The 55,593-nt window shown below is 71.5% G+C and carries 56 protein-coding genes; 32 read left to right on the forward strand and 24 right to left on the reverse strand.

What is annotated here, in order from left to right:
• Positions 1-150 precede the first annotated feature (150 nt).
• Together OG698_RS04860 and OG698_RS04865 are read left to right on the forward strand one after the other, a co-directional pair.
• Positions 151-1,020 (forward strand): AAA family ATPase, encoded by an 870-nt coding sequence (locus OG698_RS04860; RefSeq protein ID WP_406101625.1) that lies wholly within the window; start codon positions 151-153, stop codon positions 1,018-1,020.
• Positions 1,017-2,459 carry a vWA domain-containing protein gene (locus OG698_RS04865; RefSeq protein ID WP_406101626.1) on the forward strand — a complete coding sequence of 481 codons (1,443 nt, stop codon included), beginning with the start codon at positions 1,017-1,019 and terminating at the stop codon, positions 2,457-2,459. Before OG698_RS04860 ends, OG698_RS04865 begins: the two co-directional genes overlap by 4 nt.
• A 77-nt stretch (positions 2,460-2,536) precedes the next feature.
• On the opposite strand, the gene OG698_RS04870 is transcribed toward OG698_RS04865, so the two are convergent.
• Positions 2,537-3,187: a TOPRIM nucleotidyl transferase/hydrolase domain-containing protein gene (locus OG698_RS04870; protein WP_406110847.1), complete on the reverse strand. Its 651-nt coding sequence runs from the start codon at positions 3,185-3,187 to the stop codon at positions 2,537-2,539.
• 89 nt (positions 3,188-3,276) lie between these two features.
• On the opposite strand from OG698_RS04870, the gene OG698_RS04875 reads away from it, so the two are divergent.
• Together OG698_RS04875 and OG698_RS04880 are read left to right on the forward strand one after the other, a co-directional pair.
• Positions 3,277-3,906, forward strand: coding sequence for an alpha-ketoglutarate-dependent dioxygenase AlkB (locus tag OG698_RS04875; RefSeq protein ID WP_399971743.1), 630 nt, complete (start codon positions 3,277-3,279; stop codon positions 3,904-3,906).
• A gap of 35 nt (positions 3,907-3,941) precedes the next feature.
• Entirely contained in the window at positions 3,942-4,457 is a 516-nt protein-coding gene (locus tag OG698_RS04880) for a GNAT family N-acetyltransferase (RefSeq protein ID WP_406101627.1), read from the forward strand.
• Positions 4,458-4,652: 195 nt separating this feature from the next.
• Here OG698_RS04880 and OG698_RS04885 read toward each other — a convergent pair whose 3' ends face one another.
• Complete coding sequence (locus tag OG698_RS04885; protein ID WP_406101628.1) at positions 4,653-4,787, reverse strand: hypothetical protein; 135 nt, start codon at positions 4,785-4,787, stop codon at positions 4,653-4,655.
• Between OG698_RS04885 and OG698_RS04890 the strand changes: the two genes are divergently transcribed.
• Positions 4,786-5,313 carry a cupin domain-containing protein gene (locus OG698_RS04890; protein WP_406101629.1) on the forward strand — a complete coding sequence of 176 codons (528 nt, stop codon included), beginning with the start codon at positions 4,786-4,788 and terminating at the stop codon, positions 5,311-5,313. The genes OG698_RS04885 and OG698_RS04890 overlap by 2 nt on opposite strands.
• A 19-nt stretch (positions 5,314-5,332) precedes the next feature.
• Here OG698_RS04890 and OG698_RS04895 read toward each other — a convergent pair whose 3' ends face one another.
• Positions 5,333-5,797 carry an HIT family protein gene (locus tag OG698_RS04895; RefSeq protein WP_406101630.1) on the reverse strand — a complete coding sequence of 155 codons (465 nt, stop codon included), beginning with the start codon at positions 5,795-5,797 and terminating at the stop codon, positions 5,333-5,335.
• 42 nt (positions 5,798-5,839) lie between these two features.
• On the reverse strand, positions 5,840-6,196 hold the full coding sequence (locus tag OG698_RS04900) for an ArsR/SmtB family transcription factor (RefSeq protein WP_406101631.1): 357 nt from the start codon (positions 6,194-6,196) through the stop codon (positions 5,840-5,842).
• A 93-nt stretch (positions 6,197-6,289) separates the two neighbouring features.
• On the opposite strand from OG698_RS04900, the gene OG698_RS04905 reads away from it, so the two are divergent.
• Positions 6,290-7,351, forward strand: a complete 1,062-nt coding sequence (locus tag OG698_RS04905; RefSeq protein ID WP_406101633.1) for a cation diffusion facilitator family transporter — start codon at positions 6,290-6,292, stop codon at positions 7,349-7,351.
• A gap of 36 nt (positions 7,352-7,387) precedes the next feature.
• Here the strand turns inward: OG698_RS04905 and OG698_RS04910 are convergent, their stop codons facing one another.
• Positions 7,388-7,600, reverse strand: a complete 213-nt coding sequence (locus tag OG698_RS04910; RefSeq protein ID WP_406101634.1) for a hypothetical protein — start codon at positions 7,598-7,600, stop codon at positions 7,388-7,390.
• 145 nt (positions 7,601-7,745) lie between these two features.
• On the opposite strand from OG698_RS04910, the gene OG698_RS04915 reads away from it, so the two are divergent.
• The 5 genes from OG698_RS04915 to OG698_RS04935 all read left to right on the forward strand — a co-directional run bounded on the left by OG698_RS04915 (position 7,746) and on the right by OG698_RS04935 (position 10,203).
• On the forward strand, positions 7,746-7,895 hold the full coding sequence (locus OG698_RS04915) for a hypothetical protein (protein WP_399971729.1): 150 nt from the start codon (positions 7,746-7,748) through the stop codon (positions 7,893-7,895).
• Positions 7,896-8,023: 128 nt separating this feature from the next.
• On the forward strand, positions 8,024-8,680 hold the full coding sequence (locus OG698_RS04920; RefSeq protein ID WP_406101635.1) for a DUF3105 domain-containing protein: 657 nt from the start codon (positions 8,024-8,026) through the stop codon (positions 8,678-8,680).
• Positions 8,680-8,916, forward strand: a complete 237-nt coding sequence (locus OG698_RS04925; RefSeq protein ID WP_406101636.1) for a hypothetical protein — start codon at positions 8,680-8,682, stop codon at positions 8,914-8,916. Before OG698_RS04920 ends, OG698_RS04925 begins: the two co-directional genes overlap by 1 nt.
• Positions 8,913-9,656 carry an ankyrin repeat domain-containing protein gene (locus tag OG698_RS04930; protein WP_406101637.1) on the forward strand — a complete coding sequence of 248 codons (744 nt, stop codon included), beginning with the start codon at positions 8,913-8,915 and terminating at the stop codon, positions 9,654-9,656. The genes OG698_RS04925 and OG698_RS04930 overlap by 4 nt, the downstream gene beginning before the upstream one ends.
• Before the next feature lie 91 nt (positions 9,657-9,747).
• Positions 9,748-10,203, forward strand: coding sequence for a cyclic nucleotide-binding domain-containing protein (locus OG698_RS04935; RefSeq protein ID WP_399971721.1), 456 nt, complete (start codon positions 9,748-9,750; stop codon positions 10,201-10,203).
• Positions 10,204-10,251: 48 nt separating this feature from the next.
• On the opposite strand, the gene OG698_RS04940 is transcribed toward OG698_RS04935, so the two are convergent.
• From OG698_RS04940 to OG698_RS04950, 3 genes are all read right to left on the reverse strand, one after another.
• On the reverse strand, positions 10,252-11,595 hold the full coding sequence (locus OG698_RS04940) for an MFS transporter (protein ID WP_406101638.1): 1,344 nt from the start codon (positions 11,593-11,595) through the stop codon (positions 10,252-10,254).
• A gap of 52 nt (positions 11,596-11,647) precedes the next feature.
• Positions 11,648-13,303 (reverse strand): amidohydrolase, encoded by a 1,656-nt coding sequence (locus OG698_RS04945; RefSeq protein WP_406101639.1) that lies wholly within the window; start codon positions 13,301-13,303, stop codon positions 11,648-11,650.
• 178 nt (positions 13,304-13,481) lie between these two features.
• Complete coding sequence (locus OG698_RS04950) at positions 13,482-14,378, reverse strand: Lrp/AsnC family transcriptional regulator (RefSeq protein ID WP_406101640.1); 897 nt, start codon at positions 14,376-14,378, stop codon at positions 13,482-13,484.
• 224 nt (positions 14,379-14,602) lie between these two features.
• Here OG698_RS04950 and OG698_RS04955 point away from each other — a divergent pair, with 224 nt between their 5' ends.
• From OG698_RS04955 to OG698_RS04980, 6 genes are all read left to right on the forward strand, one after another.
• On the forward strand, positions 14,603-15,583 hold the full coding sequence (locus OG698_RS04955; protein ID WP_406101641.1) for a C-terminal binding protein: 981 nt from the start codon (positions 14,603-14,605) through the stop codon (positions 15,581-15,583).
• Positions 15,580-16,368, forward strand: a complete 789-nt coding sequence (locus OG698_RS04960) for a class II aldolase/adducin family protein (protein WP_399971711.1) — start codon at positions 15,580-15,582, stop codon at positions 16,366-16,368. Before OG698_RS04955 ends, OG698_RS04960 begins: the two co-directional genes overlap by 4 nt.
• Before the next feature lie 240 nt (positions 16,369-16,608).
• Positions 16,609-17,697 (forward strand): phosphate ABC transporter substrate-binding protein PstS, encoded by a 1,089-nt coding sequence (gene pstS / locus OG698_RS04965; RefSeq protein ID WP_406101643.1) that lies wholly within the window; start codon positions 16,609-16,611, stop codon positions 17,695-17,697.
• A gap of 159 nt (positions 17,698-17,856) precedes the next feature.
• A complete protein-coding gene (locus tag OG698_RS04970; protein WP_406101644.1) occupies positions 17,857-18,420 on the forward strand; it encodes a hypothetical protein in 564 nt (187 codons plus the stop codon).
• A gap of 41 nt (positions 18,421-18,461) precedes the next feature.
• Complete coding sequence (locus tag OG698_RS04975) at positions 18,462-19,112, forward strand: hypothetical protein (RefSeq protein WP_406101645.1); 651 nt, start codon at positions 18,462-18,464, stop codon at positions 19,110-19,112.
• Between the two features lie 258 nt (positions 19,113-19,370).
• Positions 19,371-21,545 (forward strand): FUSC family protein, encoded by a 2,175-nt coding sequence (locus tag OG698_RS04980; protein WP_406110849.1) that lies wholly within the window; start codon positions 19,371-19,373, stop codon positions 21,543-21,545.
• A gap of 150 nt (positions 21,546-21,695) precedes the next feature.
• On the opposite strand, the gene OG698_RS04985 is transcribed toward OG698_RS04980, so the two are convergent.
• On the reverse strand, positions 21,696-22,193 hold the full coding sequence (locus OG698_RS04985) for a peptidylprolyl isomerase (RefSeq protein ID WP_100593257.1): 498 nt from the start codon (positions 22,191-22,193) through the stop codon (positions 21,696-21,698).
• A gap of 259 nt (positions 22,194-22,452) precedes the next feature.
• Here OG698_RS04985 and OG698_RS04990 point away from each other — a divergent pair, with 259 nt between their 5' ends.
• The 4 genes from OG698_RS04990 (at position 22,453) to OG698_RS05005 (ending at position 26,043) form a co-directional block, all read left to right on the forward strand.
• The gene (locus tag OG698_RS04990; protein WP_406101647.1) at positions 22,453-23,889 is read left to right on the forward strand and encodes a S1 family peptidase; all 1,437 of its coding nucleotides are present in this window, start codon (positions 22,453-22,455) and stop codon (positions 23,887-23,889) included.
• A 278-nt stretch (positions 23,890-24,167) separates the two neighbouring features.
• Positions 24,168-24,632, forward strand: a complete 465-nt coding sequence (locus tag OG698_RS04995; RefSeq protein WP_406101649.1) for a MarR family winged helix-turn-helix transcriptional regulator — start codon at positions 24,168-24,170, stop codon at positions 24,630-24,632.
• Positions 24,633-24,678: 46 nt separating this feature from the next.
• Entirely contained in the window at positions 24,679-25,263 is a 585-nt protein-coding gene (locus OG698_RS05000) for a hydrolase (protein ID WP_406101650.1), read from the forward strand.
• A 102-nt stretch (positions 25,264-25,365) separates the two neighbouring features.
• The gene (locus OG698_RS05005) at positions 25,366-26,043 is read left to right on the forward strand and encodes an AIM24 family protein (RefSeq protein WP_406101652.1); all 678 of its coding nucleotides are present in this window, start codon (positions 25,366-25,368) and stop codon (positions 26,041-26,043) included.
• A 54-nt stretch (positions 26,044-26,097) separates the two neighbouring features.
• Here the strand turns inward: OG698_RS05005 and OG698_RS05010 are convergent, their stop codons facing one another.
• Positions 26,098-26,625 carry a GNAT family N-acetyltransferase gene (locus OG698_RS05010; RefSeq protein ID WP_406101654.1) on the reverse strand — a complete coding sequence of 176 codons (528 nt, stop codon included), beginning with the start codon at positions 26,623-26,625 and terminating at the stop codon, positions 26,098-26,100.
• A gap of 176 nt (positions 26,626-26,801) precedes the next feature.
• Positions 26,802-27,233, reverse strand: a complete 432-nt coding sequence (gene tnpA / locus OG698_RS05015; RefSeq protein WP_406101655.1) for an IS200/IS605 family transposase — start codon at positions 27,231-27,233, stop codon at positions 26,802-26,804.
• Between the two features lie 25 nt (positions 27,234-27,258).
• Here tnpA and OG698_RS05020 point away from each other — a divergent pair, with 25 nt between their 5' ends.
• Positions 27,259-28,485: an RNA-guided endonuclease InsQ/TnpB family protein gene (locus OG698_RS05020; protein ID WP_406101656.1), complete on the forward strand. Its 1,227-nt coding sequence runs from the start codon at positions 27,259-27,261 to the stop codon at positions 28,483-28,485.
• Between the two features lie 13 nt (positions 28,486-28,498).
• Here OG698_RS05020 and OG698_RS05025 read toward each other — a convergent pair whose 3' ends face one another.
• Positions 28,499-30,733 (reverse strand): NEW3 domain-containing protein, encoded by a 2,235-nt coding sequence (locus OG698_RS05025; RefSeq protein WP_406101657.1) that lies wholly within the window; start codon positions 30,731-30,733, stop codon positions 28,499-28,501.
• 317 nt (positions 30,734-31,050) lie between these two features.
• Here OG698_RS05025 and OG698_RS05030 point away from each other — a divergent pair, with 317 nt between their 5' ends.
• The gene (locus OG698_RS05030; RefSeq protein ID WP_406101659.1) at positions 31,051-32,529 is read left to right on the forward strand and encodes an esterase; all 1,479 of its coding nucleotides are present in this window, start codon (positions 31,051-31,053) and stop codon (positions 32,527-32,529) included.
• Positions 32,530-32,771: 242 nt separating this feature from the next.
• Positions 32,772-33,818, forward strand: coding sequence for a tetratricopeptide repeat protein (locus OG698_RS05035; RefSeq protein WP_406101660.1), 1,047 nt, complete (start codon positions 32,772-32,774; stop codon positions 33,816-33,818).
• 9 nt (positions 33,819-33,827) lie between these two features.
• Here OG698_RS05035 and OG698_RS05040 read toward each other — a convergent pair whose 3' ends face one another.
• The 4 genes from OG698_RS05040 to OG698_RS05055 all read right to left on the reverse strand — a co-directional run bounded on the left by OG698_RS05040 (position 33,828) and on the right by OG698_RS05055 (position 38,488).
• Positions 33,828-34,214, reverse strand: coding sequence for a PPOX class F420-dependent oxidoreductase (locus tag OG698_RS05040; RefSeq protein ID WP_399971689.1), 387 nt, complete (start codon positions 34,212-34,214; stop codon positions 33,828-33,830).
• A gap of 501 nt (positions 34,215-34,715) precedes the next feature.
• The gene (locus OG698_RS05045) at positions 34,716-35,696 is read right to left on the reverse strand and encodes a hypothetical protein (RefSeq protein ID WP_406101661.1); all 981 of its coding nucleotides are present in this window, start codon (positions 35,694-35,696) and stop codon (positions 34,716-34,718) included.
• Positions 35,697-35,842: 146 nt separating this feature from the next.
• Positions 35,843-37,936, reverse strand: a complete 2,094-nt coding sequence (ligA, locus tag OG698_RS05050; protein ID WP_406101662.1) for an NAD-dependent DNA ligase LigA — start codon at positions 37,934-37,936, stop codon at positions 35,843-35,845.
• Positions 37,937-38,008: 72 nt separating this feature from the next.
• Entirely contained in the window at positions 38,009-38,488 is a 480-nt protein-coding gene (locus tag OG698_RS05055; RefSeq protein WP_406101663.1) for a DUF4188 domain-containing protein, read from the reverse strand.
• A 98-nt stretch (positions 38,489-38,586) separates the two neighbouring features.
• Here OG698_RS05055 and OG698_RS05060 point away from each other — a divergent pair, with 98 nt between their 5' ends.
• On the forward strand, positions 38,587-39,228 hold the full coding sequence (locus OG698_RS05060) for a MerR family transcriptional regulator (RefSeq protein ID WP_406101664.1): 642 nt from the start codon (positions 38,587-38,589) through the stop codon (positions 39,226-39,228).
• Between the two features lie 59 nt (positions 39,229-39,287).
• On the opposite strand, the gene OG698_RS05065 is transcribed toward OG698_RS05060, so the two are convergent.
• Positions 39,288-39,887 carry a TetR/AcrR family transcriptional regulator gene (locus tag OG698_RS05065; protein ID WP_406101665.1) on the reverse strand — a complete coding sequence of 200 codons (600 nt, stop codon included), beginning with the start codon at positions 39,885-39,887 and terminating at the stop codon, positions 39,288-39,290.
• A gap of 138 nt (positions 39,888-40,025) precedes the next feature.
• Here OG698_RS05065 and OG698_RS05070 point away from each other — a divergent pair, with 138 nt between their 5' ends.
• Together OG698_RS05070 and OG698_RS05075 are read left to right on the forward strand one after the other, a co-directional pair.
• On the forward strand, positions 40,026-41,528 hold the full coding sequence (locus OG698_RS05070; protein WP_406101666.1) for an APC family permease: 1,503 nt from the start codon (positions 40,026-40,028) through the stop codon (positions 41,526-41,528).
• 3 nt (positions 41,529-41,531) lie between these two features.
• On the forward strand, positions 41,532-42,395 hold the full coding sequence (locus tag OG698_RS05075; protein ID WP_406101667.1) for a carbon-nitrogen hydrolase family protein: 864 nt from the start codon (positions 41,532-41,534) through the stop codon (positions 42,393-42,395).
• Between the two features lie 71 nt (positions 42,396-42,466).
• Here OG698_RS05075 and OG698_RS05080 read toward each other — a convergent pair whose 3' ends face one another.
• Together OG698_RS05080 and OG698_RS05085 are read right to left on the reverse strand one after the other, a co-directional pair.
• Entirely contained in the window at positions 42,467-43,240 is a 774-nt protein-coding gene (locus tag OG698_RS05080; RefSeq protein ID WP_406101668.1) for a sulfite exporter TauE/SafE family protein, read from the reverse strand.
• 62 nt (positions 43,241-43,302) lie between these two features.
• Entirely contained in the window at positions 43,303-44,070 is a 768-nt protein-coding gene (locus tag OG698_RS05085) for a GntR family transcriptional regulator (protein WP_406101669.1), read from the reverse strand.
• Between the two features lie 271 nt (positions 44,071-44,341).
• On the opposite strand from OG698_RS05085, the gene OG698_RS05090 reads away from it, so the two are divergent.
• Positions 44,342-45,601 carry a hypothetical protein gene (locus OG698_RS05090; protein WP_406101670.1) on the forward strand — a complete coding sequence of 420 codons (1,260 nt, stop codon included), beginning with the start codon at positions 44,342-44,344 and terminating at the stop codon, positions 45,599-45,601.
• A gap of 53 nt (positions 45,602-45,654) precedes the next feature.
• Here the strand turns inward: OG698_RS05090 and OG698_RS05095 are convergent, their stop codons facing one another.
• Positions 45,655-46,695: a hypothetical protein gene (locus tag OG698_RS05095; protein ID WP_406101672.1), complete on the reverse strand. Its 1,041-nt coding sequence runs from the start codon at positions 46,693-46,695 to the stop codon at positions 45,655-45,657.
• A gap of 100 nt (positions 46,696-46,795) precedes the next feature.
• A complete protein-coding gene (locus tag OG698_RS05100) occupies positions 46,796-47,707 on the reverse strand; it encodes a D-2-hydroxyacid dehydrogenase family protein (RefSeq protein WP_406110851.1) in 912 nt (303 codons plus the stop codon).
• Positions 47,708-47,952: 245 nt separating this feature from the next.
• On the opposite strand from OG698_RS05100, the gene OG698_RS05105 reads away from it, so the two are divergent.
• Complete coding sequence (locus OG698_RS05105; RefSeq protein WP_406101674.1) at positions 47,953-48,765, forward strand: endo alpha-1,4 polygalactosaminidase; 813 nt, start codon at positions 47,953-47,955, stop codon at positions 48,763-48,765.
• Here the strand turns inward: OG698_RS05105 and OG698_RS05110 are convergent.
• The 3 genes from OG698_RS05110 to OG698_RS05120 form a co-directional block, all read right to left on the reverse strand.
• Complete coding sequence (locus OG698_RS05110; RefSeq protein ID WP_406101676.1) at positions 48,744-49,568, reverse strand: 4'-phosphopantetheinyl transferase family protein; 825 nt, start codon at positions 49,566-49,568, stop codon at positions 48,744-48,746. The genes OG698_RS05105 and OG698_RS05110 overlap by 22 nt on opposite strands.
• A 51-nt stretch (positions 49,569-49,619) precedes the next feature.
• The gene (locus tag OG698_RS05115; protein WP_406101678.1) at positions 49,620-50,324 is read right to left on the reverse strand and encodes a ribonuclease H; all 705 of its coding nucleotides are present in this window, start codon (positions 50,322-50,324) and stop codon (positions 49,620-49,622) included.
• 77 nt (positions 50,325-50,401) lie between these two features.
• Positions 50,402-51,004, reverse strand: a complete 603-nt coding sequence (locus OG698_RS05120) for a TetR/AcrR family transcriptional regulator (RefSeq protein WP_406101680.1) — start codon at positions 51,002-51,004, stop codon at positions 50,402-50,404.
• A gap of 151 nt (positions 51,005-51,155) precedes the next feature.
• Here OG698_RS05120 and OG698_RS05125 point away from each other — a divergent pair, with 151 nt between their 5' ends.
• The 3 genes from OG698_RS05125 (at position 51,156) to OG698_RS05135 (ending at position 55,505) form a co-directional block, all read left to right on the forward strand.
• Entirely contained in the window at positions 51,156-52,577 is a 1,422-nt protein-coding gene (locus OG698_RS05125) for a purine-cytosine permease family protein (protein ID WP_406101681.1), read from the forward strand.
• A 43-nt stretch (positions 52,578-52,620) separates the two neighbouring features.
• On the forward strand, positions 52,621-54,273 hold the full coding sequence (locus OG698_RS05130) for an amidohydrolase (protein WP_406101682.1): 1,653 nt from the start codon (positions 52,621-52,623) through the stop codon (positions 54,271-54,273).
• A gap of 95 nt (positions 54,274-54,368) precedes the next feature.
• Positions 54,369-55,505 carry a hypothetical protein gene (locus tag OG698_RS05135; protein WP_406101684.1) on the forward strand — a complete coding sequence of 379 codons (1,137 nt, stop codon included), beginning with the start codon at positions 54,369-54,371 and terminating at the stop codon, positions 55,503-55,505.
• Positions 55,506-55,593: the final 88 nt, after the last annotated feature.

Below are 55,593 nucleotides of genomic sequence, written 5' to 3' on the forward strand. Positions count from 1 at the left end.
CCGGCAGCCGGCCGGTTCGGGCGTTCCGTACGGCTGTGGCACGTGACCTACGACGCAAACGCCCCGTCCCTGTTGTGGAGCCCGGCACGGAACTGATCCAGTGGCCGGGACCAGCCGGCGCGCGGCGCCGCACGAGGAGGGGACTCACCCATGACGTCCGGGTACTTCACGTCCGTCGACGATGTGTCCGCGCGGCTCGCCGCGACGGGCTACCTGGCGTCCCCCGCGGTGGCCACCACGGTCTTCCTCGCCGACCGCCTCGGCAAGCCACTCCTCGTCGAGGGTCCCGCGGGCGTCGGCAAGACCGAACTGGCCAAGGCGGTCGCCGAGGTCGCCGGCGCCACCCTCGTCCGGCTCCAGTGCTACGAGGGCGTGGACGAGTCGCGCGCCCTGTACGAGTGGAACCACGCCAAGCAGCTCCTGCGCATCACGGCGGGCCGCGACGAGTCGTGGGACGAGACGCGTACGGACATCTTCAGCGAGGAGTTCCTGCTTCCGCGCCCGCTGCTGACGGCGATCCGCGGCAGTGACCCGAAGGTGCTGCTCATCGACGAGACCGACAAGGCCGACGTCGAGGTGGAGGGCCTGCTCCTGGAGGTGCTCAGCGACTTCCAGGTGACGGTGCCCGAGCTCGGCACGATCAGCGCGACGCGCCGCCCGTTCACCGTCCTCACCTCCAACGCGAGCCGCGAGCTGTCCGAGGCGTTGCGCCGGCGCTGCCTGTTCCTCCATATCGGCTTCCCCGAAGAGGAGCTGGAGCGCCGGATCGTGCGGCTCAAGGTGCCGGGGCTCGACGAGGCGCTGGCGCAGGGCGTGGTGCGGGTGGTCGGCGCGCTCCGCGCCATGGACCTGCGGAAGGTGCCGTCGGTCGCGGAGACCATCGACTGGGCCCGCACACTCCTCGCCCTCGGCGCCGGAACGCTCGACGAGCAGGTTGTACGCGACACGCTCGGCGTCGTCCTCAAGCATCAGGAGGACGTGCTGAAGGCGGCGGCCAAGCTGGACCTGGACGCCGTGTGAGCGCGACGGCGGCCGGCGTCCCGGAGCGGCTCACCGCGCTCGTGCAGGCGCTGCGCTCGCACGGCGTCCGGATCGGCACCGGCGAGACCGTCGATGCCGGGCTCGCCGTCGAGGCGCTCGGCCTGACCGACCGCGAGCATCTGCGGGAGGGCCTGGCGGCGGCGCTGCTGCACAGCGAGGGGCAGCGGGCCGTCTTCGACCCCGTCTTCGATCTGTACTTTCCCCGGAGTGTCGGCGCCCCGCAGGACACACGGCACGAGCCGAGCCCGGGGAGTCCGTGGCAGGACTCCGACACGGCCGACCTGCGCGAGCGGCTCGCCGCCGCGCTCGCCGCCAACGACCAGGAGTTGCTCGACCAGTTGGCGGCCGAGGCGGTGGACGGCCTCGGCGGCTACGGCACCGCGAACGGGGCGGGCGGCTCGGGTGGGTCCGGGGGATCGGGTCCGTCGGGCCGCTCGGACGGCTGGTCCTCGCACCAGACGCTCGCCCGGCTGCGCCCGGAGACCCTGCTCGCCCGGATCCTCGCCGGGATCCGGGCCGGGGCCACCGGCGACGACGAGTTCACCGACCGGCTCCAGGCGGACGAGATCCGCCGCCGCATCCAGGCGTTCCGCGGACGCGTGGGCAGCGAGGCGCGGCGCCGGGTCGCCGAGCGTCGCGGCACCGACGAGATCGCCCGCCGCGCCATCGCACCGACCGCCGACCGTGTCGACTTCCTCATCGCGGGCCGCGCCCAGCTGGACGAGCTGCGCCGGGCGGTTCAGCCCCTGGCCCGCAAGCTGGCCACCCGCCTCGCCGCCCGCAGGCGCCGGGCCGCGCGCGGGCGGATCGACCTGCGCCGCACGCTCCGCGGGTCCCTGTCGACGGGCGGCGTCCCGATGCGGCCCGTGCTGCGCCGCCGCCGTCCGGCCCGCCCCGAACTCGTCCTCCTGTGCGACGTGTCCGGCTCGGTCGCGGGGTTCGCCAACTTCACGATGCTGCTGGTGCAGGCGCTGCACGACCAGTTCAGCAAGGTGCGGGTGTTCGCCTTCGTCAACCGCGTCGACGAGGTGACCGACCTCATCGGCCGCGACACCGCCGGGCCCGAGGGACTCAGTGCCCGCATCCTGACGGCGGCGGCCGTGACCGGCTGGCACGGGAGCAGCGACTACGGCACCTCACTCGGCGAGTTCGCCGAGCGGTACACCGACGCGGTCGGCCCGCGCAGCACCGTCTTCGTCCTGGGCGACGGCCGTACGAACATGAGCGACCCCAACACGGGGGCGCTGCGGGACGTCGCCGGGCGCGCCCGCAAGGTGTACTGGCTCAACCCCGAACGGCGCTCGCTGTGGGACACCGGCGACTCGGCGGCAGACGCATACGCGGAGATCGTCGAGATGTATGAGTGCCGCAACGCCCAGCAGCTGAGCGCGCTCATCGCGCGGCTGCTGCCTGTTTGAACGCTGTTCGCGGCGACGGGGAAACGGTGCGCGCCGGGGCGAGACGTGCGTACCGGAGTCAGCGGTGACCGGCGGAGTCAGACATGTGCGAGGAGCCTGTCCAGAGGGCGTGGAACGCGGTCGAGGTCGAGCCGTTCCACGAGTGAGCGCGCGTACTGCGTCTTGCGGCCGCTGTGCGTCCCCATGAACCGGCGCAACTGCCGCTCCACGCCCCGGTCCCGCTGCGCCGGCTGCTTCTGGAAGGTGCGGAATGACCTCAAGTCGCCTTCGACGTCCAGGACTTCCTGCACGGTGTCCGCGCCGAGGCCGCGGATCAGCTCGTCCTCCAGGTCCGCGACACACACGTAGAAACCGAGCTGCTCCATGTCGGCGTGGGTGAGGTGGGGGCGCGGGCCGGTCCGCTCGAGAACGCTGCGGAAGTAGTGCTCCTCCCCCGCGTCGCACAGCCCGGCGATAGTGACGTCGAGCCCGTCCGGGCCGCACACGGCGAGGAATCTCCCGATGCTCATCGCACCACCGAGCGGCAGCACCGCGACACCCTCCTGGTCGAGGCCGCGTCCACGCCGCCGGGCCAGCGCCTCGACGGCGACCAGGTCGCTCTCCCCCTCGACCAGGACGACCTTGCGCACACCTGCCGCGACGGCCAGCTCGCGGGCCGCCTCCGCGGCGGGCCCGTCGCCTCCTCCGCGTGCCGCCCACGCTCCGGCCGCCCGACGGAACCGCCTCATCTCGTCCACAGGCCCAGTTTCGCAGGGCACGGGGTGTCCCCGTCCAGCGAATTAGCTCACACGTTCGAATCTAGGAGTACGCTGACCTCATGGCAACGCACCAACTCCAGGGGTCCCTGTTCGACCAGAGCGACGACGTGCGACTGCGCCCGCTGGACGGGGTCCGCAGGACCGCACTCGGCGACGGCGCCTGGATCGACCTGCTGCCGGGCTGGCTGACCGGCGCCGACGCCCTGTTCGAGCAGCTGGCCACGGACGTGCCCTGGAAGGCCGAGCGGCGACAGATGTACGAGAGGGTCGTGGACGTGCCGCGCCTGCTCGCCTTCTACGGCGCGGGCGAGCCGCTACCGCACCCCGTCCTCGACGAGGCGCGGCAGACACTGTCGGCGCACTACGCGGCCGAGCTCGGCGAACCCTTCACCACGGCCGGGCTGTGCCACTACCGCGACGGGCGTGACAGCGTCGCCTGGCACGGCGACCGCATCGGCCGCGGCGCCCGCGAGGACACCATGGTCGCCATCTTGTCCGTGGGTGCGCCGCGTGACCTGCTGCTGCGCCCGCGCGGTGGCGGCAGCGTGGTCCGCCGGCCGCTGGGCCACGGCGACCTGATCGTGATGGGCGGCTCCTGCCAGCGGACGTGGGAGCACGCCATCCCGAAGACGACGCGGGCCGCGGGCGGACGGATCAGTGTCCAGTTCCGGCCGCACGGGGTGCAGTGACCCCGCGAGGCCGCCCGGATGCCAGGATCCCTGCCATGACGGACACGAACGAACTCACGGTGCGCCGGCGCGCCGACGCCGATCTGCCCAGCTGCGTCGAGGCGCTCGCAGGAGTCCAGGCGGCCGACCGCTATCCGGTGGACTGGCCCGCCGATCCGGCGGGCTGGCTGACCCCGCACGGGATGACCGACGCATGGGTCGTCGTGGCGGGCACCGATGTCGTCGGGCACATGGCGCTCACCCCGCCGGGACCTGCCCTGGCCTCTGCTGCGGGGCTGCCCGAGCGGCGCCTGGTGGCCGTGGCTCGGCTCTTCGTCAGCACCGGCGCCCGGCGGCACGGGGTGGCCGCCCTGCTGCTCACCCGGGCGATCGAGACCGGCGCCGCCCGCGGGCAGACACCGGTCCTGGAGGTCGAGACGGCCGCGAGCGCCGCCGTCGGGCTCTACGAGCGCGCGGGCTGGCGCTACGCCGGCACGTCCACCGCCGACTGGACGACCGCCGACGGCCGGCTCGCCCGGATGCGCGCGTACGTGGCGCCTCGGATCTCATGAACTCCTCGTATCCCGTGAGCTTCTGACGATGAATTGGGCAACCGCGCGGGCTTCAAGGTCCGGCCCGTCAGTCACCCCGGCCGGGCCACCGCCCGACGCGGCTCCGGCGGCGATCAGGACTCGTAGCGACGGCAACGGACAAACCTTGACATCCGTTCGACCGGCTCTTTACGGTCGGCCGTGGATCTTGAGCGTTCACGGCTCGGCACAGAGCGAGCCGGGAGCAACCTTGTCTCCGTCGTCTTCGACACCCACCACACCGGCGCGCGCCCGCCGCACCCCACGCCGGGCCACCGCCGACGGCCCGCCCACGACGAGCAGGACTGCCATGGCCACACCTTCACACGCCGGCGACTCCCCCGAGCGCGACGCGTTCCACCCCGACCTTTCGGACCATGACGCGCCACCGCCGCTCCGCGCCCGGCTCCACCACATCCGCGCGGGCGAACTGGACGGCGACACCGCGCAGACCGGCGGCATGCGGCGGTTCGCGGCGATCAGCGGGAGTACGGTCGGCTCCGAGCGCATCTGGATGGGCCAGACACACGTGGCCCCCGACACCGCCTCCTCCAATCACCACCACGGCGCCTCGGAGACGGCAATCCATGTCGTGAAGGGCCACCCGGAGTTCGTGTTCCTGGACGACTCCAGCGGCGCCCCCGAAGAGATCCGGCTGCGCACAGCACCGGGCGACTACATTTTCGTGCCGCCCTACGTCCCGCACCGCGAGGAGAACCCGAGCCCGGACGAGGAGGCGGTCGTGGTGATCGCGCGCAGCACGCAGGAGGCGATCGTCGTGAACCTGCCGGAGCTGTACGTACTCGACCAGGATTCCCCTTCCCCGGCAGACAACTGACGCCACGTCACCATCGTGGTCACAGAGGCGGATCGGGGCGGAGATGTGCCCGGAGTGCGCGTGCCATCCGGTCCGCCTCACCGTCCGTCACCCACTCCTCCTCCGGCCGGCCGAGCATCGCGAAGACGCCGGGACCGCGGCGCTCCTGCGGGAGGTCTGGCGGTCGGGGCACTACGTGGAAGTGCACGTGCGAGAAGCCTTCGGCCTCGGCGAACTGCGCCACGTAGGTCTTCTCGCAGCCGGTCACGCTCCGCAGCGCGCGGGAGAGCCTGACCTGCCAAACGCCCAGCGTCGCGGCCTGCGCGTCGGTGAGGTCGTGGACGGCCGTGACGTGGCGTCGCGGCAGCAGCACCAGCCAACCGGGCAGCGCCGTTCCGACGGCGTGGACCACCCGCCAGTGCTCGTCGAAGGCGATGCGTTCGCGTGGCGGCAGACCGGCGAACTGCGCTTCCTTGCCGCACGGGTAGCAGTCGTGATCCGTCATGCCGGGGATCCTAGGAGCCCGATCCGCGCCCTCGCACCCCCCTTACGCAAGGGGGTGACGTCCGAGGTGATGGTCCGCGAGGTTCAGCGCCTCGCTCACCAGGCGTCGCAGATGCCCGTCGGGCAGCGCGTAGATCATGCGGCGACCCTCCTTGCGGACGGTCACCAGGCCCGCGAGACGGAGTCTCGCCAGATGCTGGCTGACGGCGGGGCGAGCCGCGCCGCACGCCTCGGTGAGCGTCGTGACGTCCGCCTCGCCCTTGCCGAGCGTGTGCAGCAGTACGAGACGCGTGCGGTCGGCGAGGAGGCCGAGGAGGTCCGCGGCGTATGTCAGTTGCTCGCCGCTCGGGTCTTGCGGGTGCGCACCGTGCGCAGGTGACAGGTGCATGCGTGCGCTCATACGCACATAATGGAGCGAGACACCTTCCGGTGTCCACCTCGGCCCCGGTCCCCCGGCCCCTGCCCTCCACCCCCGTCCAGGAAGGCCCGACCCTTGAGCCCTCAGCACGGACACGCACCCCACGACAGCACGCATCACCACGGTCACGAGCACGGCCCCGCGTCGGGAGCCGCCCGGTGGCGGCACCGGCTCACGCACGTCCTCACCCCCCACTCCCACGAAACCGCCGACAAGACCGACCGGGCGCTCGAAGCCTCGGCCCGGGGCCTGCGCGCCCTGTGGATCTCGCTGGCCGTACTGGGCGTTACCGCGGCGGCGCAAGCGGTCGTCGTCGTGCTCTCGGGATCGGTCGCGCTCCTCGGCGACACGGTCCACAACGCGGCGGACGCCCTCACCGCGCTGCCGCTCGGCATCGCCTTCGTCCTGGGCCGGCGGGCCGCCAACCGCCGCTTCACCTACGGATACGGGCGCGCCGAGGACATCGCCGGGCTCGTCATCGTCCTGACCATCGCCGCCTCCGCCGCGTTCGCCGCGTGGACGGCCGCCGACCGGCTCCTCAACCCGCGCGACATCACGTATCTGCCGGCCGTGGCCGCGGCCGCCGTGATCGGGTTCCTCGGCAACGAATGGGTCGCCCGCTACCGCATCCGCGTCGGCCGTGACATCGGCTCCGCGGCGCTGGTCGCCGACGGACTGCACGCGCGTACGGACGGGTTCACCTCGCTCGCCGTGCTCATCGGGGCGGGCGGCGCAGCCGTCGGCTGGCGGCTCGCCGACCCGATCGTGGGGCTGGCCATCACCGCCGCCATCCTTCTCGTGCTGCGCGACGCCTGCCGTGAGGTCTTCCGGCGGGTGATGGACGCCGTCGACCCGGCCGTCGTGGACAGCGCCGAGCACGCCCTGGAGCACGTACCCGGAGTGCTGGCCGTCAGTGAGCTGCGGATGCGCTGGATCGGGCACCGGCTGCGCGCCGAGGTGGCCATCGTCGTCGACGGCGCGCTCAGCGTGCGGGCAGCCCACGAGGTCGCGGTCGCCGCGGAGCACGCCCTGCTGCACGCCGTCCCCAAGCTCACCGGCGCTCTGGTGCACGCCGACCCCGCGCCCGACCCCGGCGTGCCCGACCCGCACGCGGTACTCGCCCACCACTCCGCGTAAAGGCCGTCGTACTGCGCACCCTGGTCAACAGAGCACTCACAGGCACCGCTTAACATCACCGGTGATGATGGGAAGCAGGACGCAGCGTGCGAGGCGCGGCGCGTGGTGGGCCACGCGGATCGCGGCGCTCTGTCCCGCGCTGAGCGTGCTGCTCGCGGCGCTGGTGATGTGCCTGGGCCCTGCCGCCCACGGCACCGACGGCATGACGGACAGCTCGCTTCCCGCAGTCACCTCAGTTGCCTCGGTCACCTCTGTCACTTCTGTTACGGCTGGTGTCGCGGCTCAGCACCACGCGCGGTCCGCACACCCACACACTGCGGAGACCGTCGCGCGCCGGGGCACCTGTCCGGACGGGGACAGGTGCTGCGACCCGGTCTCCCGGGGTGTACGCGCCGTGCTCTCCGCTCCCGCCCAGCCGCATCCGGCGGTGCTGCCCCGTATGCCCGCCGCCGCGATGGCGGAAGCCCCGCTCCCGAGCACCTCGGGCCTCCCGCCCTCCGGCACCGCCCCCGATCTCCACGTCCTCCAAGTCCAGCGGACCTAGGCCGATGTCGGGCCGGCGCGGCGTCCAACGCCCCGCCGTGCCGCACGCGCGCTCGCGCACACCACGACATCACCCGTCCCGCAGGACCGCCGCGCCACGACACCGCGCGGCGGCGAGGAGTCATACCCATGAGCAGAACCAGCAAGAAGGCCGCGGCCACCGCACGCAAGGCCCGGATCGACGAGATGCGCCGCGCCCAGCAGGCCCGCGACCGGCGCAACCGCATCATCACCCTCACCCTCAGCACGGTCATCGTCGCCGGGCTCGTCGGCTTCGGCGCGTACGCCATCAACAGCGCGAACGACAAGGACGACCAGCAGACGGCCGCGACGAAGAAGCCCGTGCGGGGCGAGAAGAGCTGGGACGCCAAGAAGCTCGGCCGCAACCATGTCACCAAGGCCGTCACCTACAAGATGAATCCGCCCGTCGGCGGGGACCACAACCAGGCCTGGATGACGTGCGACGGCACCGTCTACACCAAGGCCATACCGAACGAGAACGCCGTGCACTCCCTCGAACACGGGGCGGTCTGGGTGACCTACAACGGCAAGGCCGGTGACGCCGACGTCGCGAAGCTCGGCGAGAGGGTCGCCAAGACGCCCTACTCGCTGATGAGTCCGGTCGACGGCCAGGCCGGTCCGATCATGCTGTCCGCGTGGGGCCACCAGCTCACCGTCGACAAGGCCTCCGACCCGCGGGTCGAGCAGTTCTTCACCAAGTACGTGCAGGGTGCGCAGACCCCCGAGCCCGGCGCCGCCTGCACCAACGGCCTGGAGGGGAGCTGATGACGGCCTCGACGGACACCGCCGGGTCCGGTGAGGCGGCCGGGCGGCCCGCTCCCGTCCGGCTGCTCCTCGTGGGCGCGGCCGTCCTCGTCGCCGTCGCCCTGGCCCTGTGGGTTCTGGCCACCCCGGGCAGCGGCGCCGGGCAGCCGTCTTCGGCCGAGCCGCCGGCCGTCGGCTCAGCGGACGCGGGGTTCGCCCGGTCGCCCGTCCCGCCCCGGCAGAAGGCACCCGCATGACGACCACGCTCGACTCGCAGGACCCGATCGCCGTCGCGGCCACGGCGGCGATCCGCCGGGGTGAGGTACGGGCCCTGCGCCACCTGCTCGCCGAACACCCGGGGCTGGCCTCCGCCGCGATCGCGGAGACCGCCCGCCCGAACTGCTCCGGGATCCGCACACTGCTGCACATCGCGACCGACTGGCCCGGCCATTTCCCCAACGGTGCCCAGGTCATCGCCGCCCTGGTGGAGGCCGGGGCGGACCCCGACGCGCGTTTCTCCGGCGCACACACCGAGACGCCCCTGCACTGGGCGGCGAGCAGTGACGACGTCGCCGCCGTCGACGCCCTCGTCGCGGCCGGCGCGGACATCGAGGCGCCCGGCGCGGTCATCGGCAACGGCACGCCCCTCGCCGACGCCTGCGCCTTCGGGCAGTGGCGCGCCGCGTTCCGGCTCGTGGAGCACGGCGCCCACGTCACGTTCGATCAGGCCGCGTCGCTCGGCCTGATCGACCGGGTCAGGGCCTGGGGGGCCGCCGCGGAACCGCCGACGCCGCAGGAGGTGGCCGACGCGTTCTGGTGCGCCTGTCACGGCGGCCGCCTGGCCACCGCCCAGTACTTGTACGGACTGGGGGCGGATCCCGGCCGGGTCGGCCACGGCGACAAGACGCCTCTGGACGTCGCGCGCGAGCAGGAGGCCACGGACGTCGTCGAGTGGCTTTCCGCTGTCGCAGCGAAGCCGGTGGGTGACTCCACGTGATCCGTGCGATTCGGTGCCGCTCCCGGGGTGCTCAATCGGCCCGTGGCGGCTCCAATGGAGGTTGGGGAACCTCGGCGAGGAGGCCTGTTCCATGACGAACGCGACGCGACTGCTGACCGCCCTTCCTCACGAGCACCGCGAACGGCTGATGACGCTCGCCAAGGAGGTGTCGTTCGACGAGGACGAGCGGATCTTCGAGGAGGGCCACATCGCCGACCGGTTCTGGGTCGTGCGCTCGGGCGCGGTCTCTCTGGACCAGCAGGTCACCGAGCACAGGAAGGTGACGGTCGCCTCGCTGGGCTCGGGTGATCTGCTCGGCTGGTCATGGCTGTTCCCGCCGCACAAGTGGGACTTCGGCGCCGAGGCGTTCAGCCCCGTGCGCGCCTACGAGTTCGACGCGCAGGCGGTGCGCGACCTCTGCGAGACCGATCCGGCGCTGGGCATGACCCTGATTCGTACCGTCGCCGAGATCCTGGCGTACCGGCTCGGGGCGACCCGCGCCAAGCTCATGGAGCAGTACACCATCCACCGGACGCAACCGATCTGACACCGGCCGCAACCGAACCGCGCGGGCCGCGCACCGCCGCAGCCGCCCTCAGACCCCGCTCGCCACCTCCCGTTCCGTCACCTCGGACAGACCCTCTCCCGGCTGCGGCACCCGCAGGTGCCGGAGTCGGGCCGTGCACCAGATGCCGACGGCCGAGATGGCCATGAGCATGAGTGCCGTCGGCCAGTAGTGGCCGCCCGCGGCCGCGGCGAGGGAGACCGCCGCGAGCGGCGCGAGGCCGCCGAAGACCATGTTGCAGATCTGGTAGGACAGCGAGATGCCGGTGTAGCGGACGTGCGGGGCGAAGCCCTCCGCGAGGATCGAGGCGATGGGCCCGTACAGCGCGGACATCACCAGGCGCATCGCCAGCATCATCAGCCAGATCAGGACGACACTGCCGGTGCCGAGGGCCATGAACTGCGGGATCGACAGGACGATCACGCCGGCCAGGCCCGCGATGACGACCTTGTGCGGGCCGATCCGGTCCGCCAGCCAGGACAGCCACGGCGTGACCAGGAGTTCCAGGAAGGCTGCCAGGGTGAGGCCGTTGAGGAGCATGGACTCGGACAGGTGGAGGTCACCTGTGCCGTACGAGAGCAGAAAGCTGGTCACGACGTAGTAGCCGCCGGTCGCGGTGGCCAGGGCGAAGACGCCGATGAGGACCGTGCGCCACGCTTTCTGGAAGACCTCCACGACGGGCAGCTTCTGTTCGGCGGCGGTGTGCTCGTCGCGCACCTCGGACATGACGGGCGACTCCTCCAGCTTCACCCGTACGACGAGGCCGACGATCACCAGGACCGCGGACGCCAGGAACGGCACGCGCCAGCCCCAGCTCATGAACGCGTCGTTGCCGAAGAGGTTCATGAGACTGAAGGCGCCGGTCGACAGCAACGCGCCGACGGATGAGCCGAGTTGGGCGAACGAGCCGAAGAACGCGGACTTGCCGGGCGGGGCGTTCTCCACCGTGATGAGTACGGCGCCTCCCCACTCGCCGCCGATCGCGATGCCCTGGATGAGGCGCAGCGTGATGAGCAGGACCGGAGCCAGCGCGCCGACCTGGGAGTAGGTGGGGAGCAGGCCGATCGCGAACGATGCGACGCCCATCATCATGAGCGTGATGACGAGGGTCTTCTTCCGGCCGACGCGGTCGCCTATGTGTCCGAAGACGATGCCACCGAGCGGGCGCAGCAGGAAGCCGACGGCGAAGGTCGCGAACGCCGAGAGGGTCTTGAGGTAGGGCGACATGCCCGGCGGGAAGAACACGTCGTCGAAGACGATCGCCGCAGCGGTGGCGAAGGCGTAGAAGTCGTACCACTCGATGGAGGTGCCGGCGAGGGCCGCGAAGGCGGCTCTGTACGGGCTCTGTCGGGTGGCGGATGGCTGTGTCGGCATGAAGCCTCCGGGGACAGGAGAGGCGGGGAAGGGGAGGGGAGAGGACGGAGGGTCAGCGGCCGGGGGCGGCCCAGGCGCGGGCGCCGCCGATCCAGGTCTCGCGCACGCCGATGGAGGCGAGTTCGGCCGGGTCCGCGGTGAGCGGGTCGCTGTCGAGGACCACGAAGTCGGCGAGCATGCCCGGGGCCAAGGCGCCGACCGCGTGTTCGCGGTGCAGGGCGGCGGCCGCCGCAGCGGTGTGCGCGTGCAGGCCGTCCGCGACGGGCATGCGCAGCGCGGCGTCGCCAAGGACGGTGCCGAGTACGGTGCGCCGGGTGGCCGCCGCGGAGATCGCCTCCAGGGGGGCGGGCGGTGCGACGGGCGCGTCGGAGCTGAAGACGACGGGCACGCCCGCGGCGAGGCAGGCGCCCGCCGGGTTGTAGCGGTGGCCGAGGTCGCCGACGGCGGTGAGCGTGCCGTCGCCGGTGCGCAGGTGGTGCTGGGGCTGCATGACGGGCACGACGCCCAACTCGCCCATGCGGACGATCTGTTCGTCGGTGGGCAGACCGGAGTGCTCGATGCGGTGCCGGATGCCGGGCCGCTCTCGGTCGGCCTGCGCCTTCTCGACGGCGTCGAGGACCATGCCGATGGCGAACGGGGACTGGGCGTGGGTGGCGGTCTGCAGGCCCGCGCGGTGGGCGCGGCCGACGAGCTCGGCGTACTCCTCGGCCGAGTGGTAGAGCTGCCCGTGGTGGCAGCAGTCCGCCGCGTATCCGTCGGGGAAGTACGCGGTCCAGCCGCCGAGTGTGCCGTCGGCGTAGAACTTCACGCCCTGGACGCGGAAGTGGTCGTCGCCGAAGCCGTTCACGACGCCCAGGTCGAGCGCGGTGTCGAGGAGCGCGGACGTGAGGTAGGCGGAGACGCGCAGGCGCAGCGAGCCGTCCTGACGGGCCCTCAGATAGGTCTCCATCTCGCGACGCGAGGCCTGGGCGTCGCCGACAGTGGTGACGCCGGCGGCGAGGAAGACCTCCTGGGCGCGCAGGAGGTGATCGGCCATGATCGCGTCGGGTTCGGAGAGGTGGAAGTTCGGTCCGTGGTTGCCGATCTTCACGCCGCCGGGTCCGGTGAGCAGGTCGCAGGCCGCGTCCCAGAGCTGTCCGTCGGGTTCGCCGGAGGGCAGGCGGCCGATGCTGCCGCCCTCGGGGTCGGGGGTGCCCGCGGTGACGCCGCAGGTGCGCAGGGTGTGGGAGTTGACGACGCCGCCGTGGCCGGAGGCGTTCATGACGTACACCTCGCGGTCGGTGGCGACGCGGTCGAGGTCGTGACAGGTGGGGTGGCGGCGTTCGGTGAGCCTGCGGTGCTCGTAGCCGAAGCCGCGCACGGGGACTCCGGCGGGGAGTTCGCGGGCGGCGTCGGTGAGGACGGCGACGAGGGTCTCGATGTCGGGGACGCGTTCGGGCCGGCAGTCGACCCAGGCCAGGGCCTGTCCGTACATCACGGGGTGGCAGTGGGCGTCGACGAAGCCGGGGTGGACGAGGCCGCCGTCGAGTTCGAGGCTCTCGTCGATCCGGCCGCCGAGCGCGGCACGTGCCTCGTCGGCGGTGCCGACGAGGACGACGCGGCCGCCGCGTACGGCGAGTGCCTCGGCGCGTACGGGGGTTCCGGCGGCGGCGACCGCCGCGCCGGTCACCAGGAGCGTGCGGTCGGCGTCATCGAGGGGGTGGTGCATGAAGGGGCCTGCTTTCGACCGTGGGACGACCATGAGGGCAGCCGCGCACAGACAGGCGCGGCGAATGATTCGTTCGCATGGACGATAAGCAGCCGACGTTGACTTGACTAGATGTACTGCTGAGAAACTTTTCGTAGGTTCAGGCGAGCCGTCACTTACGCATCATCCGACCTGCGTCTCATTCGGCGGCCGGATCCTCATAGCGCTCCTTGATGAGTTCCAGGTGCACCCAGCTCTCCACCGCGCGCACACCCTTCACGGCCCGCATGTCCTCGACGGCCGTCCGGATCGCCGCGAGGGACTCCACCGTGATCGTGCCGACCAGGTCCGCGCGGCCCATGCAGGAGGACAGGAAGGAGACCTGGTCGCGGTCTGCGAGACGTGCGGCGACCTCGTCCCGCTCCGCCTCGACGCGCACCGCGAAACCGCACAGGATGCCGAGACCGAGGAGTTCGGGGCGCACCAGCGCGAGGACCTTCGCGACGCCGCCGTCGAGGAGCCGCAGCGTGCGCGCGCGGGCCGCACCGGCCGACAGGCCGACCCGCTCGGCGAGCTCGGCGAACGGGAGGCGGCCGTCGGCCTCCAGCTCGCGCAGGACGAGCTGGTCGGTCTCGTCGAGTTCCGTGACAGCCGGCTCGCCCGCGAGCAGATACGGGTCCTTGAGGTGACGGGTGGAGATCAGCGGGTCCACGACGTCGACACCGGGCAGGCAGCGGACGCGTTCGATCGCCCGGTCCAGATCGGCGATCCCCTTCGTGCGCAGCTCGGCCATGACCGCGTAGCCGCCGGCGGTCAGCGTGACGAACGGCGCCTCGGGCATGGCGGCGATGGCGCGCGCCACGGGCCCGGCCGGACCGCGGACACCGATCGACAGATGCGCCGACGCGGTGAGACCCCGGACGGCGGGGTGCACGACGGCCACCACACGCACACCGCCGCCCTCGAGCAGTCGCTGGACGCGGGCCCGGGTGGCGGGCCGGGAGAGGCCGACCCGCTGCGCCAGCGTCTCGTACGTCAGACGGCCGTCCGCCTGCAGCTCGCGGACGACGGCGAGGTCGATGTGGTCCAGGTCCACCGGGGCTTCCCCTCAGCTCGGCTGCCCGGGCACGGCCGCACCCGGGGTCGGCGCCCATTGTCGACCACGGCGGCACGGGCGCTGGACACCCGTGACGCCCATCACGGACGCCCGTCTCATGCGGACTGGACAATTATGGAAGACGAAACGTAACTTCAACACCGAAGCGACCGACGAATCATTCGTCGCCCTGAGTTCGTCGCTCCAAGCGTGGGGAGAATGTGATGGGTCAGCCGGTGGTGGTCTTCACCGACCCCGAGGAGCTGGATGTCGAGCCGGGCGCGCGCCTGCTGCGCGACGCGGGCTTCGAGGTCCGCGTGGTCGGGAGCCGCGACCCCGCCAGGATCGCGGCGGCCGCGCACGACGCCGAGGCCCTGATCGTCGGCTACGCCCCGGTGGACGCGGCCCTCCTGGACCGACTGCCGACGGTGCGCATGCTGGCCACGATGTCCGCCGGTTACGACATGGTGGACACCGCCGAGGCCCGCCGGCGCGGCCTGTGGGTGAGCAACCTGCCGCACGCGGCCACCGAGGACGTCGCCGTGCACGCACTCGCGGCCACCCTCTCCCTCGTACGCCACCTGCCGCACGCCGACGCCACGGTGCGGACCGGCGGATGGAACACGGAGTTCGGTGAACTGCCGCGCCGGGCCAGCGAGTTGACGCTCGGCCTGGTCGGGTTCGGCCGTATCGCCCGTGCCCTGGCGCGGATGGCGGCGCCCGTCTTCGGCCGCGTGGCCGCCTTCGACCCGCACGCCGATCCGGCCGGCTGGCCGCCCGAGGTCGACCGGCTCGACCTCGACGAGCTGGTGAGCCGCGCCGACGTACTGTCCCTGCACACCCCCCTCACCCCGCAGACCCACGGTCTCGCGGACGAGGCCCTGCTCGCCCGGATGCGGCCGGGCTCGTTCCTCGTGAACGTCTCGCGCGGTGAACTCGTCGACCCCGACGCGCTCCTGCGCGCGCTGGACAGCGGGCACCTCGCCGGGGCCGCGCTCGACGTGTTCCCGGTCGAACCCCCGCCCGCCGACGACCCGTTGCGCACCCACCCGCGCATCCAGCTCTCCCCGCACAGCGCGTTCCTGTCCGACGCCTCGCAGCGCGCGTACGTGTGCGCGCCCGCCGAGAACGTCATCGCCTGGCACCGCACCGGCCGCCCGCTCACGCCCGTGGTCGACCCGACCCTCGAAGGAGCCGTCTCGTGACCGACCTGCTGACCCCCGCCGCCGATCAGGACGCCGCGCAGACGGAACTGCGGCTGCGCCGCGAACTCGCCGCCGTCTACCGGCTCGTGGCCCATTTCCGCATGACCGACCTGATCTTCACGCACATCTCGCTGCGCCTGCCGGGCCCGGACCACCACTTCCTGATCAACCCGTACGGGCTGCTCTTCGAGGAGATCACCGCCTCCAACCTGGTCAAGATCGACCTGTCCGGGAACCCGGTCGAGCCGACCCCCTATCCGGTCAACCCGGCCGGGTTCGTCATCCACAGCGCGATCCACGCCGCCCGCGAGGACGCCCAGTGCGTCCTGCACACGCACACCAAGGCGGGCTGCGCCGTCGCCGCGCAGCAGGGCGGGCTGCTGCCGCTGAACCAGATGTCGATGGAGTTCCACAACCGGGTCGGCTACCACGACTACGAGGGCGTGGCGCTCAACCTGGACGAGCAGAAGCGCCTCGTCGACGACATCGGCGGCCACCCCGCGCTGATCCTGCGCAACCACGGCCTGCTCACCGTCGGCGGGAGCGCGGCCCAGGCGTTCCTGCGCATGTACTACCTGGAGAAGGCCTGCGAGATACAGGTCACCGCACAGGCGGGCGGCGTCCCGCTGACCGTGCCGTCGCCGGAGGTGTGCGAGTACACCGCCCGGCAGCTCGCGGGCGAGGCGGAGGCCGACTCGGACTTCCAGGACGAGGACGCGTACGAGCTGGCGTGGGCGGCGATGCTGCGCCTGCTCGACCGGATCGCGCCCGACTACAAGGACTGAGCGAGGACTGAGCGGGAGCCAAGAGCTGAACTGAGCCTCAGGGGAAGTGGACGGCGGGGCCCTCTTGGGGCCCCGCTCGCCCTTCGTACGGTGGTGCTTCGCCTGGAGTTAACCCGCACGTCACCCCGCGACCGCCATGGTCGGTAAGCATCTGTTCTTCCGATCGCGGTTTCACCAGGGGGAACGACAGTGCAGAGCGCCCGTGCCAGACGTGTGATCAAGCGGAGCGCTCCGGCCGGCGTGGCTTCCCTCGCGGCCGTGCTCCTGCTCGCGGGGTGCGGCGCGGGCGGCCCGGGTGACTCCGACGATCAGGCGTCCTCGGCCGGGGCCTCCCCCGTGGCCGACATCGACTGCGCGGGCAAGAGCCAGGTTCCCGGCTCGGGTTCGACCGCCCAGGAGAACGTGATGAAGTACTGGATCGACCAGTACCAGCGCGCCTGCCCCGGCGTCCAGATCGCGTACAGCCCGCTCGGTTCGGGCGCCGGTGCCGCCCAGTTCCTGCGCGGCGCGACCGCGTTCGGCGGCTCGGACAGCGCGCTGAAGCCCGAAGAGGTCGAGCTGTCGAAGCAGACGTGCACCGGGGGCCGGGCCATCAACCTGCCGATGGCGGGCGGCCCCATCGCGGTCGGCTACAACCTGCCCGGCGTCGACGACCTGGTCCTCGACGCCGCGACCCTCGCCAAGATCTTCGACACCCGGATCACCACCTGGGACGCCCCGGAGATCCGCGCGCTCAACCCCGGCGCGGAACTGCCCTCGACCCGCATCCGCCCGGTGCACCGCTCGGACGACTCGGGCACGACGCAGAACCTGCAGGCCTACCTCGCGGGAGCCGCCCCGGCCGCCTGGCCCTACTCGGCGGAGAAGTCCTGGCAGGGCAAGGGCGGCGGCTCGGCGAACGGCTCCAGCGGTGTCGTCTCGCAGGTCAACTCCTCGTACGGGTCGATCGGTTACTTCGAGCTGTCCTTCGCGGCGAGCAGCCAGGTACCGACCGTCAGCATCGACACGGGCACGGCGGAGCCCGTCGCCCCGTCGCCGGAGTCCGCGTCCGCCGGAATCGCCGCAGCCCGTGTCGCCGGCGAGGGCAAGGACATGTCGCTGAAGTTCCGCTACGGTCACTCGGCCGCGGGGGCGTACCCGATCGTCCTGGTCACGTACGAGATCGTGTGCGACAAGGGCAACCGGGCCGCCACACTCCCCGCACTCAAGTCCTTCCTGACCTACACCGCGAGCGACGAGGGCCAGCAGGCGCTGACCCGGATCCACTACGCGCCGCTTCCGGACACGGTCGCCACCCAGGTGCGGGAGACCGTGCAGTCCCTGTCCTGACGGCCGCAGGACCGCGCGCCGTCCAAGCGCACTCGGCCCCAAATGCCCTGAGGTCACCGGGAGTTCGCGCGACGGTGCGTGACGCCCCGTTCCCCTCGTCGCCCGTGAGTGTCACCATGCTGAGCCCGGGCATGTCCCGCGGCCTGACGGGAGGCTCCTATGGCTCAGGTGTACTTGCGGCGGCTGTCTCGGTGGCAGGCGGAGCAGCAGCGAGATGCCGTCGCTGACGTGTATGTCTCGGCGTACCACGGGGCCGCGGGGGCCGAGTACCGCGACCGGCAGGGGTTCCTGACCCGCTTCGAGAAACACGGCCGGCGTCCCGACTTCGACATGGTGGTGGCCGACTCGGGCGGCCTCGTCGGCTGCGTGTACGGGTTCCGGGCCGACCGCACCGGTGACTGGTGGGCAGGCTTCCGGGGTGACCTGCCGACCGAGTTCGAGGAACTCACCGCGTCCGGCCGGGCCTTCGTTCTCGCCGAACTGATGGTGCTGCCCGCCCACCGGCGCCACGGCGTCGCGACGGACCTGCAGGTACGGCTCCTCACGCGCCACGACACCGATCTGATCGTCGCCGCGGTGGACCTGCCGGACCCCGCAGACCCCGAGGCGCCGGGCTCCACGCTGCTGCGCTCCTGGGGCTGGCTGAATCTCGGCACATCGGACCCCGGCGACGCACCCGGAGCGCGCGACCAGCAGCTGTGGGTGCGCAGGCCCCTGAGGTAAGCGCCCGTCCCTCCCCCACGCCCGGTCTATAGCCTCTCCCCATGGGTCTGGACATCACCGTTCTCGTCGTCGACTGGGACCACCTCGGGCGGACGCCTGCCGCTGAGCGCCTCGCGATGCTCGAGGACGCCGCGTACCCGGACGACGACTGCGACGACGGTGGCGGTGCGGACGCGCGGGTCGAGCACGGGTGGGTGAGGTGGCCCGGGATGCCGTGGTGCGCCCTGTACGAGTTCTTCGAGACGCTCGGTTCGTTCAAGCCCCACTTCTGGGCCGGCCAGGCGTGGGAGGACGTCCGTGACTTCGCCGAACCCGGCCTGCGGGCCGCACTCGACGCGTTCCTGGCAGGGCTGTTCTGGATGGGCCTCGACGATGACGCCGACACGGGCACAGACACAGAAACGGATACGGAGGACGAGCCGGCCGTCGGGCTCTTCCCCGCCGAACCGGACCCCTGGCACCCTCGGCTGCTCGTCGTCCGTACGCCGGAACAGGTCCCGGACCTGGCGCGCGCGTGGGCCGTTGCCGCACCCCTTCTCGAAGGACTCCGCGAGCCGTACGCGATACACGCGGAGCGTCCAGGGCGCTGGATCGCGAACTTCGAGGAGTTCGCCATGCTGCTCCGCGACTGGGGCGAGGTCGTGACCGAGGCGTCCCGGAGCGGCCGTGGCCTGATCGGACTCCCGATCTGACGGCGCCATATGACGACGTGTGATGACAGCTGCGGACATCGCGGGACCGCTGAAGACCGCTGCCGGCGAGGTCGCGTACCGCCTCCCACCTCCTACGACCGGCCTCGGACCGCTGTTGACGCGCATGGGATGCTGAGGCGTCCGCGGATCATGGCTGGATCAGGAGAGTGCGGCAGAGTGAGGGCAGTGACACGGGTGACGGCGATCGGGGGCACGTGGGACCGGTTCGTGGCGTCCGATCCAGGACTGCTGCGGCTGATGGCGGGACTGCGGACGGTCGGCGCGATCGCGCTCACCCTGGCCGTTCTCGCGGCGTTCCACACCGATGTGACGCACATGGTCGCCGGCGCCATGGCCGCGATGGTGGCCACGTTCGCGATCAGGGAGAAGGACGTACGCGGCCAGGCCGTCACCCTCGCCCTCGGCCTGCCCGTGGCGCTTGCGGCGGTGTCGCTGGCCGCGCTGCTGCACAACCAGGTCGTCGCGGGTGACCTCTTCTTCATCGCCCTGATCTTCGGCGCCGTCTACAGCCGCCGCTTCGGGGACCGCGGCACCGCGCTGGGCCTGATCGGCTTTCAGATCTACTTCGTCTCCCTGTTCGTGAGCGCGACGGTGTCGTCGCTGCCACGGCTGTACGCGACGCTGGCCGTCGCCTTCGCGTGCAGCGCGGTCGTGCGCTTCGCCGTCGTACCGGAGACACCGGAGCGCGTGCTCGGCCGGCTGCGTGACGCGTTCAGGGCGCGGCTCGGGCAACTGGTGGGCACGCAGGCGGAACTGCTCGACGCCGAACCGGACCAGCTGGAGAAGGTCCTCGACGACCTGCGGCGGGGCACCGCACGGCTGCACGAGACGGCGCTGATGATCCAGGGCCGCCTGGAGGAAGGCACCCGGGACTCGGCCACGGCCGCCCTCGTACAACGCAGGATCGCCGACGCCGAGATCGCGGCCGAACGCCTCGGCGTCCTGCTGCTCAACGCCCGCAGCGCCGAGCGTGCCGACACCCTCACCCTGCATCTGCCGCACGCGCCCGTGCCGGAGCCGTCGAAGCGCCTGTACGCCGACGACGACGCGACCGCGACCCTGCGCCGCGACCTCAACGCTCTGCACCTGCTCGTCGCCCGCCCGGTGACGGGCAACCGCGGGACGGCTGTCGCGCACGTACGCAACCGGCTGCTCGCCTACCGCGACGAGGACAATCTGCCGCGCGGCTCCGCCGCCGTACAGGACGTCTTCCGCGGGATCGGTGAGGCGGCGCGCGCCGTCATGGGCCTGCGGGTCGCCCTCGACGGGCCGCAGGACGAGTCCGACGACTCCCCGGCGACGACGCGCTCCCGCGAGGAACTCGACGCCGAGGACCTCGCGATCACCAGCTCCGAGCAGGACGAGGACGACAAGGACGACCGCACCGGGCTCCAGCGGCCCACCACGCGGGCCGCGTTCCAGGTCGCGGTGGGCTCGTCCCTGGCCATCGTCGGCGGCGAGTTCCTCTCCAGTCAGCGCTGGTACTGGGCGGTCCTGACGTGCTGGGTGGTCTTCCTCAACACCGCGTCCACGGGCGAGATCCTGGTCAAGGGCTACCGCCGGCTCCTCGGCACGGTGTTCGGCGTGGTCGCCGGTGTCGTGCTCGCGGGCGTGGTCGGTAACCACACATGGACGGCGTTCGCCCTCGTCCTGGTCTTCATCTTCGCGATGTTCTTCACGGCGCCGCTGTCGTACGCCCTGATGTCGTTCTTCGTCACCGCGATGCTGGGCCTGCTCTACACACTCCTCAACACGTACAGCCTGGACGTGCTCGTCCTGCGGATCGAGGAGACGGCGCTCGGCGCCGCGTGCGGCATCGTCGCCGCGGTGCTCGTGCTGCCGGTGCACACGGACCGCCGTACCGACGAACTCCTCAGTACGGTCCTGGTCAGGCTCGGTGACGTCGTGTCGGCCGCAGTGGAGCAGCTCAGCGGCGGGCCCGCGGTCGATCTCCTCGACAAGGCGCGGGACCTGGACACGGCCCTGGAGGATCTGCGCGCCTCCACGAAGCCGCTGACGCACCCGATCACGCCGCTACGGGTGCGGAGGCAGACGGCCCGCTATCTGGTGGCGCTCCTGGAGACCTGCGCCTATCACGCCCGTTCTCTGGCGGCGACGGCCGAGCTCGTGCCGTACAGCAAGACCATCGCGGCGGATCCGCGGCTCGAGCGGGCCGGGGTGCGTATCGCGCACAACATCGACGTGATCGACGCGCATGTGCGGGACGAGAAGACCGGCGGGGAGGTCCAGGCGGGCGCGAGCATCGCCTCGATGCTGGAGGCGGACGGGACGGGGGCGCTGCGCTCGGGCACGGTCACCTTCCGCGTGCTGCGGCATCTCCAGCGCCTCGACGAGGGGGTCGTGGGTCTCGCCCGGCCGCTCGATGTGCCGGTCGCGAGGCACCGGCGCTGAGGCGCTGCGGGTTGAGGCGCTGACGATCGAGGCGTTTCAGGAAGGCGGGAACGGAGCGGGCCGGGGCGGCCTGATCGGCTGCCCCGGCCCGTCGACCGTGTCCGTCCGCCGACTTTCGAGTGGCCGGCGGTCAGGCGTCGTTCCTCAGGCTCAGAGAACGCCGGACTCGGAGATCGTGACCTTCGCCGAGGGCGCGCCGCTGCGGGAGCCGAGGCCCTCGATCTTCTTGACGAGCTCCATGCTGGACTCGTCGGCGACCTCACCGAACACGACGTGCTTGCCGTCGAGCCAGTCGGTCACGATCGTGGTGATGAAGAACTGCGAGCCGTTCGTGTTCGGGCCCGCGTTGGCCATGGAGAGCAGGCCCGGCTTGGTGTGCTTGAGCTGGAAGTTCTCGTCGGCGAACTTCTCGCCGTAGATGCTCTTGCCGCCCGTGCCGTTGCCGGCGGTGAAGTCGCCGCCCTGGAGCATGAACTGCGGGATGATGCGGTGGAACGACGACCCCGCGTAGCCGTAGCCCTTCTCGCCCGTGGCCAGGGCGCGGAAGTTCTCCACCGTCTTCGGGACGACGTCGTCGAAGAGGTTGAAGCTGATGCGCCCGGCGGGCTTGTCGTCGATGGTGATGTCGAAATATGCCTTGATTGCCATGGCGACATCCTTGCACTCCCCATGACCCGTCCGCTCCTCGGGCCGGGCTTTCGCAGGTCGCCAGGGCCGCGCGTCCACTCGTTCGGCCCGCCCCCGCATCGGCGACGGCCCGCCGACCGGGCAGCTCCCCGCTGAACGAGGTGCCCCGCCCGTACGTACGTGAAGCGAGGGGACGGGCCGGTCGGCGCTCTCAACGCCCGTTCCCCTCAAGGTCGTTGACCTGTTGTCCGTACGCCGTTTCGCACGTTGGGGAGTCTGGATGAGGCACGCGCGACGCACCGCCCGGCGGATCACACGCCTTGCTGCCGTCGGCGGCCTGCTCTGCGGAAGCCTGCTGGTCACGCACGCGATAGCGAGCGAACCCGGCGCCTTGGGTCCGCCCGTCCCGGTGGGCGAACGGCTGGTGACGCAGCTCGGCACCGCCCGTACGGCGGGCAGCTGGCTCGCCGCGGACGGGCGGACGGTGGTCGCGGTGACCGACGCGGGCGCCGCGGCGGACGTGCGGCGGGCCGGGGCGCGGGCCGAGGTCGTGCGCCACAGCATGCGCGACCTGCGCTCGGCCGCGGCGACGCTGCGGGCGGCGCCCCGCGTGGCCGGTACGGCGTGGGCGATGGACTACGGCTCGAACGAGGTCGTGGTGCGGGCCGACTCGACCGTCTCCGCCGCCGACTGGTCGCGGCTGGCCGACGTCGCCAGGGCCATCGGCGCGTCCGTCCGCATGGAGCGGACCCGTGGCACGTTCACCACCCGCGTCGACGGCGCCTCGCCGATCTTCGCGAGCGGCGGGCGCTGCTCGGCGGGCTTCGACGTGACCGACGGCAGTGACGCGTTCCTGCTGACCGCGGGGCACTGCGGCCCGGTCGGCACGACATGGTTCGCAAGGCCCGGCGACGCCACGGCACTGGGCACCACCGTGAGCGGCACGTTCCCCGGGAACGACTTCTCCCTCGTGCGTTACGACGATGGGGTGCCTCGCGCGGAAAGTGACGTCGTCGCCATCGGCGGAGGCCGTGGCGTACGCATCACCGGGGCGACCGATCCCGTGGTGGGCCAGCGGGTCTTCCGCAGCGGCAGCACCACGGGGTTGCACTCCGGCCGGGTGACCGCGTTGAACGCGACGGTGAACTACCCGGAGGGCACGGTCACAGGACTCATCCAGACCACGGTGTGCGCCGAACCCGGCGACAGCGGCGGCCCCCTGTTCGCCGACGGGCTCGCCCTGGGCCTGACGTCGGGCGGCAATGGAAACTGCGATGCCGGGGGCACGACGTTCTTCCAGCCCGTCGGAGCGGCGATGACGGCCCTCGACGTACGCCTGGTCGGCGCGTCCGGGGACGATGGGTCGCAGGCGGGGGCCGGTTCCGGGCAGGCGAGGCCCGGCGGCGACGGCTCAGCACCGTCCACGCCTCCCGCAGGCTCCGAGGCGGGCGCTCCGGGTGGCGGCGGGACGGGTACCGGAGTGGGCACGGGTCCTGGTACGAACATGGGCGGGGCCGCCGAGACCGGGGACGGCCCCGTCTCCGGCACGGGAACCAGCACTGACACCGGCCCGGTCGCCGCGATCTCCAGGGTCGTGAACACCCGCAGCGTCGGCCCGGGCCTGCTGGTCATCGGCGGCAGCCTGATCGCCCTGGTGGCGGCGCGGTCCATGCGTTCGTCACGTCTGTCACGACGGGGACGCGGGGCCTGGTCCTAGGTGATTCGACGGTGCGGCCGTGCGTGGCAGGCCTCCAGAGCAGCGGCCTCACGAGCCACCCCACCACCGGGATCCCCACCGCGGCCGGCGCTCCGAGGCGGTCGTGTGCCGCAGCCCCTCACACGACACCGCCGCACCGCTGCCCGCCTGAACCGTCTTCACCGCCCCCTTCGGTCGTCATTTTCCTCCGGAGCGCAGGAGCCTTACCTCGGACCCCCACCCCTCCAGGTCTTCAGCCCAGACTGGACAGCCTGAGCTGAAGGTTTTAGCGTGAATGCATGAACAACGCCGAGGGCATCGCCCACGCCGAGGGCATCTCAGAATCCGCGGACCGCGCCGCGCGGGAACTGCGCGTGATGTTCAGCCGCCTTCGGCGCCGGCTCCGCGAGGTCTCCGACAGCCAGGACCTCACCCCGTCCCAGGTCTCCGCACTCAACCGGCTCAGCAAGGCGCAGGCCGCCACGGCCAGCGGTCTCGCCGCCTCCGAGGGCGTTCGGCCGCAGTCGATGGCCGCCACGCTCGCCGCGCTCGACCAGCGCGGGCTGATCGAGCGCCGGCCCGACCCCGAGGACGGCCGCCGCCAGCTGGTCACCCTCACCGACGCCGGCCGCGACAGCGCGGAGGGCACCCGGCAGGCCCGCGGGGAATGGCTGGCCCGGGCCTTCCAGGACGGCTACTCGGAAGAGGAGCGCCGCACCATCGTCGCCGCACTGACCCTCCTGGAACGGCTCACAGAAGCCTGACCGGAGCCCCTCGAAAAACGATCGATCCACCCCGAAAGGCCCACCCATGGCTCTCACCACCCTCGACGAGCGCACCGCTCTCGTTGTCGTCGACCTTCAGAAGGGCATTGTCGGCGCGCCCACGACTCCGCACAGCGGCCCCGAAGTCGTCGCCCGCTCGGTCGAGTTGGCCGATGCCTTCCGCGCGCACGGCCTGCCGGTCGTCCTCGTGCGCGTCAGCGCCGCCCCCGACGGAGCTGACGCCGTGCCGGGGCGCAACGAGACCCAGGGCCACACCGGCGCCCGGCCCGAGGACTGGGACGTCATCGTGGACGAACTGTCCGGCCACCCCGAGGACATCACGGTCACCAAGCGCAACTGGGGCGCCTTCTTCGGCACGGACCTGGACCTCCAGCTGCGCCGCCGCGGCATCACGCAGGTCGTGCTGACCGGCGTCGCCACCAGCATCGGCGTCGAGTCCACGGCCCGCGCCGCCCACGAGCACGGCTACCACGTCACCCTGGCCACCGACGCGATGACGGACCTGGACGTGGAGGCGCACCGCAACAGCATCGAGCGGATCTTCCCGCGTCTCGGCGAGACCGGCACGACCGAGGAGATCGCCGAACTCCTGGCGAAGACCCGCGCCTGACAGGCGAGTTGATCCCCGAAGGCCGCCCCGCCACTGGTCGGATTCCGGCCGGTACGCCGCCCGACCTTGGCGGAACGGATCCGTCCGGGACAGGATGCCCGCATGAAGGGTGATCTCTTTTCCAGCGAGCACGTCGTACAGCCCGCCTCCGCGCCGGGAATGACCGCACAGAACGCCAAGTCGATCCGCTACGTCGTCGACGGCGACATGACGGCCCGCCAGGGCGCGATGATCGCCTACCGCGGGAACCTGCAGTTCGAGCGCAAGGGCCAGGGCATGGGCGGCATGCTCAAGCGCGCGGTCACGGGCGAGGGCCTGCCCCTGATGACGGTGCGCGGACAGGGCGAGGCCTGGTTCGCGCACGAGGCGCAGAACTGTTTCATCGTCGACGTCGAAGCGGGCGAGGCCCTGACGGTCAACGGGCGCAACGTCCTGTGCTTCGACTCCACGCTGTCGTACGAGATCAAGACCGTGAAGGGCGCGGGCATATCCGGCGGAGGGCTGTTCAACAGCGTCTTCACCGGGCAGGGCCGGCTGGGGCTCGTCTGCGAGGGCAACCCGCTGGTCATCCCGGTCTCGCCGCAGCAGCCGGTGTTCGTCGACACGGACGCGGTCGTGGGCTGGACCGCCCATCTGCACACCTCGCTGCACCGGTCGCAGTCCATCGGGTCGATGATCCGCGGTGGTTCGGGCGAGGCCGTCCAGCTGAAGCTGGAGGGTGAGGGGTACGTCATCGTGCGTCCCAGCGAGGCGACTCCGCAGAAGGCCCAGCAGCACTGACGCCACACGGTCCCCGCGCACTCAGAGGTGGCGGCCCCGAGATCCGGTGAGCCGTCACCCCAGGGTGCGCTGCCACCGGATCTCGCCGTCGTGCATCCGGTCCGTGGGCGCCAGTCCGCAGGCCCTGGCGACGGCCGCCGACGCGGCGTGGTCCGGGTGGATGTGCGCGACGACGGTGTGGACGGGCCGCTGCCCGAGCCGGTCGACCAGTCCGCGCGCCGCCTCCGTGGCGAGGCCCCGGCCCTGCCACGGCACGCCGACGACCCAGGCGACCTCGGCTTCGAGCCCGTCGTCGCCGGGGCCGACCGTGGCCTGGACCGTCCCGGCCAGACACCCTTCCTCCCTGACCCGGAGCACCCAGTTGCACCACGAGACGGCCGGATCCGGGGAGCCCGCGATCAGGCGCCCGTAGCGTTCACGCAGCTCCGGCGGTGCCGGCGGTGCGCCGCCGATGAACGTATGCAGAGCCGGGTCGCCGAGCACCGCGGCCATCTCGTCGGCAAACTCTGCCCGGAGCGGCAGGAGTTCGAGCCTTCCGGTCGCGATGACCGTCGCCGTCACGGGTTCGCGGAGTCTGTCCATCGCGTCACCGTACGTCCACGCCGGTGCGCCGGACACCGCGACCACGGCATCCGGCGCACCGGCCCATCCGGGCTCTACCTTTGATCTTGGCCAGCGCTCCGGCGTTTACGCCGGGGGTGAAGGCCATCTCAGAAATGCTCTGACCCGGACCGGAGCACGGGGCAGCACTCTTTGCCTCAGCCCACGGGGCGCTTCTGGTTCTCGATGTACTGCTTCACGACGGTCAGGGGCGCCCCGCCGCGGCTTCCGGCGACGTACGAGCCGGACCAGAAGTGTCCGCCCCACAGGTACCGGCGGACGTGCGTGTCGTACTCCTTGCGCAGCAGCCGGGTGGATATCCCCTTGAGGGAGTTGACCAGCTTGGAGAGCTGCACCTTCGGCGGGTAGTGCACGAGCAGGTGTACATGGTCCTCCTCGCCGTTGAACTGCTTCAGCTCGGCTCCGAAGTCCGCGCACACCTCCCGCATGATCTCTTCGCACCGCGTCAGCATGGCGTCGGTCATGGTCTTGCGCCGGTACTTCGTGACGAAAACCGAGTGAACGTGCAGGTGGTGGACGACGTGACGGCCGGTGATTACATCAGGGTTTGGGTTCCAGCGTGGTGACATGAACCACGTTTGTATGGTGATCGCTATGCAGCTCAGGTACGGGTTCCGCCTGTACCCGAACGGTCCTCAGCGCTCGGCGCTGGCCAGGGCGTTCGGGTGCGCTCGGGTGGTCTTCAACGACGCGCTTCGCGTCCGTGAGGACGCCCGTGCAGCCGGGCTGCCGTTCGTCGCCTTGGGCGATCTGTCCAAGCGGCTCACTTCCGCGAAAAAGACGACGGAGCGTGCTTGGCTAACTGAGGTGTCCTCGGTGATCCTCCAGCAGTCCCTTCGGGACCTGGACAGCGCGTACCGGAACTTCTTCGACGGCCTCAAGGGCAAGCGCCCGAAGACGGGACCGCCCCGCTTCAAGTCCAAGAGGGACACCCGGCAGGCGATCCGCTTCACCGCGAACGCCGGATGGAAGATCACTCCTGGCGGCAAGCTCCGGCTTCCCAAGGTCGGCGACGTGGCCGTGAAGTGGTCCCGCACCCTGCCGTCCACCCCCACCACCGTGACTGTGATCAAGGACAGCGCGGGAAGGTACTTCGCGTCGTTCGTCGTGGAGACCGGTCCGGAAGAAGTCCTGCCGCCCACCACACCCGAGGTCGGAATAGACCTCGGTCTGGGGCACTTCGCCGTTCTGTCTAACGGCCGGAAGATCGACAGTCCGCGCTTTTTGCGTCGGGCTGAGAGGCAACTCAAGAAGGCTCAGCGTTCCCTGTCCCGCAAGGACAAGGGGAGCGCCAACCAGGACAAGGCCCGGCTTCGCGTCGCACGCGCTCATGCGCGGGTGGCCGATGCGCGCCGCGAGTTCCACCACCAGCTCTCCACCAAGCTGATCCGCGAAAACCAAGCCATCGCGGTGGAAGACCTGGCGGTCAAGGGACTCGCCCGTACACGCCTGGCCAAGTCCGTGCACGACGCCGGATGGTCACAGTTCGTGACCATGCTGGAGTACAAGGCCAGCCGGTACGGGCGCGCCTTCGTGCGCATCGGCCGGTTCGAGCCGACCTCTCAGGTCTGCTCGGCCTGCGGCGTCCAGGACGGCCCCAAGCCCCTCCACGTCCGAGAGTGGACGTGTGGAGCCTGCGGGGCCGTCCTGGACCGAGACATCAACGCGGCGGTCAACGTCGCGAAGGCGGCCGGACTGGTCGTGTCAGCCCGTGGAGCGCAGGTAAGACCGGGACTCGTCCCGGCGCAGCGCGATGAAGCAGGAACCCACCCGAAGCCGCGCCCGACAACGGCGCGACAGGCGGGAATCGCCCTCCTTTAGGCGGGCGAGGATGTCAATGAACCGTGATCGCGAACACGTGGATCGCGTCCGCGTCGGGCAGGGTGACGGTGCGGATCGTCTTGCCCGCGGTGAGCGGGACCGAGTTGCCGAACAGCTTGTAGCCGGTGCCGAAGTTGGCGGGGCCGGTCGGAGTGTTGCGGTGGTCGGACGTGGCGACCGTCGTCGCGCCGTACTCCGTGCCCGCCGTGCAGCACCAGTTGGGGAACCCCAGGCTGCCGGTGCTCGTGGTGCCGTCGGTGTAGGTGACCTCGACCTGGCCCGAGGCGAAGCCGGCCTCCGCGCCGAGGAACCAGAGCTTGGAGCCGCTGCCGGCGAGGGTGATCGACTGGCCTGCGAGTTCGACGTTGTTCGGGGTGCCCGGCTTGGCAGCCGGGAACGTCCAGGTCACGCCGTCCTTGCTGACCTTGGCGCCGGGGGTGATCCCGGCGGCGGCGAGGGCCTGCGCCGAGTAGCTGTCGCCGCCGCCGTCGAAGTTGCCGGTCGTGTAGTTGCCCTCGGCGGGCGGCGCCCCCTCGTTGGTCACGCCGACGTTGTTGAAGGCGGCGTCCAGGCTCGGGTACGGCACTTCGGTGACGATCGAGGCGCGTCCCGCCACGGAACCCTCGCCGGCGCCACCCGCTCGATAGCGGGCCGTCGCGGTCAGGGTCGTGACGGTGGTGCCGGGCTCGGCGTCGGGGCCCTTCGCGGTGATGGTCGCGGTGGCCGAGCCGCCCGGCCTGACCTTGCCCAGGGACACCTTCGACGTGCTGAGGCGCCAGCCTTCCGGGGCGCTGATACGCAGTTGCGCGCCGGTGAGTCCGGTCGGGCCGTGGTCCGCGAGCCCGACCTTCCAGGTGGAGGTGGCGCCTTCGCCGCCGGTCCGCGTCCAGGTGATCGCGGTCGCGGGCTGCGCGCGGTGGGCGGCACCGGCGTGGACGCGGTACAGCACGGTCGCATGCGCGGGCACGTTCGCGGCGATGGTCCCTGTGGTCTGCGTGGTCCGCTTCGACCAGAGGTCCTTGAGGAGGTACGAGGATCCGGCAGGCAGCCCGGCCTTGGCGGCCGTCGTCGTGATGGTCCGTGCCTCGTCGGACGAGTTGAACAGGGCCACGGCCCGGTCGCCGTCGGCGAGGGGCTTGGACAGGACGTCGTAGCCGTCGCCCTGCTGGACGATGCGGCCCTGGAGGCCCTTGGCGTCCTGGTCGACGGCAATGACGTCCTTGTTGCCGAGCACGGCAAGTGCCTCGGGCGAGGCCTTCGTCAGGTCGGTGCTGGAGATGAGCGGGGCGGCCATCACGGACCACAGCGACATCTGACTGCGGATCTCGTCGCCGGTGAGCCGGGACTGTCCGGCGAGCAGGAAGTCGGGGTCGTTCCACCGGCCCGGGCTCTGCAGGTCGGCCAGCGGCACGTTGTAGGCGTAGTTGTACTTGATGGAGGCCCACTTGCCGCGCGCGGACGACGACTCCATGGCGACGTCGGCGCCCTCCCGCCACAGGTTGCCGACCTCGGCGGACCAGGAGATGACGTGGTGCCAGTCCTTCTCGCCCTCGAAGTAGGCGGGCGCGGAGACGGAATAGACGATGGGCCGGCCGGTGTCGAGGAGCGCCTGGCTCATGTCGCCGTAGAGCTTGTGGTAGACGTCGTCCGCGCTCTGGCCCGTGGGAACGGGCACATTGCAGCCGTCCAGCTTCAGATAGTCGACCTTCCACTTGGCGAAGAGGTCGGCGTCCTGCTTCATGTGCCCGTACGAGCCGGGGTAGCCGCCGCAGGTGGCCGTGCCGGCGTCCTCGTAGATGCCGAACTTCAGTCCCATCGCATGCAGTTGCTCACCCACGTAGGCCATGCCGTGCGGGAAGCGCGTGGGGTCGGGGACGAGGTTTCCGTCGGCGGCGCGGGTGTGCGTCATCCAGCAGTCGTCGGTGGTGACGGTGTCGTAGCCCTTGGCGGCCAGGCCGGAGGAGACGAGTGCGCGGGCATTGGCGAGGACGGTCTCCTCGCTGATGTCACAGCCGTAGTAGGACCAGTTGTTCCAGCCCATGGGCGGGGTCGGTGTGAGGTTGGGGTACGGGGTGGTGGCCGCGGCGGCGGGTGCGGCGGACGGTCCCGCGAGGCCACCGAGGGCGAGCGCCGTGGCGGTGGCGGCCACGGACAGGGCGCGAAGGGCGCGGGCCCGGCCGCGGCGCGAGGGGTGCGGGGAGGTGCGGCGCCGTGCGGATCTGTGCTCTCTGTGAGCTCTCCCGGACAAGGGATCTCCCGTCTACGAGCGTCTACGAGCGCGCCGGGGATGACGCGACGGGGACACCGTGCCGAGAGAAGCTCGTTCCTGCAAGATGTATGGCGATTTCTTGCACAAACAATCAACTGGTGGTGCAGTTCGGCACCGTGTGTACCAATTCGCCCTCGCTGCCTATCAGTTGCCCCCCGGAACGTCGGTGAACCGCGGGCGAACTCCCGTACAACCCTTCCCCCTCATGCACTGTCAAACAGGGCGCCGGACAAGGAACGGGCCCTTTCCGGACAACCCCCGCGCTGCCCGGTCGTCCTTCTCATCAGGAGCCGCTCGTGCGCAAGAACCGTTCCGCCGCCCTGGCCGCGGCGTCATTCCTCCTTCTGTCCGGTGCGGCCATCGCCACCGCCCCCTCCGCCTACGCCGGCACCCCCGGAGGCACGCACGCAGGCGACCGCAACAGCGATTTCAACGGCGACGGTTACGAGGACGTCCTCGTCGGCGCGCCCGGCGCGACCGTCAGCGGGAAGAAGGGCGCCGGCCTCGTCACCGTGCAGTACGGGTCGTCGCGAGGCATCGGGACCACCAATGTCGCCCGCTTCAGCCAGTCCACCTCCGGTGTGGCGGGCGCCGCCGAGACCGGTGACGCGTTCGGGAAGGCCGTGGCCACGGGCGACCTGGACGGGGACGGCTACGACGACGCGGTCGTCGGCATCCCCGGCGAGGACATCGGCACGACCGCGGACGCGGGCGGCGTGGCCATCCTGTGGGGCTCCAAGGCCGGTCTCACCGGCGCCGCCAGCGACTGGCTGGAGACCCAGGAACCCACCGCCGGCGAGAAGTTCGGCACGGGCGTCACGGCGGCGCACTTCACGAACGACACACCGGGCGACGTCCTCGCCGTCCTCGACCGCGACGACCTGGAGCTCTTCGCCTACGACTCCGCGCCCCAGCCTGCGTCGAAGGCGCCACTGGAGCGCCGCTCCACGAGCCGCCTGTCCAAACTCGCCGACGAGCGTGACATCGTGCCCATGTCGCTGACCACGGGGGACTACGACGACAACGGCTTCGCGGACCTCGTCGTCTCGGGCGTGACGGCGGGCTCCGAGCCGGGACACGGCTGGTCGTCGTACCTGTCCGGGCACGCCGACGGCCTCACCTACGAGCGCGATCTGCGCGGCGGCCCCGTGGCGGCGTCGGGCGACATCAACGGCGACGGGTACGACGACCTGGTGACCGGCGAGCCCAACTCCCCCGACGACGGCGGCGCTTCGATGACCGGCGGCCTGGTGGGGGTACGCCTCGGTGGCCCCGACGGGCCGTCGGCCGACGTGCAGTGGTGGACGCAGGACTCCGCGGGCGTACCCGGCACCGCCGAGCGCGGCGACGGCTGGGGCACGGACCTGTCCGTCGCGGACACGAACGGGGACGGGTACGCCGACGTGGCGATCGGCGCGGCCGGCGAGGACATCGGCACGGTCGCCGACGCGGGCGCCGTGTGGGTGCTGCGCGGTGCGGCCGCGGGCCTGACCGCGACCGGAGCGCAGTCCTGGGACCAGAACTCGGCGAACGTGCCGGGTGTGCCGGAGAAGGGCGACAAGTGGGGCGGACAGGTCCGCCTCACCGACCCGAACCGCGACGGCCGCTTCGGCCTGCTCGCGGCGGCACCGGGCGAGAACACGAACGACGGAGTGGTCTGGGTGTTCTCGGCGGGCTCCGGCGGCGTCACGGCCTCCGGCTCGTGGACGTACGGCGCGGGCTCGCTCGGAGCTCCGTCCGCGGACGCGCTGTTCGGCGCGGCCATCGACGAGTAGGACCGTCGACGCGTAGGACCGTCAAGGAACATCCGAACCAGGCCGCCCGCCTCCCCACCCCCTCGGAGACGGGCGGCCTTCCGCACTTCCCGTACGTCCATTTGATGACCGGCCGACGTCAGGTAGCACTCAAGTCGTACGGCACAACACATACGTGGACGGATCCGCCGGGACCCTCGCCGCTCGTACGTTCTTGATCAGAACGCAGCGGCACGACGGGACCGGCGAAGGGACACGGCTACATGTACGGCAAGGCATTCGCCCCTGAGTATCAGGGCGAGTTGCGCACGGCCCTCGGGGTGAACTCCTCCTACGAGGACGTGCGCGCGGCGGCGGGCCGGTCCCTCGACACGGCGGCCGGCCCCCTGGAACGGGCACGCGCCGCACTGGCGCTCGCCGAGGCGAACCGGCGGCTCGGCCGCGTCCGCGAGGCGGGCGACGCGTGGCGGGGCAGCTATCGCAGCGCGCGGACCGCCGGGCACACGGGGGCGATGGCCTGGGCGCTGTGGAGCGGCGGCACACTCGCCCGCCAGTGCGGCTCGTTGCGCCTGGCCCGGCGTCTGCTCGGGCACGCCGTCACCCTGGCCGCCCACAGCGACGACCGGCTCGCCCACGGCTACGCGCTCGCGGGCCTGGCGGAGACGGGACGCATCCAGGGCGACTACGCGGCGGTCGCCGCCCTCCACGAGGAGCTGCTCGAACAGGGCCGCGCCCACGGCGAACCGCGGCACATGGTCTGGGCGATGTCCGGCATCGCGCAGATGCACCGCAACACCGGCGACCACGCCAAGGCCCTGGAACTGTTCGAGGAGTCGGTCCGGGTGGCCACCGAGGCGGACGACGCGCGGGGCCGCGCGTGGTCGCTGCGCGGCGTGGCCGATGTGCTGTCCGTCCGGGGCGAACCCGACCGGGCGTTGTCCCTGCTCTCGGAGGCCGAGGGCATCTGCCGCGCGATGGATCTGGCGAGCGCGCTCGCGTACAACCACAAGATGCGCGCCAATGTCCTTTACCGGGACGGGCGTTATGAGGCAGCCCGGGACACCTACGCATCGACGCTGGCCGAGTTCCGCCATCTGCACGAGCCGCGCGGTGTCGCGCTGTGCCGGCTGGGGCTGGTCAAGTCGCGCTCCCGGCTGGGCCGCGACCGGTGTGAAACGCTCGCCGAACTCGACGTTCTCGAGGCCGACTTCACGCGGATCGGGCTGCGGCACGCGCGGGAGATGGTGGTCGCGTTCCGCGCGGAGACGGCTCCGGATGCCCTTCGGCCCGGGCACCGTGAAGCGGCCTGACCGCCTCGGTCACTCGTCGAGCGTGATGCGGATGCCCACGGTGCCGTCGAGGCCGCGGCGCAGGCGGCTGCCGAACAGCGTCACCTTGCCGAGCAGGCCGTACTTGCTTCCGATCAGGTTGCGATAGCGGGCCGTCACCTCGGGGGAGCAGATCTCCGCCGTGGCGGGCGACTGATCGCCGGTCGGGTTGCCGCGCGCGTCGCACGGCCCCACCAGGACGTCCGCGCGATTGCGGATCCGCTTGACCTTCCACGAGTCGGCGGAGGTCCAGGCGCCGAGCGCGGACCCGTCCCTGACCACCCAGACGGGGGTGGCCACCGGGCTCCCGTTCTTCCGGAAGCTGGTGACCAGCAAGTACTTCCCGGCGCCGAGCCGCGCGAGCCGCGTGGTGTCCATGTCTCGAGTCTACGGCTCCCCGGCGGGCGGCAGTCGGGGCCCAGCCGCGTCCGCCACTCCGGGTGTGGACGTTGCAACAAATTGTGAAGAAGGTGAGAGCTTTCTCTGCATCCCGGTGATCCGCGCGTCCGAGCCCGGCCCGGCCCGCGACGATGATCACGCCGCGCGCCTCCTCGTGGCATCCAGATCGGGGTGCGCAGGGCCAGGAGACTCCAGAAGCGCCGACGCCTTCGGCGCTTCTGGAGTCGTGCGGGCCGCACCGGCGCGGGGCCGGAGCGGGAGTCAGCGAAGCGCCGTCGCCAAGAAGGTGCTGAGCGACAGGGTGAGCCCCACTATCGCCATCAACAACGTCCCGTACTCACGCCAGGCCCGGGGCCTGCGCTCTACCTCCGGCCGATACTCACCAGGGCGCGAACGGGCGGAGTCGGCGGGGCTCTGCTGTCTGTGCGACTGGGTCACACGGCATCAACTCCCGGCCGGACCAAGGCGATGCGGCCGAGATCAGCCACGCAGGACGACTCCGTGGCGGGTTCGCATCCTCCGCATCTCCCACAGCGAGACGGCCGTGACCGACAGCGGGCCGCCCAGCAGGGAGCAGAGCTGTGCCGCGACCGGGCCTTCCGGCATGCCCTGGTCGATCAGGTTGAAGACCGCCACCGCCCACACCAGTACGGCGGTGAGCACGGCGGGCAGCATCGGATGCACGTGGGCGGTGTTGAAGGCGGTCTTGGCGGAGTAGAGGGAGGCGAAGAACAGGAACGGCAGGCCCCAGACGATGACGGCCAGGACGACGAGCGCGCTCAAGGCCGCCGCCCACTTGGGCAGCTTGTCCAGGTAGCCGCTGGTGGCCGCCACCACGATCACAGTGGCGAAGACGGCCACGGACAGTACGTACCAGGCCACCGTCCTGAGCGGTCCCTTGAGCCGGGAGCGCAGTGCCGGCCGCAGGTGGGGAGGGGCGTACAGGATGAAGCCCAGGACGACGAGCGGACCTGTGACGATCAGCAGGACCGGCGTGATGAGCAGGTTGCCGAAGCCGTCGCTCGCCGCTCCGTGCCACGCTTGCTCGCCCTTGCCGTAGTAGAAGGCCAGGGCGAGCGTGGCGACGAGGCCGAGCACCGAGCGGAAGAGCTGGACGCGCAGCACCAGGGGGTCGTTGATCCGGACGCCGCCGTCCTGCACGAAGAGCCGGGTCGCCACGCGGTGTCCCGAGTGAATGATCGCGGAGATGATGTTGAGGAACGGCACGCGGCGCAACGGGTTGCGGCGCCGGGGTGGCACGGGCGGCCGCGGCGGGCCGTACGGGTACGGCCCGACTTGGGGCGGGACGGGCTGCGGAGGTCCGTACGGCCCGGCCCCCGGCTGCGGGCCGTAGGGGCCTGTGGGTGGTGGGCCGTACGGGTTGCCCGAGCCCGGACGCGCAGGTGCCTGCCCGCCGTTGTTCTGGGGGCCGTTTCCCGGTCCCCATCCCCCCGTTGCCATGTGTCCTCCGCGCCCGGCCGTCCAGGGCCGTCGTTTCCTCTGGGGCGCATGGTGGGGCCCCTCGTCGGCCGAGCATTCTAGGCCACCGATTCGGCCAGGGCAGTCACCTCCGCGGTCTCTTCCCACGACCCCCCGGCGCCGTCTCGTCAGACCAGGAGGTCCGCGACGAGGTCTGCGAACTCGTCCGGCGCGGCGAGGCGGATGCCCAGGTCCTCGGCCTTGGCCCGCTTGGAACCCGCGCCCTCCCCGGCCACCACGAGCGAGGTGCGCTTGGAGACGCTGGAGGAGGACTTGCCGCCGGCCCGCTCGATGAGTTCGTTCATCTGGTTGCGGCTGAGCTTCTCCAGGGGGCCGGTCATGGCCCCCGTGACGACGACGGTCATGCCGTCCAACGGTCCTGCGGCGGTCGCCGGCTCGCCCGCTCCGTCCGTCTCAGCCTCGTCCTCGGGGGCAGGCGGGGTGGCGCCGGGTTCGGTCATGTTCACCCCAGCTGCGCCCAACCGGTCGACGAGCGGGGCGAGTTCGGCCAGCTCGGAGACGATCACCGGGGCCTTCTCGGCGCCGATGCCCTCGACCCGCTGCATCGCCTCGGCGTCCGCGGCGCGGATGCGGTCCATCGTGGCGAAGTGCCGGGCGATGCGGCGGGACATGGACCGCCCGGTGCCCCGCACCCCGAGGGCGCACAGCACCCGGGACAGCGGCTGGGCCTTGGCGGCCTCGATCGCGGCGAGGAGATTGTCCGTACTGGTCTCCCCCATCCGATCGAGCGCGAGGAGCCCGTCACGGGTGAGCGCGAACAGATCGGCCAGATCGGCGACCAGGCCCGCCTCGACGAGCTGGACGACGCGGGTGGCGCCGAGGCCCTCGATGTCGAGCTGGTCGCGCCCCGCCGCGTAGGAGAGCGAGGCCACCAGGTGGCAGTTCCGGCCGCGTTCGCAGCGCCAGCGCTGCTCGCTCGTGTCGATGCCGGAGCCGCACTGCGGGCACACGTCGGGGAACGCGATCGGCCGTTCGTCGCCGGTGCGCAGGTGGGCGACGGGGGCTTCGATGCGGGGGATGATGTCGCCCGCCTTGTAGACCATCACGTGGTCGCCGAGCCGCAGGTCGCGGCGGGTGATGTCGGCCGGGTTGTGCAGCGTGGCGTACGTGACCGTGCTGCCGTCGATGTCCACGGGTTCGAGGACGGCGCGCGGGGCGATGATGCCCGTACGCCCGACGTTCCACTCGACGTCGAGGAGGCGGGTGATCTTCTCGACCGCCGGCAGCTTGAAGGCGATGGCCCAGCGCGGGGCGCGCGTGCCCGTTCCTGCGGCCTCCTGGTCGGCGGCGAGATCCGCCTTGACGACGATCCCGTCGATGCCGAACGGCAGCTCGGCGCGCAGGCCCGCGATGTGCTCGACCCGCGCGAGCACCTCCTCCACGGTGTCGACGGTGAGTCCCGAAACAGCCGTCGTGGCCGGTGTGTTGACGCCGAGCGCGGCCGTGCGGTCCATCAGTTCGCCGTGGGCCAGGGAGCGCAGCGCGTCCGTGTGCTCGGCCGACGTGTCCGGCAGGGGCAGCAGGCCGTACGCGAAGAACGTCATCGGCACCGTGTAGGCGCGCTCCTTGGCCCTGAGTGTGCCCGCAGCGGCGTTCCTCGGGTTGGCGAAGGGGGCGCCCCCGTGCTCCGTACGCACCTCGTTCGCGTGCTCGAACTGGCTGATCGTCATGAGGACTTCGCCCCGCACCTCGACCGTGTGCGGCTCAGTGAGGCGGTCGGGCAGGCCCTCGATGGTGCCGATCGCGTGCGAGACGTCCTCCCCGGCCGTCCCGTCGCCCCGGGTGATCAGCCGCGTGAGGCGGCCCTCGTGGTAGCGCGCGGCGATGGCCAGGCCGTCCAGCTTGGGCTGGACGTTCCACCGGGTCACGTCATGCCCGATCCTGCGGGCCACCGACGCGGTCCAGGTGGTGAACTGCTCACCGTCGAAGACGTTGTCCAGGCTCAGCATCGGGACCGTGTGCGGCACGTCCCCCTCGACGGCGCCGCCCGCGACCTTCCCGGTCGGCGACTGCGGCAGCACCTCGTCGGGGTGGTCCGCCTCGTACGCGGCGACGGCCCGGACGAGCCGGTCGTACGCGTCGTCGTCGAGGGCGGACGTACCGCCCGTGTAGTAGGCGCCCGCCGCCAGGGACGCGTCCGTGACGGCCTGGGCATAGGCAGCGGCATCGGCCAGGACGAACTCACCAGAAGTCGTTGTCATGCTGCCATCGTGCCTGGTGGCACTGACAATCGACCGGAGGCGACGGCAACGCCCGGACTCAAGCGCTCCGCTTCAGACCCTCAGCCGGTCCTGCGCCTGCACCCCGTCTTCGAGGCCCGCGACGCCGAACGCCTTGGCGAGGCCCTGGGCCGGCATGTCTCCGTAGATCGTCTCGTAGGAGCCCTCGGGCACGACGTACGTCTCGTGCCAGATCCCCACGTGCGTCGCGCCCTTGCGGGCGTACCGGTTGATCCGCGCCCACCACGGGTGATGGCGCTTGTCCGGGGCGGCGGCGTAGGCGAGCAGCTTCTCCTTCGACTCCCAGTACTGGACGACCATATAGGTGCGCGGCGAGCCCGTGAGGAGGATGTGGTGCAGGAGGCCGAGAGAGCGGTCGCGGTTCAGCTCCTTGATCATCATGGGCATCGCGATGAACACCGGCAGCCACCGGTGGACCGCCCAGAAGTGGTTGATGCGCATGCCGATGAGGAAGACCACCACATCCCCCTGTGCGCCCGCGGTCATCCGTCCGGCATGTGTCCTCGTGCCCATGTCGCCCCCGATTCGGCCGTGTTGGAGAGTTCTGGAGAGTTCCGCTACCCAGACACCCATGCTTGGATAGTGGCACTGCCCAAGGAAGGGTGCAAGAGATGCGACTCGCGGAACTCAGCGAGCTGAGCGGGGTCTCCATCCCCACCATCAAGTACTACCTGCGGGAGCAACTCCTGCCCCCTGGGCGGCGGATCACGGCCACACAGGCCGAGTACGACGACTCCCACCTGCGCCGGCTGCGTCTCGTACGGGCCCTGATCCAGGTCGGCCGGGTGCCGGTGGCGACCGCTCGCGAGGTGCTCGCGGCGGTGGACGACGACTCGCTGGGCCGCACGATCCGCCTGGGCGCGGCCCTGTGGGCGCTGCCGCAGCCGCCGGAGGCGCCCGGGGACGACCCGGCGACGGTCGAGGCGACCTCGGCCGTCGACCGGCTCCTCGAGGAACTCGGCTGGGACACCGCGCGCGAGATCGGCAGCCTCTCCCCCTCGTACCGCACCCTCGTCACGACGGTCGCCACGCTCAACCGCCTCGGCTACACCTGCGGAACGCCCGAACTCGCCCCGTACGCACGGCACATGGAGCGCGTCGCCGAGCACGACATCGACCGGCTCGACACCTTCTCCGAGGAAGTGGAGAAGGTCGAGATCGCGGTCGCTGCGGCGATTCTGTACGAGCCGGTCCTGCTCACGCTGCGCAGGCTGGCGCAGGAGGAGCAGTCGGCGCGCCGGTTCGGGCTGTGACGGCTACGCGGACTGCGGGGCTACGAGGAGTGTGACCCTGCGCGCCGGTACGCGCCGCCTCACGCCGACGGGTCGAACCCCGTAGCCATCCGGGCGTACGCGTGCAGCATGGCGATCACCTCGGTACGTGTGCGGCGTCCCGCGAGCACCTCCATCTGGAAGCCGTCCTCCATCGCGACGAATCCGGCGGCCAGTTGACCTGCGGGCTCGGCGAGCGTGAAGTGCCCCTGCGCCTCGCCGAGGACCAACGTGGCGTAGTACACAGTAATTTGACGCTCCGTCAGCGTGGCGTCGAGAGTGGCCGCGCGGGGGTCACGCAGGCTGCGCGGCCAGTACTCGAAGAGCAGCCGGGGCAGCAGGTCGTCGGGCCCGTCGGCGACGCCGTGCTCGACGCAGGCCCTCAGCCGGTCGCGGGCGTCCGGGAACTTCTCGGCGCTCTCCTCGCGCTCACGGCTGAAGCGCTCGATCGCCCGCTGGAACGTCTCGTACATCAGCTCGTCGAGATCGTCGTAGTAGTAGAGCACCGCGGCCGACGTGACCCCCGCCTCCTCGGCGACATCGCGCAGCCGCAGACCTTCGAGACCCCTGCTGTGCAGTGCGCGCAGCGTGGCCTGGTGCAGTTGCGCACGCCGCGCCTCCTGGTCCTTGCGCCGCCCCACGACCGCCTCCGTCCGACCCGGGTCCAACCCGATTCACTGATGACGAAGTAAAGATACCGAACCCGTCCTTGACAGGCCTCAGGGCCCGTTCGTTAAATCTGCGTTTAACGAAACGTCGCCGCCGACCAGAAGGCCGCCGTGAACCCTGATCCCCCTCAGACCCTCGCCCCCACCACCACGTCCCCGCCGCCCTCCAAGGGCCTGCGGAGCGGGTCCGTCGGACTGCTCGCCTCCGTGGCGCTCGGCCTCTCCTCGGTCGCCCCCGCCTACAGCATCGCCGTGACCCTCGGCTTCGTGACGGTGGCCGTCGGCCACCTCGCACCCGCCGCGCTGCTCCTCGGATTCGTGCCGATCCTGCTGACGGCGTTCGCCTTCCGCGAGCTCAACAAGGAGATGCCGGACTGCGGGACCACCTTCGTGTGGACGACGCGCGCCTTCGGCCCGTCGTCCGGCTGGCTTCTGGGCGGCTGGGTCACCCAGTTCGCCACGGTCACAGCCATGGCCGCGCTCTCGCAGGTGGGCGCCGGTTACCTACTGGGGCTCCTCGGCCTCGACTCACTGGCCTCCGACGAGACCGCGGTCGCCGTCACCGCGGCGCTCCTGATCGGGGCCATCACCGTCATCGCGTACCGCGGCCTCCAGCTCGCCGCAGTCGTCCAATACGTCCTGCTCGGGCTTCAACTCGTCGCCCTCTTCGCCTTCGGCGCCGCCGCCCTCGCCCGGCACGGCGCGCTCACGCCGTCGCTCGGCTGGTTCGACCCGTTCGGCTTCGACAGCTTCGGCGCGTTCGCCAAGGCGGTCCTGCTCTGCCTCTACATCTACTGGGGCTGGGACGCGCTGCTCACCGTCAACGAGGAGACCCGCGACAGCGAGCGCACCCCCGGCAAGGCCGCGCTCATCTCGACGCTCGTCCTCCTGGTCACGTACCTGTTCACGGCGGTCGCCGCGATCAGCTTCGCCGGGACGGGCACTTCGGGCCTGGGGCTCGGCAACGCCGGCAACGCGGCCGACGTCCTGTCCGCCCTCGGACCGCCCGTCCTCGGCACAGCGCTCGCGAAGGGCGTCCAGCTCGCCGTCTGTGTCTCCGCGATCGCCGCCCTGCTCACCTGCGTCGTCGGCAGCTCGCGGGCCACGCTCTCGATGAGCGTCCACGGCGCGCTGCCCCGGGCGTTCGCCCGCATCCACCCGCGCCATCGCACGCCGTCCTTCGGCACCGTCTTCATGGGCACGGCGGCCGCGGTTCTCCTCGCGGGCCTGACCTGGCTCTCGCCCGCCTTCCTCGGCGACGCGATCCTCTCCATCGGCCTGCTCATCGCGCTCTATTACGGCGTGACGGGCCTGGCCTGCGCCTGGCTGTTCCGTGGCCGGCTGCGCCGCTCCTGGCGGGACGCGCTCCTCAAGGGGGTGCTGCCGCTCGCGGGCGGGCTGATGATGCTCGCCGCGTTCGTCCGCAGTGCGGTCGACATGACCGACCCCTCGTACGGCTCCACCTCACTGTTCGGCGTCGGCGGCGTACTCCTGCTGGGCCTCGGCTCCGTCCTGCTCGGCCTGGTCGTGATGCTTGCGCTGCGCCACCGCTTCCGCCTCTTCTTCCGCGACGGCCGCACCGCCGTCACCCGACTGACTGTCACCGAGGACTGATCCATGCGCACACTCAGCATCGCCGCCGTACAGACCGCCCCCGTCCCCTTCGATCCCGAGGCCACGTGGGCGCTGTTCGCCGACCGTGTCCGCGCGACCCGCGCCATGCTTCCGCACGTCCAGCTCGTCGTGCTTCCCGAGCTGATGCTGTCCGCGGAGGCGCCGCTGTTCGACGCCCGCGAGGACTGGATGGACAAGGTGGCCGTCACCGTCCCAGGACCGCTCACCGACCGGATCTGCGACCTCGCCCGCGAGACGGGCCTGTGGCTGATACCCGGAAGCGTCTACGAGCGGGTCGCCGACGGCACCGTCTACAACACCGCCCTCGCGGTCTCCCCGCAGGGCGAGATCGCCGCCCGCTACCGCAAGGTCTTCCCCTGGCAGCCCTACGAGACGACGGCGCCCGGCAGCGAGTTCGTCGTCTTCGACATCCCGGACATCGGCAGGATCGGCCTCGCGATCTGTTACGACGGCTCGTTCCCGGAGACCGCGCGCCAGCTCGCCTGGCTGGGCGCCGAAGTGATCGTCCAGCCCACCCTCACCACCACGAGGGACCGCGACATGGAGATCGTCTGCGCCCGCGCCAACGCCTGGACGAACCAGGTGTACGTGGTGAACGTCAACGCCGCGGACCCCGCCGCCGTGGGCAGCAGCGTCATCGTCGACCCCGAGGGCACCGTCCGCCAGCAGGCGGGCCCCGGCCAGGAACTCCTCGCGGACGTCCTCGACCTGGACGCCGTCACCCGCGTCCGCGAGTTCGGCTCCTCGGGCCTCAACCGGCCCTGGGCCCAGCTGGACAGGTACGGCTCCAGTGTGCAACTGCCGATGTACGGCGGCTCGTTCCAGCCGCGTCCTCATCGGGGCTGAACTCCCCGTCCCGGGCCCACCCTTCGACCGTCCGGAGGGCGGGCCCGGACCTCAGCACTGGAAGCCGAGGATCAGGAGTGGAACGCGAGATACGGAGCCAGCACCAGGAGTGTTCCTACGAGGGCGTACTTGAGGCGGCGCGCCGGGACAGCGTGGGCGATCTTCCATCCCACCATCACGCCGGCCAGCTCCGGTACTCCGACCAGCGCGGCGAGCCCCCAGTCGACGGAGCCGTGCAGCACGTACCCGACCGTGCCGATCGCCGCGATCACCACGGACTGTGCCTGCGCCGCGGCCAGTGCGGAGAGCGCCGGGAGTCCGCAGACGACCAGGAGCGGCACGCTCAGCATCGGACCGCCGAGGCCGAAGAGCCCGGCCACGACTGCAACTCCGAAGCCCACCAGGACAATCCGCGTCAGCGGCACGCTGACCGGCTCGCTCCCCGCGACCCGCGTGCGGCGCTCGCGCACCCACACCAGGACACCCGTCACCGTGACGGCGCACGCGAGCAGCATCCCGAACCCCCGTCCCGTGACAAGGGTGTTGAGCACGACACCGAGAGGTGTGCCGACGAGGGCGGCCACGGCGAGGACCGTTGCCGTGCGCCGCGTGACCGCGTCCCGCAGCTGCCCCGAGCGCGTGTACGCGGCGGTGCCGAGCGCGCCGGTCGCCACGTGGGTCGCGATGGCTGTGCCCGCGACGCCTGCCGGGGAGAGCCCCGTCAGCAGGAACATCCCGATCGTGGGCAGCACACCCCCGGGCCCCACCGCGGTGATCCCGATGCCTCCCGCGAGCCCGAACAGGGCGAGGAGCACCAGGGTGAGGACGTCGAGCTGCATGGGCATGGGGGACTCCGGAACAGGGCGGTGGGTGCGCGGGACTTGGATCCGGTGCGGGGGGACTTCGGTCAGGAACGAGGCGGTACGGGTCCCCGGTGGACCAGGGCGTGCAGGGCGAACCGGTCGGCGCGCACGCGCAGGGTCTCCGCGTCGACGGGACGGCCGTCGGCAAGACACGTGAGGCGGTCGATCGCGAACAGGGCGGCACCCGCGGGGATTTCGAGGAGCCGCGCGGTGTCCGGCTCGGCGGTGACGGCATGCACGGTGACCTCCGCGCTGCCGAGCCGGTGCCCCGTCGTCTCCTCGATGAGGTCGAAGACATCCCGGTGGGCCAGATCACAGTCGAGGAGGGGCCGGCCGATGCCGGGGGCGAGCCAGGTCGAGTCGACGGAGAGGGGGCGGCCGTCCAGGCTCCGCAGGCGTTCGAGGTACACGGCCTCGGATCCGTCGGACAGCCGGAGCCGTTCGGTGACCGCGTTCGGCGCGTGCGGCACGATCCTGGCCGCGCGCACCTCGTTGGTCACGGTGCCGTAGTCGACGAGCGTCTCCGCGAGGCCGGTGAGTCGTTCAAGGCCGTGCCCGTACTTCGCCGTCACGATGCGGGTCCCGATGCCACGCCTACGGACGATCAGCCCCTCGTCGCTCAGCAGCGCGAGGGCCTCCCTGACGACGTTGCGGGTGGCGCCGAGCGCGTGGCCGAGCTCGCGTTCGTCGGGCAGCATCCCGTGTTCGTAGACGCCTGAGGTGATCTGCTGCCGAAGCGTGTCGGCGACCCGCCGCGCCCGCTCGGCACGGGGCGGGGTGCCACCGGGGTGCGGGGGATGTTCATCACGCATGGGGCGGTTCACCACCGTTCGTCACCTGCATTCCGGACCCGAAGCTACCCCACCGCCCTCACCTGCCGTGTTACGCCGAAGTTACGCCACCCATGCTGACCTGCGAAAACCACTGAGCTGCGGTTTCGCGGTCGGATTTCCGGGTTTCGCCGGGCAGCACACCTACATACCCGGCGTCGGATGTGGGATGCGCGCGTTCCTCAAGGAAGCCCTGCCCTCGGTGCGCTCCCCCGCCGATGCCCCGACACCTGCCGGTCGCTACTCTGCCCGGATGCGCGATGGGGGAAGCGACGGCAGCGCCGTGAGCGAGAAGGACCGCAAGGGCAATGACGAGCACGGCGACGCGACACCGGAGAACGGCGCCGGTGCCACTGCGCTGCGGCGCCTGACCGGCCCGTTGCGTGCTCACCGGCTGTTGTCCTCGGCGGTGGCGGTCGCCGTCGTCGCAGCGGTCGCCGTCCCGCTGGTCCTCGCCGGATCCGGTGCCGACGCCGAACCCTGCACCGTGGTGTCCGACAGGACACGCGCCCTCGCCGAAGATCCCGCCGCCGCCACCGAGGCACTGGACCCCGGTGACAGCCTGGACCGTATCGGTGGTGCGAGGCAGCTTCTCGCGCACGACGGGTTCTGCGGGGACGGGGCCCGCGTCCTCGGCCGGGTCATTGACGCGGGCACCCGCGCGTCCGGGCCCGGAAAGCCGCACACCATGGCGCAGGCCCGCAGCGCCTACGCCGTCGCCGCGGCCCTCGGCGCCCGCGAGATCCCGGCCCGCCTGGCACCCGCGGTGGCCCGGATGATCGCCGAGTACGAGGTGGACGCCCTCCGCGACGACGACTTCGGTGGGATCGGGGCAGACGATACGACCGGACCCGCCGCGCCCCCGGCCGAAGCCGCCCTGGACAGTCACGGCTGGGTCCGGCTGGGCCGTTTCCTCTCCCCGGGCGAGGCCCACGCCACCTTCGAGTACGGGGACCAGTACAGGGACGTGACCGCCGACATCCCCGCGCTGGTCGCCGAACTCGCCAAGAACCCCGAGGCGTTCGCCATCCTCTACGACGCGCACCGCGCCCAGCTCGCGCACTACCTGGAGCGGCTGACCCGCCAGGGCGGCGACCCCTCGTACCGCCCCGGAGACAAGTACGGGACCCCCACGACCTGGACCGACAACGATCTCCAGGACCTGGCCGACCACATCGGCACCCTCATGGCGCTGCGGTCCGGTTACGCGAAGGACCGCACGATCCAGGACGTCGCGGCGTTCGACGCGTCGGTACGCAAGCACAGCCGCGGCACCTTCCGGCCCGCGTCACACCGGCTCACGACCCGCCCACCGATGGGCGACATCGCCGACCGAACCCCGTCGGGACCACTGCGCGGCGACGTGATGGACGGCCGGCGCCAGATGTTCACGGTGCTCGACCGGTGGGCGAAGGAGCGCGGCGTGCCTTCCCAACGAGCTGCGGCCATGCGGCAGTTGATGGACGACTTCTACGTGCGGGCCCTGTGGCTGGTCTCCGTCCAGCGTTTCTGACAGGAGCGCCGCGTCGCTCCGGCTCAGAAGAGCCGAGGCTACGTCGCTGTCGCTCAGAAGAACCGCAGTCCGGAGCAGCCGCGCCGCCGCACCTGGTCCTCGGCGAACGCCTTGAGCAGTCGTCGCCGTTCCGCTTTGTCGACGCCGAGGGTGTCCTTCGTCGCGTCGAGCGCGAAGTTGGCCGCCTCACCGTCGCAGCGGGCCGTGGCAGTCAGGGGCCGGCGTTCGCCGTTGTCGTCCGATGCCGTGAGGCGGCTGCTCCAGTCCCCGTACCAGGCGCCGAACGTCATCCCGGCCCGGCCCGCACCGTCGCCCTGTTCTCTGCGCAGGTCGCAGACGCTCGTGGGCGCCGTGTCGTTCGCCTCTGCCGCGAGGCGCCATCCCTCGCCCTTCGCGAGACCGGCTCGGGCCAGCCAGTCACACCCGGTGCCTTCCGCCTGCGCCGGGGACACGGTTCGCCGCCATCGCTCCTCGGTGTCGAACCCGGTGGTCCCGTGCGGCACCTTGAGGGGGCGGGCGCCGCAACTGAGGCGCTTCGAGGCCGAGTTGGCCAGGGCCACGGTCGTACGGTAGACGGCCCCGAGAGCACTCCGGTCGACGTCCCCGAACGTCCCGACGCGGACCAGCATCTTCCGCGGCCGGCCCTCGGCGTCCTTGCCCAGCGCCGGACACTGCGTCACGATCCGCACGACCCCGGCGTCGTCGACTGTTCCGGGCAGCCCGCCCGACAGCACGGCGTTCGGTGTGAAGCCGCCCTCCGGGAAAGCCCTCTTGAACTCCCGGTCCTGGTCGTCACGGCCGGTGTACGCCGACATGGCGACCAGTGTCACACCCTCGGCGTCGTCCCCGTCGAACGCGAGGCTGCACCCGTAGAAGCCGAGTTCCGGAATCCGGCGCGACTCCTCCTCCATGAACTGCGCGTCGTCAGGCGTGAGTTGTGCGACGGAGTCGCGGGGCAGGGCCCCGTCGCAGGCGTGTCCGACGAGCCACCAGTCCTGCGCGTACGGCTCGGCCATGTAGCCACCCAGGCCGACGACGGCCGCTGCCGCCACCGCCACCTTGATCCAGCGCCGCATCGTCCCTGCCCCCGTCACCACCGAAACCGTGCGGCCCCCGTGGCCTCACATGTACCGCCGGACCCTACCCGGCCCGCCTGTTCGCCCCGCGCCCGGGCCGAGCCGCCCCTCTCCCGGCTCAGGCCGTCATCGTGCGGACCGGGCTCCCCGCCAGGAACGCCTCGATGTCCTCGACCGCGCCCTCGAAGTAGCCCTCGTAGTTGCGGCGGGTGACATAGCCGAGGTGCGGCAAGCCGAGGAAGTTCGGGGCGCTGCGCAGGGGGTGGCCGGCCGGGAGCGGTTCCGTCTCGAAGACATCGGCGCCGGCGCCCGCGATCCGGCCGTCGTGCAGGGCGCGCACCATCGCGTCCTGGTCGACGATCGCGGCGCGCGAGGTGTTGACCAGGTAGGCGGTGGGGCGCATGCGCTTGAGTTCGTCCGCGCCGACCAGGCCGCGCGTGCGGTCACTGAGTACGAGGTGGACGGAGACGAAGTCGCTGCTCTCCAGGAGCTCCTCCTTGGAGGGCGCGAGGGTGACACCGGCGGCCGCGGCGCGCTCTTCGGTGAGGTTCTCGCTCCACGCGGCCACCTCCATGCCGAAGGCCTGGCCGACGCGGGCGACCTTGATCCCGATCTTCCCGAGCCCCAGGAGGCCGAGGCGGCGTCCGTGCAGGTCGGCGCCGAGTGTGCTCTGCCAGGGGCCCATGTCCCGCAGGGCGGTGCTCTCGCGCACCAGGCTCCGGGCGAGGCCGAGAATGATCGCCCACGTCAGTTCGACGGCCGGCTCGGAGTTGCTGGCGGTGCCGCACACCGTGACTCCGTGCCGAGCCGCTGCGGCCAGGTCGATGGACGCGTTGCGCATCCCCGAGGTGATCAGGAGACGCAGCTGCGGGAGGCGGGCGAAGAGGGTGTCCGTGAAGGGTGTGCGCTCCCTCATCGCGACCACGATCTCGCAGTCGCCGACCGCCGCGACGACGGCGTCCTCGGTCGGCAAGTGGCGTTGCAGGGAACGGACTTCGACGTCCGTCCCGACTCTGGTCCAGTCCGCCATGGACAAGGCCACGCCTTGGTAGTCGTCGAGCACGGCGCAGCGCAGTCTGGTCAACGCAACTCCCCTGAAAGATCCGGTACCGGAAACACTAATGGCTCCTCGCGGTCACCGTGCGACGACCTCGGGCCGAGCACACCTGTACACCTGCCGAGTCGACGCACGGACAATTCGGGTGTGGACCCGGTGCTGGACCGCCCCCGGCTCACCTCTTAGGGCAATTCCTGAACCTGATGATGGAATACGGCATGGCGTCACGCACGAACGTACTCATCCATGTCCTGGTCGCCACCCTGCTGTTCCCGCTCAGCGTGGGGTGCTCGTCCGGCGACGCGAAGAGCGAAGGCCCGGACTGGAGTCCGCCGCCCCGGCACGCGGGTTTCGACTACCAGATCGGTGGTGCCTATCCGCCCGCGAAGGGCGTCGGTGTCGTGAGCCGCGACCGGGCGGCTCGGCCCGCCCCCGGCCTGTACAACATGTGTTACGTCAACGCCTTCCAGGCCCAGCCCGACGAACGGGACGACTGGCCCGCCGACTTGCTGCTGCGCGACCGGAACGGCCGGGTCGTGATCGACCAGGACTGGGACGAGCCGCTCCTGGACATCGGCACGCCGGACAAGCGTGAGCGGGTGGCCGCCCGCGTCGGCCCCTGGATCGACGGGTGCGCCGACCATGGCTTCGACGCGGTCGAGCCGGACAACTACGACAGCTACACACGCTCGAAGGGGCTGCTGAGCGCCCGCGACGCAAAGGCGTTCATGTCGTTGCTGGTGAGGCGCGCACACCGGGCCGGGCTCGCCGTCGGCCAGAAGAACACGGCCGAACTGGCCCCCGACGGCCACCGGTTGGGGGTCGACTTCGCCGTCGCCGAGGAATGCGGCGCCTACGACGAGTGCGGTGTGTACGCCGAGGCCTTCGACGACCGGGTCGTGGTGATCGAGTACACCGACACCGGCCTGCGCAAGGCCTGTAGCGCATTCGGAAAGCGCTTGGACATCGTGCGCAGGGACCACGACGTGACGACTCCCGGCAGCAACGGCTACGTGCGGCGCACCTGTTGAGGGGTGTGCGGGTACGCGTCGGGCAGGACACGCATGACGGGGACGGGGAGCACGGTGTCCCGCAGGGCCACCGCGGCGGCGTGCGTGCCGCGCTGCGGTCCGAGGTCGAGCGAGCGCAGGGACCAGCCGGAAGGGTGGACGGCGCCGTGGCGTGGACGGTCACCCACGTAGTCCGCGTCCAGTGCACGCCCCAGGCCGACGCCGACGCCCTTGAGGTAGGCCTCCTTGCGGGACCACACCCGGCAGAAGGCCGCGGCGCGCGACCCGGCAGGGAGCGCGGCGAGATCGGCGCGTTCCGCCGGGTGCAGCTCCTTCACCAGGTCGTCCACGGCCCCGGGGTCCGGCATCCGCACGGCATCAACGCCCACCGGGCTTCCCGCCACGCAGATCAGGACAAGCCCCTCGCAGTGCGAGAGGGAGAAGTGCAGCGGCGGGCGGGGGCAGGGCAGCGCCGGGCGCCCGTGCGGGGCGCCGCACTGCGGACACGGCTCGCGGGTGAACCGGACACTCCCCGGCGAGGTCCCCAGACACGCACCGAGGACCCGACGCAGGGAGATGTGTGCGGCCAGGTACAGGTCGCGGTCCGAGCGCCGCACGAAGGCGGCGGCCCGGGCGCGCTCGTCGGCATCGAGAGCGGAGTCGTCCAGCAGGGGGTACGGCTCTCCATGCTCCGGGGTCCTGAGCAGCCACAGGGACGGGCGACCGTCCCAGGGACCCGGAGTCGCCGGGACGGCGGGGTCGGGGGCGAGATCCGGCTCGGAGGCGACGTCCGGCTCACGCGCGAGGTCCGGTTCCGGGGTCACGGGGAGCCCACCCTCATCACGCCACCCGCCAGGCCCCACAGCCCGCCCGGCTCACTCCGCGGCGCCCGCGCCCGTACGGCATTCCGGGTGGCCCCAGCCCTTCGGGTTCTTGGCGATGGGCTCACCGGCCGCGTAGGACCGGCCGCAGACGCAGCGGCCCGGGAACTTGGCGTTGAGCGTGCGCGATGAGGCCGTCTTCGATCGGGCCGGGCCCGCCTTGGGCTTCCTCTTCGACGGGCCGGCGACCGTGTCGGGTGACGCCGGGGGCTCCGGGGACCCGTAGTCGGTGCCCGCAGGCTCCTGGACGACGGCGGCCTGGCTCGCGGCCCGGTCGGCGAAGTCGTTCAGCCGGTCGCCGTCGACCTGGTGCGCGGGAACGTACCGGAACTCGACTGCGCGCCCTTCGAGCAGCGCGTCGATGCGGGTGACGAGCTCCTGGTTGGCGACCGGCTTGCCCGCCGAGGTCTTCCAGCCGTTGCGCTTCCAGCCGGGCAGCCACGTCGTGACCGCCTTCATCGCGTACTGGGAGTCCATCCGGACCTCGAGCCGCTCGCCCGGGTCCGTGGCGGCGAGGAGGCGCTCCAGGGCGGTGAGCTCCGCGACGTTGTTCGTCGCCGTGCCCAGCGCGCCCGCCTCCCAGCGAACCGGGGTCTCCCCGCCGTCGGCGACGACCCAGGCCCAGCCGGCGGGCCCTGGATTTCCTTTCGACGCCCCGTCACACGCGGCGATTACACGATCTGCCATGACACCGATCATGCCAGTGCCGGTGAGCGGCGGACGCCGCACCCCGTCGCCCGACCCTGGCACGCACGCGACCGCGCCCGCACCGGCGATCAGGCCCGCGCCACCAGCCGCTCGGCCGCCGAGCGCGCGGAGGCGAGCACCGCGGACCGCTCCGCACCCCGCTGGCCGATCACGATGCGCGTGCTCAACCCGTCGAGCAGGGCGAGGAGTTGGGAGGCGCGCTCGGCGGTGTCGAGGGGGGCGAACCGCCCCTGCTTGACCCCCCGGTCCAGAAGGGTCTCGAGGTCCTCCTGCCAGCCCTGGTCCAGCTCGTCCTGGGCCTGGCGCAGCGCCTCGTCGGTGGAGGTGCGGGCCCACAGCTCGATCCACAGCGTCCAGCGCGGGTCGCGCGGGCCGCGCGGCAGGTACAGCTCGACGAACTGGTCGAGCTTGCGCTCGGCGGTGACGCGCCGGGACAGCAGCACTCTGCGTTCCTCGGCCAGGCCGCTCTCGCTCCAGCGCAGGGCTTCGAGGAGGAGGCGGTCCTTGCTGCCGAAGTAGTACAGGATGTGGCCGCCGCTGGTGCCGAGGCGCTTGCCGAGCGCCGACATCGTGAGCGATGCCAGGCCGTCCTCGGCGATGGCCGTCATCGCCTCCTCGAGCATGCGCTCCTGGGCGACCTGCCCGTCGCGCCGTCGCGCAGTAGCCGCCACAGCCGCGCCTCCCTGATCCGTGATCCCGACACCCATGACCCTATCCGGCGATTTTCGCGAGGGGTCTTGACGTACGGGACGAGGAGGCGCATCTTGAATGCCGTTCAAGAAGTTAGAACGATATTCAAGAACAACATTCAAGGACGGCGGGATGACACAGCAGCACACCGAGGAGGCCGGACCCGCGCAGGCCGGACCGGCGGTCGCCGCCACCGGTGACGAGGTCTTCCAGGTCGAGACCCACGGGATCGACCCCATCCCCGACGAGGAGCGGCACGGCGGGGCGAAGGACCTCTTCTGGCTCTGGTTCGGCTCGAACCTCACCTTCACGTACGTCATCAACGGCGCGCTCGCCGTGTCCTTCGGGCTCTCGTTCTGGCAGGCGACCGCGGCCGTCGTCGTCGGTGGCCTGGCGTTCTTCGCGATCAGCGCCGCGGGACTGAGCGGAATCCGCACCGGCACCGCGACCCTGGTGATCTCCCGCGCGCCCTTCGGTGTCCGCGGGAACTGGCCCGCCGGCCTGCTCAACTGGATCGTCTCGATCGGCTACACGATCGTGAACACCGTGGTCGGCGCGCTCGCCCTCGAAGCGTTCTGCGCGGACCTCGGCTGGCACGGCTCGACCGCCCGCGCCTTCGCGCTGGCCGTCACGATGGTGCTCACCTTCGCCGTCGCCCTGTGGGGCCACGCCACCGTGCAGTTCGCCGAGCGCTGGATGGCGTACCTCCTCGCCGTGGGCTTCGCCGCACTCCTCGTCTTCCTGATCCCGGGCGCCGACACCGGCGCGTCGACCGGCGGCGTCCCCGGCGCCTCGGGCTGGAGCCTCGCGTTCGTCGTGATGCTGGCGGGACCGTTCTCGTACGTCCCGATGCCCGCCGACTACACCCGCTACCTGCCGCGCACCACCTCGCTGCGGTCGATCACCTGGAGCGGCGCGCTCGGCGGGCTCATCTCCTCGGTGGCGCTCGGTGTCGCGGGTGTCGCCGCCGCCACGCAGGCCGACATGTCGGACGCGGTGGCCGGCGCCGAGGGGCTGCTGCCCGGCTGGTTCCAGCCGCTCTTCCTCGCCCTGGTGCTCGGCGGCTCAGTCACCAACTCGATCATCACGCTGTACTCGTCGAGCCTGAACCTCCAGGTCCTCGGCATCCCGTGGAGCCGGTCCAAGGCGATCCTCGTCAGCGCGGGCGTCACCGTGGTCGGCTCGCTCTACGCCCTGTTCCTCACGGACTTCACCGACTCGCTGCTGTCGTTCCTGTCCCTGCTGATCATCGTGTTCGCGCCGTGGGGCGGCGTGTTCCTCGCCGACATGGTGATGCGCCGCTGCCGGTACGACGCCCCGTCCCTGCACACCGGCCGCGACGGCGCCTATTGGTACCGGGGCGGCTACCACCCGGCCGGGGTCGTCGCGCTGCTCGCCGGCATCGTCTTCGCCTCGCTGACCTGCGACTCCGAGCTCTGGACCGGCCCGCTGGTCGCCCCGCTCGGCGGTGCCGACCTGACGCTGCTCGGCTCGGTCGTCTCCGCCCTCGTGTACTGGGCGCTCGCCCGGCGGACCGTCGCCCCCGCCGCGTAGACCTTCTCCCGAACCACCGGTATCACCACAGGAGTTACCCCTCATGTCCCACTCCCCCGCCCCCGCCGACCTCGTCCTGCGCGGCGCACGCGTCCACACCGTCGACCCGGCGCTGCCCGAGGCGCAGGCGCTCGCCGTGCGCGACGGAAAGATCGTCTGGCTCGGGGCCGACGCGGACGCCGAGGCCTGGACGGGGCCCGGCACCGAGGTCATCGACGCCGGCGGGAAGCTGGTCCTGCCCGGCTTCATCGACGCGCACAACCACGTACGGCTCGGCTCCGACGACGCCTGCGTCCAGCTGGCCGGCGCGGACACACTCGACGAGATCCACGACCGGATCCGCACGTGGCGGGCGGCGCACCCCGGCGCCGCCTGGATCGAGGCGGAGGCGTTCGACTACTCGGCGATCCCCGGCGGCCGGATGCCCACCGCCGCCGACCTCGACCCGGTGACCGGCGACACCCCCGCGTTCGTCCTCAGCTACGACGTGCACACCGCCTGGCTGAACACGGCCGCGCTGCGCCGCCTCGGCATCGACAAGGACCGTACGAGCCTGCCGTTCGGCGAGGCCGCGACCGACCCCGAGACCGGTGAACCCACCGGATTCATCAAGGACTTCGCGGTAAAGGGCCTGTCCCGCGACGGGCACCGCGCGCTCAAGGAGATCGGCGTGCCGTGGGCCTCGGCCGACCGTCAGTACGGGCGCCTCGCCAAGTCCCTCGACGACGCGATCCGCCTCGGCATCACGACCGTCGTCGAACCGCAGAACTCGATCGACGACCTCGCCCTGTTCGAGCGCGCCCGCTCCGAAGGCCGGCTCCGCTCGCGGATCGTGGCCGCGCTCTTCCACCCGCGCGGCACCACCGACGCCGACCTCGACGACTTCGCCGCCGCCGCGGCCCGCCACGCGGACGACCGGCTGCGCGTCGGACCGCTGAAGCTCTACATCGACGACGTCGTCGAGCCGCGCACCGCGGCGCTCCTGGAGCCGTACGCGGGGTGCGGCCACCACCGCGGCGAGACCTTCTACCCGCCGGAGGAGTTCGCGGACCTCCTTGCCAAACTCGACGCGCGCGGCTTCCAGTGCTTCGTCCACGCGACCGGTGACCGCGGCATCCGCACGGTCCTCGACTCCGTCGAGCACGCCCGTACGGTCAACGGTGAGCGGGACGCCCGCCACCAGGTCGTGCACGTCGAGTGCCTCGACCCGGCCGACACCGCGCGCTTCACGGCGCTGGGCGTGGTCGCCTGCATGCAGCCCAGGCACTGCGCCCCCGAGGTCGCCGGGCCGGGCAAGGACTGGGCGGAGAACGTCGGCACGGACCGCTGGCACAAGGCCTGGCCGATGCGCAGCCTCCACGAGTCGGGCGCGGTCCTTGCCTTCTCCAGCGACTGGAACGTGGCCGAGATGGACCCCATGGTCGGCATCTACACGGCTGTCACGCGACGCCCGCTGTTCGGCGGCGAGCCCTGGATGCCGGACGAGACCGTGGACGTGGAGACCGCGGTGTACGGGTACACAATGGGTTCCGCGTACGCCAACTTCCTTGAGAACGAGCGGGGTTCGCTGAGCGTGGGCAAGGCAGCGGACTTCGTGGTCCTGTCCCGCGACATCCTGAGCGCCGCACCCGAGGACATCCCCGGCACCGTGGCCGAAACAGTCGTCGTGGGCGGCAAGATCGAGCACAGCATCTGAGAGCCCACACAAGAACCCGCGTACAAAACGGTCAATTAGGAAGGATAAAGTAGCGCGTCAGCCTTCGTCCGCCCGAGACGCTTCAGGAGAACCACGTGACCTCAGCGACCGCCCCGACAGAGTCCGCAGCAGCAGACGTCGCGACCGAGGGGGCCGTCCCGGCGCAGGCCGGGCCCGCCGAGGCCGAGGCGAACATCTGGGTGCCGGGCGGGGAGAGCGTGCCGGACGAGGAGACGCCGGAGGACGCCGCGCCGGTCTCGGACCTGGTCGCCGAGGACGCGCGGGCCTTCGGCGTCTACGCCCGGACCGGCGGCTGGGCGTTCGCCCTCATGGTGGCGCGCAGCGTGCGTCCCGGCGGGCAGGCCGTGGGCGAGACGCCCAAGATCTCGGCCCGCCGGTTCAGCGAGCTGGCGGGCTGCTCGGCGGAGCGCGTCATGCGCTACTACAAGGCCTGGGACAAGGCGGCCGACGACGGTCTCGTGCCGCACTTCGAGGCACTCACCCCGGGCCAGGACGTCGAACTCCCTGACTCCGACGCCTGGTTGACGTACTACGCGTCGCGCTCCATCGCCGTGTCGCCGCGGGGCCACGCGATCTCGGCGGCCGCCGAGGCCGAGGGCATCCGCCCGACCAAGGCCTTGGAGGTCGCCGAGAACCCGACCGCGCTGCGCGCCGCGATCCTCGCCGACCCCGGCACCGCCGAGGCGGCCAGGAAGGCCCTCATGGACCGTCTGGAAGAGGACCCCGCCCTGCGCACGGAGCTGGTGAGGGGCATCGTGCGCACCGACGACCTCAAGAAGGCCGTGGCCGCCGAGGCGAAGGCCGGCGACCGGGTCGAGTACGTGCGTCAGATCGCGGAGAACGGCCAGATCAAGACAGCGGCGGGACAGAAGATCGAGGCACCGCGCGAGCTGCGCGAGGAGGCCGAGCGGCACCTCTCCCTGATCGACGAGCTGGACGACGACGAAGAGGCCGGCGAGTGGGCGCGTGAGGCGTACGACAGCGTCCGCGAGCTCGTCACGAAGACCGTCGAGAGCGACCCCGACCTCCGGGTGAAGGAGCGCAGGGCGAAGTTCTACAACAGCCTGCAGAAGGCGACGAAGGTATTCGAGGAGCTCACCCTCGACGACGCCGAGGACGACGTCTACGAGGACGACATGCTCAAGCGCCTGGAGGACCTCCAGCAGGCCATCGCCTCGTGCATCTCGGCAATCCAGGCAAAGGTCCAGTAGGAAACCGCCCGGCCGGAGCCCCCACAGGCGTTCAGTCGCGTGCGAGACAGGCCGGAGACAGCGAAGTCCTACCGGGCGGTCAGCCGCG

The sequence above is a fragment of the Streptomyces sp. NBC_01003 genome, assembly GCF_045162695.1.
GTDB lineage: Bacteria > Actinomycetota > Actinomycetes > Streptomycetales > Streptomycetaceae > Streptomyces.

Coding starts and splice junctions, on each gene's coding strand:
- OG698_RS05115 (WP_406101678.1), bottom strand. CDS start 50,324: ATGATCGGTGTCATGGCAGATCGTGTAATCGCCGCGTGTGACGGGGCG.
- OG698_RS05085 (WP_406101669.1), bottom strand. CDS start 44,070: ATGCGTGATGAACATCCCCCGCACCCCGGTGGCACCCCGCCCCGTGCC.
- OG698_RS05020 (WP_406101656.1), top strand. CDS start 27,259: ATGCAGCTCAGGTACGGGTTCCGCCTGTACCCGAACGGTCCTCAGCGC.
- OG698_RS04860 (WP_406101625.1), top strand. CDS start 151: ATGACGTCCGGGTACTTCACGTCCGTCGACGATGTGTCCGCGCGGCTC.
- OG698_RS05000 (WP_406101650.1), top strand. CDS start 24,679: ATGGCTCTCACCACCCTCGACGAGCGCACCGCTCTCGTTGTCGTCGAC.
- OG698_RS04880 (WP_406101627.1), top strand. CDS start 3,942: ATGACGGACACGAACGAACTCACGGTGCGCCGGCGCGCCGACGCCGAT.
- OG698_RS04900 (WP_406101631.1), bottom strand. CDS start 6,196: ATGAGCGCACGCATGCACCTGTCACCTGCGCACGGTGCGCACCCGCAA.
- OG698_RS04985 (WP_100593257.1), bottom strand. CDS start 22,193: ATGGCAATCAAGGCATATTTCGACATCACCATCGACGACAAGCCCGCC.
- OG698_RS04925 (WP_406101636.1), top strand. CDS start 8,680: ATGACGGCCTCGACGGACACCGCCGGGTCCGGTGAGGCGGCCGGGCGG.
- OG698_RS04890 (WP_406101629.1), top strand. CDS start 4,786: ATGGCCACACCTTCACACGCCGGCGACTCCCCCGAGCGCGACGCGTTC.
- OG698_RS05075 (WP_406101667.1), top strand. CDS start 41,532: ATGCGCACACTCAGCATCGCCGCCGTACAGACCGCCCCCGTCCCCTTC.
- OG698_RS05045 (WP_406101661.1), bottom strand. CDS start 35,696: ATGGCAACGGGGGGATGGGGACCGGGAAACGGCCCCCAGAACAACGGC.
- OG698_RS04930 (WP_406101637.1), top strand. CDS start 8,913: ATGACGACCACGCTCGACTCGCAGGACCCGATCGCCGTCGCGGCCACG.
- OG698_RS04980 (WP_406110849.1), top strand. CDS start 19,371: ATGGCGGGACTGCGGACGGTCGGCGCGATCGCGCTCACCCTGGCCGTT.
- tnpA (WP_406101655.1), bottom strand. CDS start 27,233: ATGTCACCACGCTGGAACCCAAACCCTGATGTAATCACCGGCCGTCAC.
- OG698_RS04885 (WP_406101628.1), bottom strand. CDS start 4,787: ATGGCAGTCCTGCTCGTCGTGGGCGGGCCGTCGGCGGTGGCCCGGCGT.
- OG698_RS04975 (WP_406101645.1), top strand. CDS start 18,462: ATGGGTCTGGACATCACCGTTCTCGTCGTCGACTGGGACCACCTCGGG.
- OG698_RS04870 (WP_406110847.1), bottom strand. CDS start 3,187: ATGAGGCGGTTCCGTCGGGCGGCCGGAGCGTGGGCGGCACGCGGAGGA.
- OG698_RS05100 (WP_406110851.1), bottom strand. CDS start 47,707: ATGGCGGACTGGACCAGAGTCGGGACGGACGTCGAAGTCCGTTCCCTG.
- OG698_RS04995 (WP_406101649.1), top strand. CDS start 24,168: ATGAACAACGCCGAGGGCATCGCCCACGCCGAGGGCATCTCAGAATCC.
- OG698_RS05035 (WP_406101660.1), top strand. CDS start 32,772: ATGTACGGCAAGGCATTCGCCCCTGAGTATCAGGGCGAGTTGCGCACG.
- OG698_RS04935 (WP_399971721.1), top strand. CDS start 9,748: ATGACGAACGCGACGCGACTGCTGACCGCCCTTCCTCACGAGCACCGC.
- OG698_RS05040 (WP_399971689.1), bottom strand. CDS start 34,214: ATGGACACCACGCGGCTCGCGCGGCTCGGCGCCGGGAAGTACTTGCTG.
- OG698_RS05105 (WP_406101674.1), top strand. CDS start 47,953: ATGGCGTCACGCACGAACGTACTCATCCATGTCCTGGTCGCCACCCTG.
- OG698_RS04940 (WP_406101638.1), bottom strand. CDS start 11,595: ATGCCGACACAGCCATCCGCCACCCGACAGAGCCCGTACAGAGCCGCC.
- OG698_RS04955 (WP_406101641.1), top strand. CDS start 14,603: ATGGGTCAGCCGGTGGTGGTCTTCACCGACCCCGAGGAGCTGGATGTC.
- OG698_RS05130 (WP_406101682.1), top strand. CDS start 52,621: ATGTCCCACTCCCCCGCCCCCGCCGACCTCGTCCTGCGCGGCGCACGC.
- OG698_RS05060 (WP_406101664.1), top strand. CDS start 38,587: ATGCGACTCGCGGAACTCAGCGAGCTGAGCGGGGTCTCCATCCCCACC.
- OG698_RS04895 (WP_406101630.1), bottom strand. CDS start 5,797: ATGACGGATCACGACTGCTACCCGTGCGGCAAGGAAGCGCAGTTCGCC.
- OG698_RS04875 (WP_399971743.1), top strand. CDS start 3,277: ATGGCAACGCACCAACTCCAGGGGTCCCTGTTCGACCAGAGCGACGAC.
- OG698_RS04970 (WP_406101644.1), top strand. CDS start 17,857: ATGGCTCAGGTGTACTTGCGGCGGCTGTCTCGGTGGCAGGCGGAGCAG.
- OG698_RS05125 (WP_406101681.1), top strand. CDS start 51,156: ATGACACAGCAGCACACCGAGGAGGCCGGACCCGCGCAGGCCGGACCG.
- OG698_RS05010 (WP_406101654.1), bottom strand. CDS start 26,625: ATGGACAGACTCCGCGAACCCGTGACGGCGACGGTCATCGCGACCGGA.
- OG698_RS04945 (WP_406101639.1), bottom strand. CDS start 13,303: ATGCACCACCCCCTCGATGACGCCGACCGCACGCTCCTGGTGACCGGC.
- OG698_RS04990 (WP_406101647.1), top strand. CDS start 22,453: ATGAGGCACGCGCGACGCACCGCCCGGCGGATCACACGCCTTGCTGCC.
- OG698_RS05090 (WP_406101670.1), top strand. CDS start 44,342: ATGCGCGATGGGGGAAGCGACGGCAGCGCCGTGAGCGAGAAGGACCGC.
- OG698_RS04920 (WP_406101635.1), top strand. CDS start 8,024: ATGAGCAGAACCAGCAAGAAGGCCGCGGCCACCGCACGCAAGGCCCGG.
- OG698_RS05055 (WP_406101663.1), bottom strand. CDS start 38,488: ATGGGCACGAGGACACATGCCGGACGGATGACCGCGGGCGCACAGGGG.
- OG698_RS05080 (WP_406101668.1), bottom strand. CDS start 43,240: ATGCCCATGCAGCTCGACGTCCTCACCCTGGTGCTCCTCGCCCTGTTC.
- OG698_RS05005 (WP_406101652.1), top strand. CDS start 25,366: ATGAAGGGTGATCTCTTTTCCAGCGAGCACGTCGTACAGCCCGCCTCC.
- ligA (WP_406101662.1), bottom strand. CDS start 37,936: ATGACAACGACTTCTGGTGAGTTCGTCCTGGCCGATGCCGCTGCCTAT.